Consider the following 56,752-nt stretch of genomic DNA (forward strand, 5'->3'; position numbering starts at 1 on the left):
CTCAAGATCTGGCCAGATCTTTGGCAACAAGGGCAGTTTTCTATTTGAACCCGTCCAAGACAAAACTCCGGCCAGTCCGCAAAGCTAACTGGCCGGAGTTTTTCTGGAAGGGCTGGCGAAACAATTAACGCCAGCGGTGGGTCCCTATTCGGTGTCCCCTTCCGTTTCCGCAGTCTCAGCGGGCTCCGCGGGCTCCTCGGCAGAGGACGAGGCCATCGGGCTATCCGCAGACTGTGATTGGATGACGTCATCCAGCACCGCATGGATATAAGGCGCGGCCTTGTCATTGGAGTATTCGGAAGCAAGCTCCACGCCTTCAACGAGCGCGGTAGCGTTCGGAACATCCGCGTTGAAGAGGATTTCCCATACCGATACTCGCATGATCGCGCGGTCAACGGCGGGAATGCGTTCGAGCGACCACTCGCTGGAGAGGGAACGAGCAATCGCATCGTCAATGGCGTCCAGCTCTTCAGCTGCTCCGCTGACAATTTCGCGGGTGTAGTCCGCGATCGGCGCCACGCCGTTTTCCGGGTCGCGAGCAAGCTCGACGCGGTCTTCCACGATGGCTACCGGATCAACGTCGCGTGATTCTGCTTCGAAGAGAATATCCGCAGCTCGGCGGCGCGCGCGGTAGCGCGCGGTGTGCCGCTTATAGTTAGGCTCTGGTCGGGTCATCTTAGTTGTTGACGCGGGAGAGGTACTCGCCAGTGCGGGTATCGATCTTGAGGGTGTTACCGGTCTCGATGAACAGCGGCACCTGGATCTCGGCACCGGTCTCGAGTGTCGCCGGCTTGGTGCCGCCGTTGGAGCGGTCACCCTGCAAACCTGGCTCGGTGTGCTCAACTTTCAGGTCAACGGAGATCGGAAGCTCACCGAACAGAGCGTCGCCGTCGTGGAAGGAGACCTGGACACGCATGTTTTCCAAGAGGAACTTGCCGGCGTCGCCGAACTTATCAAACGGCAGCTCGTACTGCTCGTAGGTCTTATCATCCATGACCACGTAGTTCTGGCCATCGTTGTACAGGTAGGTCATGTCGCGGCGGTCAACGTTGGCGGTCTCCACCTTCACACCAGCGTTAAAGGTCTTGTCGGTGACCTTGCCAGAGACCACATCCTTGAGCTTGGTGCGCACGAATGCAGGACCCTTGCCAGGCTTGACGTGCTGGAATTCAACGATCTGCTGCAGCTTGTTGTCGATCTTCAGAACGAGGCCGTTCTTGAAATCAGTGGTATCTGCCATGAAATGACTCTCCCAAATAACTTGTAGTCGAAACTATGAAAACAGTGTCTAAGCATACCGTACGCGGCTGCTGCACGGTACGAAGGGGTGCTGGCTACAGCACCTGAAGTTCCTTCGGATAGGCCGTGATGATCTTTGGTGCCCCTGAGGTAATAAACAGGCTGTCCTCGATCCGCACGCCGCCCTTACCAGGAACGTAGATGCCCGGCTCAATGGTCAGCGTCATCCCTTCGGCGAGCTCGCCCTTGCCGGTTTTCGCTGCGGAGGGCCCTTCGTGCACGTCGAGGCCGATTCCGTGGCCAGTCGAGTGAACGAAGTACTCGCCATAGCCGGCCTCAGTGATGATGTCACGGCAGGCCGCGTCGACGTCGACAAGCTTGGCACCTGGCACCGCTGCCTTCACACCTGCCTCCTGGGCGCGCAGGACAATGTCGTAGATTTCACGGGCAAACTCAGTGACCTCACCGATAGCGAAGGTGCGTGTGCAGTCGGAGTTAAAGCCGCGCAGGTGGGCACCGAAGTCGATCGTAACCAAATCCCCCTTGCGCAACTCGCGGTCATCCGCACCGTGGTGGGGCTTAGCGGAGTTTTCACCGGAAGCCACAATGGTGTCAAAGCTCACGCGCTCCGAGCCGAGCATGCGCATGCGGTATTCCAAATCGGCAGCGACTTGGCGTTCCGTGCGCCCAGCGGCGACCTCCCCAGCCTCTACGAGATCGGTGAGCGCCTGGTTGGCCAAGGCCGCTATCTCTTCGAGCTTCTGCAGCTCAACGTGATCCTTGACCAGGCGAATCTTCTCAATCACGCCGGTGACCGGTACCAGAGTCACGCCCTCCGGCTTTGCTTTCTCCAGACGCTGCAGTTGTGCGACAGTGACGTAGTCGGCTTCATAGCCCACCCGCAGATCTTGAGAAACCTGCCCCAGCAAGTGCGGGCCTACATCGCGACCAAGGCTGGCTTCGATGTCCGGAACTTCTTCCGCGATCTGCGTGGTGTAGCGACCGTCCGTTGCCATGAGCGCGGAGAGGTCCTTGCGCAACAGCAGTCCACCATTCGATCCCGAAAAGCCGGTCAAGTAACGCACGTGCGTCAGGTGGGTAACGATAATGGCGTCAATGCGCTGACCAGTCAGCTCAGTCATGAGCTTGCGGCGGCGGTTGCCATAACGAGTATCGGCTAATGCCATGAGAGAACCACTCCAATCAATTCAAGCGATACTCCATGATAGCTAATCTGCCAGGAAGTACCCCAGTGCCGCGACATAGCCATAAGAGCCGAGGCCCGCGATAACACCGCGAGCGATAGGGCTCAGGTAAGAGTGCTGCCGAAATGCTTCCCGCGCATGCACGTTGGATAGGTGCACCTCGACGAATCCGGGGCCATCGGCTACCTCCGCCAGGGCATCACGCAGTGCCACCGAGGTATGTGTAAAACCGCCCGGGTTGATGATGACAGGCCAGCCTTCGTCGGCAGCGCGATGCACCTGTTCAATGAGTTCGCCCTCGTGGTTGGATTGGAAGAAGACGATCTCTTCCTCCCCCGCCGCCGCGCGGACGCGAGTCTCTATATCCTCCAAAGTTTCGCTGCCATAGATTTCTGGCTGGCGCTTGCCCAAGCGGTTCAGATTCGGGCCGTTGAGGACGAGAATGGTCATGGCGAACTCCTTAAATTCCTATACGGTCAGCTGCACGTAGGCTGCGCGCAGCTCCTCATCAGTGGCGTCTTCCAAGCGCGTGGTTTCCCCGATCCCGGTGAGCGCTACAAAGCGGATGTGGCCGCCGCGGTTCTTCTTGTCATGGCGCATTGCATCCAGCAGCTCCTCGAAATGGCCCTGTTCATAAGTGGTCGGCAGCCCAATCCTGGTCAAGATGTCGCGGTGCGTGGCCACGAGGTTGGCATCGATAAGCCCGCGCGCGTGGGATAGGTGGGCAATGAACATCATGCCCACCGCTACCGCGCGGCCGTGTCGCCACGAGTAGTTCTCGCGACGCTCCACGGCGTGGCCAAAGGTATGGCCGTAATTGAGAGTCTCGCGCAGCCCGGATTCCTTCAAGTCCTGACCCACCACGTGGGCCTTGACCGCAATAGAACGCTCGATGAGCTCCGGCAGCAGGCCGTCGGGCTCAAGGCATGTGGCGGGATCCTTCAGGTAGTGCTCAATGATCTGCGGGTCATGGATGAAGCCAGTCTTGATAATCTCTGCAGAACCGGCGACGATTTCCTCGGCTGGCAGCGTGCGCAAATGCTCCACATCAACAAAGACTGAGTCCGGCTCATGGAAAGCCCCAACCAGGTTCTTTCCCGCGGCTGTGTTGATGCCGGTTTTGCCGCCCACGGCGGCATCCACCATGGCGAGCAACGTCGTCGGCGCCTGAATCACCGGGATGCCGCGCATCCACGTCGCCGCAGCAAACCCAGCCAGGTCAGTTACCGCACCGCCGCCTAGGCCAATGACGGCATCGCGGCGGCTAAAACCTACTTCTCCGAAGATATCCCACAAGCGGGCGAGCACGTCGATCTGTTTGGCGGCTTCGGCATCGGGGACCGCAACTGCGGTGGCCTCAATCCCCTGTACGCGAGCCTGTTTAACTAAGTCTTGGGCAGCCTGCGCGAGCGGCGGTTGGTGGATGATTGCCACCTTAGCCGCCCCAATCGCCGCGGCGCGCTCAATCATGGCGGTACTCAGGCCACTGCCAAGAGTGACCTCATAAGGCGATGGTCCATTAACAGCAATGGTGTGCATGGGTGGTGCTCCTTCGGCTGGGGTGGCAGGGTTCGTGAGGCGTCGACACGTAGCGGGTAAAGAAGTTTCGTCGTCCTAGAGGGTTTCGAGGAAGCTCAAGATGTCACCCACCACCTGCTGCGGGGAGCGCACACCAGTGCGCACCTTTAAGTCAGCGACCTCGCTGTAGAGGGGTCGGCGCGTTTCCAAAAGTTGGGTGTAGTGCGCCAGCGGGTCCGCAGACTCCAGCACGGGACGGTTGCTGTCCCCCAGCGTGCGGGTTACGCCTTCTTCGGGGGTGATATCAAGGAATACAACGGTCAGGCCATCGAGCAGGGCGCGTGTAGATTCGGTCAGCACTGCCCCGCCGCCTAGACTCACCACGCCAGTAGTGGCGAGTGCCTCGCGCACCGCTTCGGCTTCGACCTCACGGAATGCTGGTTCACCCAGCTCAGAGAAAATCTCGCCGCAAGCCTTGCCGTAGCGGGCCTCGATGAGGGCATCAGAGTCAACAACCTCGCAGTTCAGCGCGCGGGAGAGGCGCCGGCCAATCGTGGTCTTTCCGGAGCCAGGAGGCCCTACAAGAACGACGTGCGGGGAATTCATGCCTCGCCCCAATCCAAGCGGCTAGCCACGTAATCCTGGTAGGCAGCAATGTTTCGCTTGGTCTCGGCTAAGGTATCGCCACCAAATTTCTCCAACACGGCACGCGCAAGGACGAGCGCCACCATGGCTTCGGCCACCACGCCAGCCGCTGGAACTGCACAGACATCAGAACGCTGATGGATGGCAGTGGCTGGCCCACCCGTAGCCATATCAACGGTCTTCAGGGCGCGCGGGACGGTAGAAATCGGCTTCATCGCCGCACGCAAACGCAGCGTCTGGCCATTAGTCATGCCGCCTTCCAGGCCACCAGCCCGGTTACTCTCCCGGTCCACTCCCTCATCGGTGCGCACCATTTCATCGTGGGCCTCGCTTCCGCGACGGCGCGCCTCAGCGAAGCCGTCGCCTACTTCAACGCCCTTGATCGCCTGAATACCCATCAAGGCGGCGGCGAGCTGCGCGTCGAGACGGTCCTCCCCCGAGGTATGGGAGCCTAAACCAATCGGCAGGCCCTCCACGATGACCTCTACAATGCCGCCGAGGGTATCGCCCTGCTTCTTGGCGGTCTCGATTTCTGAGATCATCGATTCCTCTGCGGCCTTATCGCAGGCACGAACCGGAGAGGCGTCGATGGCCTCAAGGTCCGCAAAGCTAGGGTGCGGGCCCTCATAAGGTTCTGAGACACCAATGGAGATGACGTGGGACAGCACCTCGACTCCCAGGGTTTCGCGAAGGAAGTTGCGGGCAACGGTGGCCGCGGCGACGCGGGCAGCGGTCTCGCGTGCGGAGGAACGCTCCAGAATGGGACGGGCCTCCGCGTGATCAAACTTCACCATGCCGGCGAAATCGGCGTGCCCAGGGCGTGGACGAGTGAGCGGAGCACCGCGACCGGAAGCCATCGCCTTAGCAGTCTCCGGGTCATCGAGATCTAGCGCATCCGGGGACATGATGGTGGTCCACTTTGGCCACTCCGTGTTGCCAATCATGATAGCGATGGGGCTACCCAGGGTAAGGCCGTGGCGAATGCCGCTGAGCAGAGTGAGATCATCAGCTTCAAACTTCATGCGGGCGCCGCGGCCGTAGCCGAGGCGGCGGCGAGAGAGCTGGAGAGCAATATCGTCTTGGGAAACGGGAACCCCGGCCGGCATGTGCTCAATGAGTGCAACGAGTGCCTGGCCGTGAGATTCACCTGCGGTAGTCCAACGAAGCATGCGGACTATTATCACACGCCAAGGGTTCCTTCGGGGCCACTAGGCCTGCTATCACACCATGTCGGGGCTAAATAACACAACAAGTCCTGCGGCAATCAACATCCCGGGTCCATGCGCGGGTGTCCTATCCCTGGTTATATAGCCCCAGAGCACCGTGCTCAGCGACGCCCCCATCATCGCCAGCGCAACCCCCGGTACGCCCGCCACGTGTGCGGTCACCATTCCCAGCGGCAGCGCCAGTTTGAGGTCTCCCCCGCCGATGCTTCCGGCGCGGCTTAGCAACGCCGCCACCACGTAGATACCCGGCCACAGCAGCCCGGCCACGCTGAACCAGCACAGCGATAAGGCTGCGGCAGGCAGAGTCAGATAGTTAGGCAGGCGTTTGAAACGCAGGTCATAAATAATTAAAGCGCACCCCCACGCCAAGAAAAGCAGTTCCCCCATGGTCCCGCAGCCTACCGCGTGGGCGGACAAGACGCACGCACCAAGCTGTGGGGACTTGCTTAGGGCAGCTTGAGCGCCTTGTTGAGCGCCGCCAGCATCTCTGCCCGCGGGGCAGTATGCCCGGTAAACTGCTCAAATTGCGAATAAGCCTGATTAGCCAGCATGATGTGCCCGCCGACGGCCCGGTAGCCATCAGCGGCCGCATGCACAGTGAGCGGAGTAGGCCACGGATCATAAATAACGTCAAAAACCGGAGCCTTGGCCAGCTGCGTCAGGTATCCCTCCAACGCAGCAGAGGGCACGGTGGAGACAAGGAGATCTACTGCTCTCGCAAGGCCTGCTAGATCATCCTCGAAGGTTGCCGCATGGAGTGTGAGACCGAGGGCGTCAGCGAGCGGACGCAGCTCAGCTAAACGGTCGGAGCGATTCAACACGGTAACGTCCTTCACTCCGCGCTGAGCCAGCCCCCACAGGACCGGCCGCGCGGTTCCGCCGGCGCCGATGAGCAGCGCCGAAGACGGCTGGGAAGAGCCCAAAAGCTCATCGAGCGCGCCCAGCACGCCTTCGGTATCCGTGTTATCCGCGCGCCACCCTTCCGGGGTGCGTACCAAGGTGTTCGCGGAGCCAATGAGCTCAGCTCGCTCGCTGACGATATCGGCACAAGCAAGGGCATCAAATTTGAGCGGCATGGTGACGGAGAAACCGCAGTACTCCTCGCCTACTTCGGCGAGGAAGGCCGGCAAGTCCGTCACCTCATGCTTGGTATAGTCCCACTCCTTCAGGCTCAGGGCCTCATACCCAGCGTTATGCAGGACTGGTGAGAGCGAGTGGGCAATGGGGCTGCCCACGACTGCGGCGCGCGGCATTGGTTTACTGCTCCTCGGCTGGCGGCGCACCTTCGGCCTCGCGCTGGCTGTCCAGGATGCCAGAGCGCACCGCATCATCGACGTTGGCAAGGTGCTCATCGTAGTTATCGGTAAACACGGTGGTGCCCTTGTCATCGACGGTGACGAAGAAGAGCCAGTTTCCTTCCGCCGGGTTCTCCATGGCCTGGATAGCTTCCTCCGAAGGCGAGGCAATCGGCGAATCAGGCAGACCGTCCTTGGCGTAGGTATTCCATGGCGTCTCGCGGTGGCGGTCCTCATCGGTGGTGGCCAGCTCCACGTCCTCGAGGCCATAGTTCACGGTGGAGTCCAACTCGAGGCGCATCGGTTCATCGAGGCGGTTGAGGATCACTCGAGCAACCTTGTCGAATTCACCGGCCGGGGACTCGCGTTCCACCAATGAAGCGGCAGTTAGAAGCTCATAGGGCTTCAGACCAATTGCTTGGGCGCGGTCAACGATGTTGGTGTCGTTGTACTTCTTCGTAGAGCGGGTGATCAGGTCCGTCAGAATCTCCTGGGCATCCATGTTCGGATCCAGCACGTACTGGCCCGGGGCAATCAGCCCCTCAAGGCGCTTCGGGTCCTCGCCTCGTGCGCGAATCTCTTCCAGGGCCCACTCCGGTGCGCCCAGCTCAGCTGGGTCCACGGTGGCCGCAATCTTCTCGAGCTCTTCAGCGGAGACGCAGCCGCCTTCCTTGCACGAGACCTGGGAAATCAAGGAGTAAATGCCGTAGCGAACATCACCGCCAAGCACGTTGACGTCGAGCAGCGTGGCACCGCCTTGGACGTCGAGGAGGTCCACCATATTGGCTTCATCGAGCAGCGCTTCGACAGCGGCCTTCGCGCTCATCTCCTCCTGGAGACGGTAAAAGCCGGGTTTGATTTGGCTTGCGCGTGGGTTGGAGTTGGCTGCTGAGGAGAAAGCTTCGGATGTCTTCACCACGTTCTTTTCTGCCAGCTCGGGTGCTAATTCACCCATGGACGAGCCTTCTGGGACCTGAACAAGCTGTGTGACACCGTTGCCTTGCCCCTCGTAGTCCAAGGTACTGCCCCCTCCCAGAAGGCGGAAGCCGATGTAGCCGAGTCCGCCAATGATAAGGACCAAGCTTGCGATGAGCACGGCCATGCCGCGCTGACGGCGCTTGACATATTGAGGTTCCATCGAGCGTCCGATGCGTGAAGGTTTACGGCTCACGTACTTCGTCTCCTACGTTTGAAGGGCTGTGGCCGTGCAACGCGAAATGGCGCGCATCCAGCCAGGACTGCAAAATTTCCACCGCGGCAGCTTGGTCAATGACCGAGCGACCACGCTTCTCTGACACGCCAGAGGCCCGCAAAGCAGAGGTTGCCACCACCGTAGTGAGGCGCTCATCCACCATGCGTACGGGCGGAGGTTCCTTCATCCTGTCATCTTTTGCCAAGCGGCGGCGGATACGAAACGCGATTTCCTTGGCATGTTTAACACTTGATGAGCCGTTGCCTTTGAGATCACGCGGCAGGCCAACGGCCACCTCGACGGCGTCATACTCATGGATCAGCTCGAGCAAACGGTCAATATCGCCCTTGTCGCGGTCCTTAAACCCGGTCTCACGCCGGACGGTTTCGACCGGCATGGCCAAGCGCGCGTCTCGGTCAGATACCGCCACGCCGATGCGGACGGTACCGACGTCGAGGCCCAAACGGCGCCCCGGGCCGGGATCGTCGACGCCTGGTTTGTCAGGCTCTACGGCCATCGTGCTCCTCCTGATTCTGCGACTCAGCTATTTGCATGCACCTTACTAGTGCTGACCGAGCTCGTCGCGTACAGCATTGAAGGCCGCCTGCAGGCCGCCCGCGTTCGCGCCCGAGCCCTGGGCCATGTCCGGCTTTCCGCCGCCCTTGCCGTCGACATAGCCAGAAATAACCTTGACCAAGTCACCAGCCCTGACACCGCGCTCGACTGCAGGCTTAGTGGCGCCAACGATGAACGGGAGCTTGCCGCCCTCGTTCTCCGATGCCAGGACAACCACACCGGCGGCATCACCGAGACGGTTCTTGATATCAGAAGCCAGTGTGCGCAAGTCTCCACCGTTGACCCCCTTAGGCAGCTTGACAGCCACGAGGGTGAAATCGTTGACGGTCTTCGCAGTAGAGATCATCTCCGCGGTCTGGGACATGAGCTGGGCCTTGTGAAGCTCGGCGATTTGCTTCTCTGCGGCCTTGAGCTTCTCCGTCAGCTGCGCGATGCGCTCCGGCAGGTCCTCAGTCTGGACCTTGAGCTCACGAGAGACCCCCTCGACGAGGGCGGTCTCCTTCGAGTAGTAGCGGAATGCATCCAGGCCCGAATAAGCCTCGATGCGGCGCGCGCCCGAACCCACGGAGGATTCGCCGAGGACAGATACCGGGCCGATCTCTGCAGTGTTCTTCACGTGCGTACCACCGCAGAGCTCGATGGAGAAGGGGCCGCCCATCTCCACGACGCGGACCTCAGAACCGTAGTTCTCACCAAAGAGGGCCATCGCCCCCATCTCCTTGGCCTTCTCCAAGGAGGTCTCGATGGTATTGACCGGGAAGTGCTGGTCCACCGCCTGGTTGGTCACCAAAGCGATCTCATCGAGCTGCTCCTGCGTGAGCTGGTCGGTGTAGTTGAAATCAAAGCGCAGGTAGCCCGGACGGTTCAAGGAACCAGCCTGGACTGCGGTCGGGCCCAGCACCTGGCGCAGCGCGGCGTGGATAAGGTGCGTTGCGGAGTGCGCCTGCACGGCGCCGTGGCGCCACTGCTGGTCAACTGCGGCGGTCACGCCATTGCCCAGCTCAAGGCCACCGGCGGTCACCGTGGCCTTGTGAACCCACAACTTCTTGCCAATCTTCTGAACATCCTTGACCTCCAGCAGGGTCTCGCCCGCGATAATGCGGCCGCGGTCAGCGGTCTGGCCACCGGCTTCGGCGTAGAGCGGCGACTGGTCCAAGATAACCTCGACCGTGTCCCCTGCCTGGACCTCGGAGACCTTCTCGCCATCGCGCACAAGACCGATGACCTTGGCGTCCGACTCCAAGGTCTCGTAGCCCGTGAACAGCGTCGGGTGGTTATCCACCCACTCGCGGTACAGAGACAGATCAGCATGACCATGCTTCTTGGCTTGGTTATCAGCCTTGGCGCGGCGGCGCTGCTCGCCCATGGCGGCGTCGAAGCCTTCCATGTCTACGGTCAAACCGGCTTCCTGCGCCATTTCCAGGGTCAAGTCGATGGGGAAACCATAGGTATCGTGCAGCTCGAAGGCCTTTTCACCGGACAGGACTTTCGGGGTAGCTGCGCGGGAGGTGCTCTTCAGCTCGGTCACGGCTTCGTCGAAAAGCTTGGTACCCGATTCCAAGGTCTTGAGGAAGGCCTTCTCCTCTGCCACGGCAACGCGCAGAATACGCTCGCGGTTTTCTGCGATCTCCGGGTAGGACGGCGTCATGGTGTCCATGATGGTGTTCATGAAGCGCTCCATGGTCTCGCCTTTCGCGCCCAACAACTTGGCGGAGCGAATGATGCGACGAAGCAGGCGACGCAGGATGTAGCCGCGGCCCTCGTTACCGGGGGTAACGCCATCCAAGATGAGCATCATGCCGGTACGCGAGTGGTCCGCCACCACGCGGAAACGGATCAGGTCTTCCTTCGGCGCATCCGGAACGTACTTCGCACCGGTGAGCTCTTCGGCTACGTCGATGACTGGGCGCAACAGGTCCGTTTCGTACACATTGTCCACGTCCTGCAGGATGCATGCGACGCGCTCGATGCCCATGCCGGTATCAATGTTCTTCTTGGGCAGCTCGCCCACGATCTCAAAGTTGCCCTTGCCAATGCCTTCGCCGCGCTCGTTCTGCATGAAGACCAGGTTCCAGATCTCCATGTAGCGATTATCGTCCGCGACGGGACCACCGTCCTGGCCATATTCCGGGCCACGGTCATAGTAGATCTCGGAGCACGGTCCGCACGGGCCAGGAATGCCCATGGACCAGTAATTATCCTCCATGCCGAGGCGCTGAATGCGCTCGCGGGGAACACCGATTTTGTTGTGCCAGATATCGGCTGCTTCATCGTCATCGAGGTAGACCGTGACCCACAAACGCTCGGGGTCGAGCCCCAAGCCACCATCCTCTACCGAGTTCGTCAACAGGTTCCAGGCGTGGGTAATGGCCCCCTCCTTGAAGTACTGGCCAAAGGAGAAGTTGCCTGCCATCTGGAAGAAGGTGTTGTGGCGGGTGGGAATGCCTACTTCCTCGATATCCAGGGTGCGCACGCACTTCTGGATAGAGGTCGCCGTACCGTTAGCAAAAGGCGGGTTCTGCTGGCCCAAGAAGTAGGGCTTGAAGGGAACCATGCCGGCGTTGACGAAGAGCAGGTTCGGGTCATCCAGGATCAGCGATGCGCTGGGCACGGCCTCGTGGCCGGCCTTGACGAAGTGCTGGGTAAAGCGTTCCCGGATCTCATGAGTCTTCACGAGCAAAAGTCCTTCACTGTTGAATGGTTTCTAGTCAGCGCTCAACTTTACCCGTCCGGTGCTCTGCTTAGCGACGCCGCCCCCGGATGATGTCCCGCAACCTCCCCAGGTACTCGCGCACCCGTTTTTCCGCGCCGTGGTCGGTGGGCTGATAATACTCGGCATCGGTGAGCGTCTCCGGTAAATACTGCTGGGCTAGCACACCGCGTGGATCATCATGCGGGTACCGGTAGCCGACAGCGTTTCCCAAGCGCTTGGCACCCTCGTAGTGACCGTCGCGCAGGTGCGGCGGGACGTGCCCGCTCTTACCGGCCTGGATATCGGCTTGGGCAGCGTTGATGGCATTAATAACGGAATTCGACTTCGGCGCCGTGGCCAGGTGGATCGTGGCCTGCGCCAGCGGGATGCGCGCCTCGGGCAGGCCAATCAGGGCCGCAGCCTCCGCCGCGGCCACGGCGGTGGGCAAAGCGGTGGGATCCGCCATCCCAACGTCCTCGGAGGCATGCACGATGAGCCGGCGCGCTATGAAGCGCGGGTCTTCGCCGGCCTCAATCATGCGGGCAAGGTAGTGCAACGCGGCGTCCACGTCGGAGCCGCGGATGGACTTAATAAAGGCGGAGACAACATCATAGTGCTGGTCCCCGTCACGGTCATAGCGCACGACCGCGCGGTTGACGTTGTCTTTGAGAATGTCGACGGTGAGCTCGCCGCCATCCGGCACCGCTTCGGCGGCCGCCTCGAGATAGGTCAGCGTCCGTCGAGCATCACCGCCGGCGAGCAGCACCAGCTGATCCAAAGCGTCTTCCGTGGCAGTGATTCGCCCCGCCAAACCGCGCTCACTCCTCAGCGCCCGCTCCGCGAGGCTGCGGAGGGAGACATCGTCAAGCGGCTCCAAGTGCAGCAACAGCGAACGCGAAAGCAGCGGCGCTACCACAGAAAACGAAGGATTCTCGGTGGTCGCGGCCACGAGAAGGACAGTGCGGTTCTCCACGGCCGCCAGCAACGCATCCTGCTGGGTTTTGGAGAAGCGGTGTACCTCATCGATGAAGAGCACCGTGCGGCGACCTTCGATGAGTTCGCGACGCGCATGAGTGATCACTTCGCGGACTTGCTTAACACCAGAGTCCAGGGCAGAAAGCCCAATGAAGTTATCCCCCAAGGAGGAAGCGATCAGGGAGGCGAGCGTTGTCTTTCCGGTTCCCGGCGGGCCGTACAGGATGACCGAGGCTTCCCCCGAGCCCTCCACCAGCCGGCGCAACGGGGTCCCCGGCTCCAGTAGGTGCTTCTGCCCCACCACTTCATCGAGGCTCTGCGGCCGCATGCGCGCGGCAAGGGGTGAGCCTGAATGAGTTGCAAACATATCGGGGCCACCCGGCAGGCTGGGCGCTGACTGGTTATCGCCGAAGAGTGACTCCTGCCCCATCAGGACTCCCGGAGACGGGAAGCAACTGCGCGGCCAAATGCGGCCACCACGGAGCATCCATCATTCTTGCACTGCGCGGCAAACCGCGACAGCGCCTCGAAAGTTTCATAAAGATCACGGCGGATGAGAGCCTCATCCTCGGTGAACGGCCCCTGGTCGGAACGGCGAAGCAACGAGCGATGCGGGTCACGATAAATCTCGGCGTTGCCCTCCGCCAGAGCTACAACGCCTTCGATCCCGCCGGCATACATGGTGGTCACGCTCGACAGGGCCCAGCCTATGAGGCAGGCCACCAGCAATTCATGCAGCGTCTTCTCATCAGCAAACTGGGGCCACACATCGACGATGCGGCGCTGCCAGGCTTGGATGAAGATTTCCGCTTCGCTATCAGTAATCGGCCGTGAGAACAGGAATTGTGGGAAGCCTGCAACAACGCAGGCCACGTCAAAGCCAACGTTACGGAAACCAGCCCATTCATAATCCAGGAAGGTTAACGCTGTCCCCACGATGATGTTGTCTGGGGACAGATCGAAGGGGGTAAAGGCGCGGTTGCGGCCAGAACTAAAGCTCTGCATGGCGGTGCGAGCCAATTCGCGAACGTGTTTCGGCGGTTCCAGTCCGGCCTCATTGAGAATGTCAGCGCCGATCATGATGGAGCTCTTCAGCGAATCATCACGTAGCGCCTGGTGCTCAGCGTATTCGGGATGCCGGCGCAGCTGACGGTTCAGCAGGGCCTCGTAATCCTCCTCGCGCCCTGCGGTTCCTGCGTGCATCTTGCCCAGCGCGCTGCCCAGGGATCGGAGCAGCTCGACGCGGTCTTCATCGCTGCTGTGGGCGAGGGCGTCCGCCAAGGTGTCGCCATCGCCCGCGTCGGTGAGCACGAGGATGCGCTTTTCCACATCGTGCGCAAGAAGGACTGGGCCTGGGCGGACCTCTTCAGACAGCGCTGTGGTGAATTGATAGGCCACCACTTCACGCAGGAGTGCGGCGTCATCAATAGTGTGTCCGGTGACCGGGTTGTACTTGATGACGACCGACCGATGTGGAAAGAAGGCACTTGGTGTCGTGCGGGCACGAAGCACCACAGCATTGCCCGAGCCGGTGAGCTGTTGAATGTCACTCAGCTCAGGCTCGCCGCCATAGCGGCGGGAAATCATCAGCGATGCTTCCGCCACCACGGCATCAGCCGCAGAACTGTCCATGGACTCGTGTCCCATCGAATTCACTTGCTTGCCTGCCTCCACTAGTCGTAGGCCCAACTACCTTACCGGCGCTGCGCGGTCTTAAGACTCCTTCCCAGCCTTTTCACCCTGTGCAGCCTTAGCCGCCTTTTCCGGCTTGAAGTCCACGCCGGTCTCCTTGCGCTGCTCAGCGGGGATGGTGCCCGGAGCATCGGTCAGAGGATCAACGCCGCCGCCCGACTTCGGGAAGGCAATGACGTCGCGGATGGAATCGAATCCGCCCAGCAGGGAGACAATGCGGTCCCAACCGAAAGCAATGCCGCCATGCGGCGGGGCACCGAACTGGAAAGCGTCGAGCAGGAAGCCGAACTTCTCCTGCGCTTCCTCTTCACCAATGCCCATGACATCGAAGACGCGCTTCTGCACATCCTGGTCGTGGATACGGATGGAGCCGCCGCCAATCTCGTTGCCGTTGCAGACGATGTCATAGGCGTAGGCCAAGGCCTCTCCCGGATTCTCATCAAAGTTATCCAGGTACTCCGGCTTCGGCGAGGTAAAGGCGTGGTGGACAGCCGTCCACTTGGAGTGACCCAGAGCCACATCACCCGAAGCGGTGGCATCGGCGGCCGGCTCGAAGAGCGGTGCGTCCACGACCCAGGTGAAGGCCCAGTCGCCGTCCTTGATAAGGTCCAGCTTCTTTGCGATCTCACCGCGCGCAGCGCCCAGCAAAGCACGGGAAGACTTTACGTCACCGGCGGCAAAGAAGATGGCGTCGCCCGGCTTAGCACCGACGTGCTCGGCAATGCCCTGGCGCTCGGCGTCAGTAATGTTTTTGGCCACTGGGCCGCCCAGGGTGCCGTCCTCGGCGATGGTGATATAAGCCAGGCCCTTCGCACCGCGCTGCTTTGCCCATTCCTGCCACGCATCGAACTGGCGGCGCGGCTGGGAGGCTCCGCCTTCCATGACGACAGCACCGACGTATTCGTTCTGGAAGACACGGAAGGTGGTGTCCTTGAAGAAGTCGGTGCACTCCACGATCTTGATGTCGAAGCGCAGATCCGGCTTGTCAGATCCGTAGTACTTCATGGCATCGGCGTAGGTCATGCGCGGGATGGGCGTCTTAATCTCGTAGCCGATCAGCTTCCAGAGAGCGGATACAATCTCTTCCGCTAGTGCAATAACATCGTCCTGGTCTACGAAGGACATTTCGACGTCGAGCTGCGTAAATTCAGGCTGGCGGTCCGCGCGGAAGTCCTCATCGCGGTAGCAGCGAGCAATCTGGTAGTAGCGCTCCATGCCGGCCACCATGAGCAGCTGCTTAAAAAGCTGCGGAGACTGCGGGAGTGCGTACCAGCTGCCCGGCTTGAGGCGGGCGGGCACGAGGAAGTCACGAGCGCCCTCCGGGGTGGAACGGGTCAGGGTCGGGGTTTCAATCTCGGTAAAGTCGTGGTTGTCCAGAACTTCGCGGGCGGCGCGGTTAGCGGCGGAGCGCAGGCGCAGAGCCTCGTGCTGACGCTCGCGGCGCAGGTCCAAGTAACGGTACTTCAGACGGGTCTCTTCACCGACTTCACCGGAAGAAGACGGATCATCAATCTGGAACGGCAGCGCTGCGGACTTGTTGAGCACCTCCAGGTCCGAGACGTTAACCTCAATCTCACCAGATGCCAGGTTTGCGTTAGCCGAACCTTCCGGGCGCGGCTCCACTACGCCGGTAACCTTGACGCAGTATTCAGAACGCAGATCGTGGGCGCGCTCAGCTACCTCAGATTCGCGGAAAACCACCTGGGCAACGCCAGAGCGGTCACGCAGATCAATGAAGATAACACCGCCATGGTCGCGACGGCGAGCGACCCAACCCGTCAGGGTGACGGTCTCCCCTGCCATCTCCTTGCGCAGTTCGCCTGCCAAATGTGTACGCAGCACTCTCGTTCAATCCCTTCTCATTGTTGACGCTCGCACCCACACACGCCACGCGTAGACAGCACGCGCCGAGGGATGCAAGTACTTGAACGGCCCAAGTCTACCGCCCACACCGGACTTGCACAGCGCTAGGGTGAGCACCGTGTGCTTAACAGCAGTCCACTTATCGAGCAGACAGCACCTACGGCTTGTGGCAAAATCTCTGGCATGACTTTTAAATCTGGCGCCAATTTTGATGGTAAGCGAGCTAGCTCCGGCGGTGGAGGCCGCGGCGGCATGATCGCTACCGGCGGCGGCATTGGCTCTCTCCTTCTCATTGGTCTCTATCTACTCCTCGGCGGCGATCCCGGCGCCATCACCGAAAGCGATCCCCAGACCGACCAGACCCAGGTGGGACCAGAGGAAAGCGGCGAAGACGCATTTGCGCACTGCCAAACTGCTGAGGACGGCAATAAGTACGACGATTGCCGCGTCATGTTCGCCGCCCAGTCCGTCGACAAGGTCTGGGCCCAGCAGTTGCCGGATCAGGCAGGCATCGAGTACGTCGAGCCGGGCCGCGTCATCTTCAACAACACCACCATGTCGGGCTGCGGCCAGGCTTCAGGCGCTACGGGCCCGTTCTACTGCCCTGCGGATGAGTCGGCCTACTTCGACACCGCCTTCTTTGATCAGCTCCGCAATTTCGGCGGCGAGAATGCTCCTCTGGCCCAGATGTACATCGTGGCCCACGAATTTGGCCACCACATTCAAAAACTGGAAGGCACGCTCAGCTTGTCCAATTACAACGAGCCTGGCGAGGATTCCAACGCTGTGAAGATTGAGCTGCAAGCTGATTGCTATGCCGGCCTCTGGGCGCACTACGCCGATGAGGGCGAAGACGCTTTGCTCGAAACGATTACTGAACAACAAGTAACCGATGCCGTGAACACCGCTCGTGCTGTAGGCGATGACAACATCCAGCGCCGCTCGGGCGGCGAAGTACGCCCGGACATGTGGACGCACGGCTCCTCCGAGGACCGCGCTCAGGCCTTCCTCGCTGGATATAACACCGGCAAGATGGAACAGTGCGATACCTTGGGCCGAGGCGTCTATAAGTCTTAATACTGCGCTTAAAAGGTGCTAGTGCGGCCGATGAAAGGTCGCACCACCCCCAAATGTGCCAGAAAAGTGCAGATTAAATTCAAATACATGAAGTGTTTACCTGCCGGCAATCTTGATGCTTTACCCTGATCAAGTTCCCGCCGGATTGTGGTGGGATCCGCTCTGTCTTTAAAAGCATAAAAGAACCGTGCGTGATGCCATCACCCTGCACCGCGACAGGCACATTATCCCCTGCTTTCACGGCGCATTCGCCCTGCCTGCGGCAGCCCGCGCTTCCTCATCACGCAGCGTTCTCTTCATGAAAGGAACGACGTTTTGAGCACCGCCACGCCGACGATGCCTGACCTCGAATCGATGAATGGCAAGAACAAGGACTGGATTTGGCACTTGTTCTTCGGCGCCATCACCGCTGTCACGCTGATCTTCTTCATCATTTGGAGCAACGGAGAAGTTGCTGAGGGGGCTAATCGCGTAGTCCTGATTACAGCGATCATCTTCGCCCTATTCATGGCCTTCAACATTGGCGGCAATGACGTCGCCAACTCCTTCGGTACCTCCGTGGGTGCAGGAACCTTGTCGATGAAGCAGGCCCTCGCGGTCGCTGCAGTCTTCGAGGTATCCGGTGCCATCCTCGCTGGCGGTGAGGTGACGGATACCGTCCGTTCCGGCATCGTGGACCTTGATGCAATTGACGGTCTAGACCCGATGGAGTTCGTCTACATCATGATGGCATCGCTCCTAGGTGCCGCCATCTGGCTACTCGTCGCCACCCGGATGGGCTGGCCGGTTTCTACGACCCACTCCATCGTCGGCGGTATCGTCGGCGCTGCACTGACCGTCGGCTTCATCACCGGCAAGGGTGGCATGGACATGGTGCAGTGGGGCGGAATCGGCACCATTGCCTTCTCCTGGGTCCTTTCCCCAGTTCTTGGTGGCATTGCCGCCTTCCTTCTCTTCAAGTGGATCAAGTCCTCCATCTTGGTGTACAACGACGCTGCGGACGAACGCCTGCGTGAGATCAAGGTTCGTCGCTCGGCACTACGCAAGGAGCACAAGACCCGCTTCGAGCGCATGAATGAGCTGCAGCAGATTTCCTACACCAACGCCATGGCTCGTGATGCTGCTCTCACAGCGGAAGATGATTATGACCCAGAGGCTCTCGAGTCCGACTACTACCGGGACTTGCATAACCTCAACAAGGATCTTGAGGACATCAATGCGCACCGCGCCCTGGAGAACTGGGTCCCACTGCTGGCTGCTTTGGGCGCCATCATTATTTCCGCGATGATGCTTTTCAAGGGGTTGAAGAACACCGGCGTTGACTTCTCCACCCTGGAGAACTTCCTGGTTATGGGCATGGTAGGCGCCGTGGTCTGGATGGCTGTGTTTATCTTCGCCCGCTCCCTGAAGAAGAAGTCCCTGTCACGCTCGACCTTCCTTCTCTTCTCGTGGATGCAGGTCTTTACTGCTTCGGCCTTCGCGTTCTCACATGGCTCGAACGATATCGCTAACGCTATTGGCCCCTTCGCCGCCGTCTTCGACGTCCTGCGGACGAACCAGATTTCCGATGAAGTCACTGTCCCTCTCCCGGTCATGGTGGCCATGGGTATCGCCCTGATTTCTGGCCTCTGGTTCATCGGCCGCTTCGTTATCCAGACGGTCGGTTCGGGCCTGACTCAGATGCACCCCTCCTCCGGTTTCGCCGCTGAACTGGCCGCCGCTGCCGTCGTCATGGCAGCGTCCCTCTTGGGCCTGCCGGTCTCCTCGACCCACATCCTCATCGGCGCTGTCCTGGGTGTCGGCATCGTAAACCGCGCCGCCAACTGGAAGCTGATGAAGCCGATCGCCCTCGCGTGGGTTATCACCCTCCCGGCAGCGGCAGCCATCGCAGCCGTGACGGTTTCTATCCTGCGCGTCGCCTTCTAAAGCTTCAGCGCATCACACGCGCACAGCACATAGTGCCCTATCGCCGCGAGTGCCCCAACAACCGGGGTCCTCGCGGTGATTGTGTTTTAGCGACCGGACTCAGCACGCACTGCCAAATCCGTACACTGGGGCTTCATGAGCGATAACTCCCTGGCCAGATTCTTTTCCGCCTTCAACGACATTGAACAATTTCTCCGCCAGGCAATTGGGGCGAAGAATTCAGATTCTTTCTGGTGGATTGTTGATCGCGCACACGACAAACATCTGTTGGGCAAGCGCCAAGCGGAACAGCTGAAGGACTTTGGTAACCTGCGCAATGCCATTGCCCATGGCCGCTACTTCGACGGCGCACCCATCGCTACCCCACACCCACAGGTCGTCACGCAGCTGGAAAACCTGCAGCGCCTTCTCACGGATCCGCCTACAGCGCAGTCCCTTCTTTCTGACCGTGACGTAACCATTCTTGCCCCCGAAACCCCAATCATGGAGGCCTTACGGCTCATTAACCAGACCGGCTATTCGCAGATCCCTATCTATGATTCGGGGACTTACCAGGCGCTGCTGACGACCAACGTCATCGCCCGGTGGATTGCGGCTGATTTGGGAGACGATGGCGTGGTCAATGCGGCGTCGATTAGCGCCGTTCTGGAATTCGCCGAGAAGAAGGACCGCGCCGAGTTTCTGCCCCGCACAGCCAGCGCGCAAGAGGTTATCGATGCTCTCACAGAGGCCACCGTAGATGGCGTCCGTGCCAGCGCAGTCCTCCTCACCGAGCATGGAAAGGCTTCGCAGCGTCCGCTGGCTATCGCGACACCGGGAGATCTCGCAGTGTTGGTCGACGCCCTCGAATGGGAATAATCTCCTGGTACATTATTGTTGACACGTCACAGAAGGGAGATTGGCATGCAATTCGGAGTTTTCAGCATTGGTGACGTCACGCAAGACCCCACCACCGGCCGCACCCCCACCGAGGCCGAGCGCATCCGCGCGATAACGGAAATCGCGCTCAAGGCGGAGGAGGTAGGGCTCGATATTTTCGCCACCGGCGAGCACCACAACCCACCTTTCGTCCCATCGGCACCCACCACTCACCTGGCCTATATCGCGGCACAGACAAAGAACCTTCAACTCTCCACTGCCACCACGCTGATCACTACCAACGACCCCGTCCGCCTCGCGGAGGACTACGCCTTTCTCCAGCACCTCGCCGACGGGCGCATCGACCTGATGCTGGGCCGCGGTAACACTGGCCCGGTCTACCCGTGGTTTGGCAAGGACATCCGCGAGGGCATCCCCCTCGCGGTGGAGAATTATCACTTGCTGCGCCGTCTCTGGCGTGAGCCCGTCGTGTCCTGGCAAGGAAAGTTCCGTACCCCTCTCCAGGGATTCACCGCCACACCGGCGCCGCTCGACAGTATCCCGCCCTTTGTCTGGCACGGCTCCATCCGCTCCCCGCAGATTGCCGAACAGGCTGCCTATTATGGCGATGGCTTCTTCCACAACAACATCTTCTGGAACAAGGAACACACCGCGAAGATGGTGAACCTCTACCGCAACCGCTATGAATCCTATGGGCACGGCCGTGCCGATCAGGCCATCGTGGGCCTCGGCGGGCACGTTTTCATCGGGTCTACTGAGCAGGAGGCGAAGGATTTCTTCCGCCCCTACTTCGATAACGCTCCGGTCTACGGCCACGGTCCTTCCCTGGAAGAATTCACGGCTCAAACCCCCTTAACGGTAGGCACCGTGGAGCAAGTGGTGGAGCGCACGCTGCAGTTTGCTGATTGGGTTGGTGACTATCAACGCCAGCTTTTCCTCATCGACCACGCCGGACTGCCGCAAGAAGTGGTGCTAGAACAGATCGAAATCCTCGGCACCCAGGTCGTGCCGGAACTGCGCCGCCGCTTTGAGGAACGCCGCCCAGATCATGTACCTTCTGACCCACCGACGCACGCCACGCTTGGCTCCTATCCCCCACACGCGCTGGTCAGCCCTGGAGAGGAGAAATAAATGCGCTCACTCGTGGTTGTTACGGCTGGGCTGTCCTTGCCGTCGTCGACGCGCGCGCTTGGTGACGCCCTCTCATCCGCCACCACCGCCCATGTCACCGCCCGGGGTGAAGGCGTGGACATCACCGTCGTGGAGCTACGCGAACTCGCGGGCGAGCTGGCCGAGGCCATGACCAACTGGGTCTCGCCCACGCCTCGTCTGAAGGCGGCACAGTCCGCCGTGCTGAATGCCGACGGTCTCATCGCAGTCAGTCCCGTGTTCCAAGGAAGCTACTCGGGCCTGTTCAAGATGTTCTTCGACACCTTGGAGCCGCATTCCTTGGAGGGGCTTCCTACCCTTATCGCGGCCACGGGCGGCTCCAGCCGGCATGCGCTGGTCCTGGACTATGCCCTGCGGCCTCTACTCAATTACCTGCACGCCACGGTGGTCCCCACCGGCGTCTTCCAAGCCACGGAGGATTATGGCACCGCGGAGGGCGCGCGTAATGAAAGGCGCATCGAGCGTGCCGCTAGGGAGTTAGCGGATCTCATGGTGCGCCCGCTCGACCGGGTCGCTGGGCTTACGGGCACCCTCAGCGAAACGCAGGAAACGCCCCAGGACAGTTCCGAAGACATACTGGATTCGGATCCTGCAGGTTTCCGCGAAATCCTCTCCCGCCACGACGGCCAACCGGACTAAGCAGCTATGGAGGCCTCTCGGTACTATCGTAAAGCGTAACTTATTTAACGCTTCTAAGGAGGTTTGACCCCACATGACAATTAGCGTGACCGATATCTTCTCCATCGGCATCGGCCCTTCCTCCTCTCATACCGTCGGCCCCATGCGCGCCGCCAAGGCTTTCCTCGAGACACTGGATGAACACCCTGCAAAGGTCCACGTCGTACTGCGCGGCTCGCTCTCTGCTACCGGCCGCGGCCACGCTACAGATCGCGCCGTAATTTTGGGCCTTGCTGGTTGGGACCCACTGTCGGTGCCGCTCGACGCCGAGCCGCGCGCTGATGCCTTCATCCCCAGCGAGGGCTCCATCTCAGGCCCTGCAGGTAAGGTGCAGTACAGCATTGAGTTCAACAACGAGCCGGTGCCAGAACACCCGAACTGCCTGATTTTCACTGCCTGGGACGAAGACGGCTCCATCCTCGCCGAGAACACGGAGTACTTCTCCGTCGGCGGCGGCTTCATTCTGTCCCGCGAGGAGTACAACGCCCAGCTCGAAACCGACACTGGAGTTCCGGCCGGTGTCGCTGCGGCGACCGCCGAGGACGCCGTTCCTTATGAGTTCCAATCGGGTGAGCACCTGCTTCACCTGTGCGCGGCCAACGACATGGACATTTGGGAAATCGTCGCCGCCAATGAGGCAGTCCTGCACCGCGAAGAAGGCGGACTCGACTACGTCTACCAACACCTCGACCTTGTGTGGGACATCATGCGCGAATGCGTGACCGAGGGAATTTCCACCAAGGGAATCTTGCCTGGTGGCCTCCGTGTCAACCGCCGTGCGCCGCAGATGTACCAACAGTTGTTGGCCAAGCAGGACGACGAGTCTTGTGGCTTTTCCGCAATGGAATGGGTAAACCTCTACGCGCTCGCCGTCAACGAGCAGAATGCCGCCGGCGGCCGCGTCATTACTGCACCGACGAATGGCGCCTGTGGGATCATCCCGGCGGTGCTCCATTATGCCCGCGACTTTATGGCGGACTTCACGCGCGCCGATGCCCGCCGCTACCTGCTCACTGCGGGTGCCGTTGGCATCATCATCAAGTCCAATGCCTCCATCTCCGGCGCCGAGGTGGGCTGCCAGGGTGAGGTGGGCTCCGCCTCCTCCATGGCGGCGGCCGGTATGGCTGAGCTGCTCGGTGCAACCCCGGAGCAGGTGGAAAACGCCGCCGAGATCGCGCTTGAGCATAACCTCGGCCTGACCTGCGACCCTGTTGGCGGCCTGGTGCAGATCCCCTGTATCGAGCGCAACGCTATTGGCGCCGTCAAATCCATTAACGCCGCTCGCCTAGCGCGCATGGGTGAGGGAACGCACCATGTCACCCTCGACAACGCGGTCCGCACCATGGCCGAAACCGGACGCGACATGCTCTCCAAGTACAAGGAGACCTCGCTCGGCGGCCTAGCGAAGACGATGGGCTTTACCGTCTCCCAGGTGGAGTGCTAAACCAGCTGACGGAGCTGGTTGACGATGTCCCCCACAGGGACGTCGCGCTGCTCGTGCGCGCGCAGGTCCTTGAGCGCCACGGAGCCAGCCTCTAGCTCTTGGTCACCGAGGACGAGTGCGAAGCGGGCGTTGGCACGATCAGCGCCCTTCATCGCTCCCTTAAGGCCACGGTCGCCGAAGGACATATCGGCAGCAATGCCGGCCTTACGCAAGTCATTGATGATGCTGACCATCTTCTGCTTCGCCGCAGCTCCCAAGGCCACACCGTAGACGGCCACGCGCTCGTCGACACCCTCGAGCTCGACTCCCTCAGCCTCGAGGGCCAGAATGGTGCGGTCTACGCCAAGGCCATAGCCGATTCCGGACAGTTCCTGCCCACCAAGCTGGGCCATGAGGCCATCATAGCGGCCGCCGCCACCGATGCCGGACTGCGCGCCAAGGCCATCGTGGACGAATTCGAAACAGGTCTTTGTGTAATAGTCGAGGCCGCGGACCATGCGCGGGTTGATGGTGTAGGGCACGCCCATGTCATCGAGCAGGCCGGTGACCGTTTCAAAGTGCTCGCGGCACTCGGCATTGAGGTGGTCAAGCATCAAGGGAGCATCAACAAGCTGCTCCTGGACCTCTGGGCGCTTGTCATCGAGCACGCGCAGGGGATTGAGCTCCGCGCGGGCCTTAGTGTCCTCGTCTAGATCCAGCTTGAACAGGAACTCCTGCAGCTTCTCGCGGTAGGCCGGGCGGCAGTCGTGGTCACCCAAGCTGGTCAACTCAAGGCGGAATTGGCTCAGGCCTAGGCTGCGGTAGGAGCGATCCGCCAAGGCAATAATCTCGGCATCCAGCGCCGGATCATCCACGCCGATGGCCTCCACACCGACCTGCTGCAGCTGACGGTAACGGCCCGCCTGCGGGCGCTCGTAGCGGAAGAAGGGGCCGAAATAGTTGAGCTTCACCGGAAGCTGACCGCGGTCAAGGTTGTGTTCAATGACCGCGCGCATGACACCCGCGGTGCCCTCTGGTCGCAGCGTCACGGAACGATCACCACGATCGGCGAAGGTATACATCTCCTTCGACACCACGTCCGTGGACTCCCCTACGCCGCGGGCGAAGAGCGATGTGTCCTCAAAGACGGGGAGTTCGATGTGCTGGAAGCCGGACAGGTGTGCCTGATGTACGAAGGCCTCACGGACCTTGGCAAAGATGGCCGATTGCGGCGGGACGTAGTCCGGCACACCCTTAGGCGCGGACAGGGCTTTGAACTGCTTCTTATCACTCACGCCCTTTAGAGTACATCCCCTGCTGCGCGTAGAAACGGATTAGTCGCGCGTTCACGACGCATGGTCGTCGTCGGGCCGTGGCCCGGCAAGATAGCAAGGGAGTCATCAAGACCCCACACCGGACCGCGCAGTGAACGCTGCATCGCGGCGTGGTCGGAGTGTGGCAAGTCGGTGCGTCCAATGGAGCCTTTAAATAGCACGTCGCCCGTCAGGGCAATCCCCTCAGCCACGAGGATGACGCATCCCGGGGAATGGCCCGGTGCATGGAGCACATCAAATTCAAGGCCGACAAGACTCAACGTTTCTCCATCGATCAAGTCGCGGCGGTCCGCTACCTGCTTCATGGAGGCGGCAGCAAAGAGCATCTGCGACTCGGGGGACACACCGGAGCCATCCACCAGCATGAACGCGTCGTCCGGGTGGATGTAGACCGGTAGGTCAAACTCGGCAGCGTCGCGCGTGTGATCAATGTGGCCGTGGGTGAGCACGACGGCTTCAAACTCCAAGGACTTCTCACGCGCGAGCTGCTCAAGCTTCTCGCGCGTATGCATCCCTGGGTCCACGATGAACGCCCGGGAACCGTTAGCCACCACATAGGTGTTGGTTTTATAGGGCCCAGCGGCGAAACCGTAGATTTCGGGAGCGCTCATTACTTGAGAGCTGCCAAAGCTGCGTCGTAGTCCGGCTCGGTCGTGACCTCCGGAACCAGCTCGGTGTAGGTCACCTTGTGCTCGGCGTCGGTGACGATGACCGCGCGGGCGAATAGGCCCTTGAGCGGGGAGCCTTCCAGGACGAGACCGAGCTTATCGGCAAAATCAGAGCGGAAATCAGAAGCGCTGACGACGTTCTCGATGCCTTCTGCAGCGCAGAAACGCTCCTGCGCGAAAGGCAGGTCGCGGGAGATGGACAGGACAACAGTGTTCTCTAGACCAGCTGCCTCTTCGTTGAACTTGCGCAGCTGTGCCGCACACACGCCGGTGTCCACGGATGGGAAGCAGGACACCACCAGGCGCTTGCCTGCGAAGTCAGCATTAGTCAGCTCTGCCAAGTCGGTTCCCACGAGGGTGAAGTCCGGCAGGGCGTCACCAACCTTGGGAAGCTCTGCGTTGGTTTCGACGGGTTTATTCTGAAAATTCGTTGTAGCCATGGCACCCAAGCGTACTGACCCGCGGGGCGGCTCGCCACGGTGAACAACGGTGCGGTTAGGATGAGTGGGTCGAAAGTTTGTGAACCACCACAGTGAAGGAAACATAGGTGTCTACTAACAGCCAGCGCTTGGATGATGCGCTCAATCAGCTCGATCGCGAGCTGAAGTCCCGTGACCGCAAACAAAAGAGCCGCCCACTGGGCGTTGTGCTCATGGCGGCCGTGGTCATTATCGCTCTCGTTGGCGGTATCTGGTTCCTGTCAACGCGCTCATCAGAGGAGGAGGAGATTCAGGCCGAGGAAAGCTCGGCTGCGAACACCACCACCGAAGCCCCCACTGCCCAGGCTTTGAGTGGCAAGCGCGCTAAGCCCCTTGGTGAGACCGTCACCTGCGAATACCCCGAGACCGGCGACGCTTCCCGTGAGGTCCCCACCCCGCAGGGCAAGGGCATTCCTGCCAAGGGTGAGGTGACCGTCAACTTCGCCACCAAGCAAGGCGATATTGAAATGACTCTTGATCGCTCCCTAGCTCCGTGCACCGTCAACGCGATTACAGACATGATTTCGGCAAAGTACTACGACGACACCGTGTGCCACCGCATGACTGATGGCGGCATCTTCGTCCTGCAGTGCGGTGATCCCACCGGCAAGGGTTCCGGCGGACCTGGCTTCCAGTTTGCTAATGAATACCCCACCGATGAAGCTGACGACACAGCAATGGCCCAGCCGGCTCTGTACCCGAAGGGTTCCATCGCCATGGCTAACGCCGGTGAAGACACCAATGGTTCCCAGTTCTTCATTAACTACAAGGACTCGCAGCTTCCGCCTGCCTATACCTACTTTGGCAACCTGACGGAGAAGGGCCAGAAGACCATCGACGCCATTGCCGCTAAGGGCGTCAAGGATGGACAATCCGATGGTGAACCTGCTGAAGAGGTTCGCATCACCAAGGCCACCATCGAAAGCTAAGTTTTACCCCCTTTACGGTGATCAGCCTCGCACACGTTCAGTGAGCGGGGCTTTTCCTTTCCCGTCCCTCACCATCCATCACGGTCTAAGAATTTCTTAGCCTTGAGCTGTTCATTTAGCAAAGCATTCTTCGCCCAAAGGCGTCATATCGTGATAAACCCAGCTCACATGCGACAGTCAGCAGACCTTCAGACTCGCTATTCGAATGGTAGAACCCTTGCAAAACGCGTAGTGCCTCAGTAGCATCTGTGAGGTCTTTGAAATTCCCGAGATACCTAAGGAACGAGAATGAAGCTCTTCTCCCGTAAGGCACTTGTTGCTGCCGCTACCGCCGCTACCGTTTCCCTGTCCGGCGTGACCGTTGCTACCGCTGAGACCACCAACGATGACACCGCCGCGGTAAACGACACCACCAACGACACCAACACCAACGAGGACGCCGGCAAGGACGCTCCTGAGTCTGAGGGCAAGAACAACACCAACAACGGCAAGGACGGGAACAAGGACAAGGACGAGGAGTCTTCTTCCTCTTCCTCCAACGACTCCGAGGGTTCCTCCATCTCCGACATGAGCCCGCGTGAGATCCGCGACTGGATCGCTGTCTTCACCGCTATCATCGGCGCTCTGGGCACCGTCTTCGCTTTCTACAACAAGAACTTCGCTAAGTAAGTCAGACCGAATAGCTCAGACTTTCCGTTCACATTCGAATCAGATTAGGACCACACCATGAAGTTCTTCTCCCGTAAGTCCATCGTTGCTGCTGCCACCGCTGCAACCATCGCTTTCTCCGGTACCGCAGTTGCTTCCGCAGCCCCGGTTGAGGATGACAGCTCCTCCAAGGCTTTCTTCGCTCTCTCCTCCGACGATGAGGGCAACATCAGCCCAAAGGAGATCCGCGAGTGGATCAAGGTCGTCACCTCCATCATCGGCGCCATGGATGACGCTATGCGTCTCGGCGACAAGCTCGCCGGCACCAAGTAAGCCACTGGCTCCGTACACTCCTCTTGCGCACTCCGCGCAGGAGGAGTTTTTGGTTTTCCGTCCCACCAGATACGGCGCCCCCGATAGGGTCGATGCGGCTTCTTAAGCACTCAATTTCTCAAGAAGCCAGAACATACAGGCTAGTCCGGTTCATCCACTTCCTCGATGCGCTCGGCGCCGAGGACGTCCTTGAACACGGAGGCATCAACAAGCTGGCCTCGACGGATGACGGAAATTTGGCCGGTTGGCTCCAAAATCATCAGCTGCACATCGCTGCGCCGGCCCAGGCCAGCTTTGCGCACTGCGGAATTGACGTCTCTCTCGGTAATGTGGGCGAAACTCATATTGTCTTCTTGCAGCTGCCCCTTGTACACGAGCAAGACTGGCTTGCGGTCGATGAACCGTGACCACGTCACCAGTTGGCGGAAGGTACCGAATGCGGCCTCCAAAAGCATCAGGGTGAAAAGTCCAATGATGCCGGCGGCGAGCGTCGGCGGGTTTCCCACGATGACGCGGCCAGAGACCGCACCAAACATAATGATGATGACGGCGTCAGAGGCAGTGATGGACGTCAGAACACGGCTGCCGAAAAGCTTGACCAGGACCATGAAGGCCAGATAGATACCCAGCGTTGCGAGCATCACCAGGGGGATGCGGTGAAGCTCAATGCCGAGCTGATACATTGCCTCGCGTCCAAAAAGCCTCAGTGTATCCACACCCTACTACCCTACCTTCCGGAAGAAAAAGCTAAAGCCCGCACCGTAGTGCGGGCCTGTACATCAGAAGTGACTAGATGTTGAACTGCTTGCGCAGCTGCTCAATTAACTGCTGTACCGGAGCTGGGAGAGCTGCTACCGGCATGTTAATGGCACCAATGACGGCTGCGATAGCAGCCGCGATTGCGGCAAAGATTCCCACGCCCAAGCCGATAGAGGACCCTACGTCCTTGGCAGAACCGCCGTCCTGAGAGCCGTCATTGCCGTCTAGGAACAGCGGCAGAACTGCTTCAGTACCAGCATCGGTAGTGATGTGCAGTTTCTCATCGCCCACCAGCTTCTCCGGGAGTGTGAGCTTGACGGTCGCGCGGCCGCGCTCACCGAACTGCTCGTCACCGGGCTGTGCTGCGTTGTCAATGTCTGCCTCGGCCTTAGCGTCACCCAGTGCAACGGTGACCTTCTTAGCCTGTGGCTCTTCTGCGTTGGAGTAGTTCAGGGAGGAAAGGTCGACTGTGATCTCCTCCCCCGGCTTCAGGTCACCAGACACGTGGGCACCAATCTGGCCCTGGCCGGTGCGAACCTTGGACTCGCCGGAAGCGATGTAGTCAATCATCGCCTGGGTGTCCATGTAGCCAACGTCATTGCGGTTCTTGATGGAACCGGGCTCGAAGAAGCCATCGCCGCCGGCCTCCGTCTCGCTGGAGGCAAGGAAGGAGGACAGAGCAATGCTGTAGTTCTTCTCCGGGTCAATCGGTTCACCGTTAATGGTGACAGACTTAACGCGCTTGCCCTGCTCAGCCTTCTGGTCGTAGACAACGGTGACGTTGTTGGACAGGCCCAGAGCCAGGCGCGGGCGGGACTGGCCAGGCTTCCACTGGTTCTCCAACGCGGTAATGAAGTCTGCGCCGCTAACCTCCGCGGTGATCACGTAATTACCGAATGGCTGAACGGCAAAGATGTCCTGGTAGGAAACATCACCTTGCTTGAGGTCGGCGCGCACACCGCCTGCGTTCATGACACCGATTTCGATGTCCTTGTCCGTCTGCTTAGATAGAGCATAGCGCTGGCCATCGGCAATAAAGTTGTTGAGGGTCGACTCCACACCGCGGTTGGTACCGGTGTCCTTGCCCTCATCAGAACCGCGGTACATGGCCTTCTCGGTGGTACCAGCAGTCTTGGCACCCTCAATCTCCGCTACCTTCTTTGCTTCCTCGACAACCTTAGCTACCTCGGGGTCGTCTTCGAGGCCCTGCAGCTGAGCGAAGACATCTGCGTCGGCCACGTCGTACTGCTTGAGATCAATCTTGGTGATCTTCTTCTCGGCCTTGTCGTAGGTGATGTCGGCGTCGTTAAGCACCTTGCCGTACTCGTAGCCCTGTGCCCAGTACAGCGGCAGTGCGTCCTCACGAGCAACCTCGCCCTGGGTCTTGACGTGAGTATCACCGCCAAAGAGGATATCCACATCCTTGTTGAAGCCCTGCGCGAACTGCTGAGCATCCTCGTGCATGAGCGCCACCACAACCTCGGCCTCGCCGGATTCCTTCAGGCGGCTGGCTTCCTTATTGGTGGCCTCGACGGGGTCGGAGAACTCGACACCTGGGATGGAGGCGGCGGACACCTTGTACTTGGTGTTGGTGGTAACGGTGCCAACGAAGCCGACCTTCACACCGTCTACCTCCTTGACGAAGGAAGCATCGAGCAGGGGCTTGCCATCCTTGGTGACGTTGGCTCCCAGGATCGGGAAGTTGGACTGGTCCTTGATACGGCCCATCAGGTCATCGGTGCCCTTGTCGAACTCGTGGTTGCCCACAGCCGTGACATCGAGGTTCATGGTATTGAGGGCCTCGTTGGTGTACTTGTCTTCAGAAATTGCAGACACGAAGGCGGAGCCGCCAACGTTATCACCGGCGGAGGTCAGGGCGTACTCCTGATCCTTGTTGACGGCCTTGATGAGCGCAGCCATGCGAGCAGCACCCATCTCGGTGTAGCCGCTCAATTCCTTAGTGTCCTTGTCGAACTCCTCAGCCAGCTCAAGGTGGCCGTGGAAGTCGGTGAAGTTAGTGACGGAGAAGGTCACTTGATCAGCCTCGGCGGCGAAGACAGGTGCGCCGGAGATAGCAACGGCGGTAACGGTGGTGGCGGCCAACAGCTGGCCAAAGCGACGGAAGTTCACGTGGTTCTCCTGAGAATGAGAGGAATCTTGTCCACGTGTTTATAACGCATACATCACAATGGCGCAGCGCATGCTGAGACCACCACCAGCGGGTTTACGTAGGATCTTCTACGGTTTCACCCAGGCGCAACCTTGAGTTCAGCCACGCACCCCCGAATCAGGGGTGGCGGGTTAGGCGGTGACGCGATAAACGTCGAAGACACCCTCCGTGTTGCGCAACGTTGTCATGAGCTGGCCCAGTTGCTTGGTATCGGAAACCGAGAAGGAAAAGCGCACGGTCGCGATGTGATCATCACCGCGATTGGACGTCATCGACAGCACATTGAGGCTCTGCTCGCTGAAAATTCGCGTGAGCTCAAAAAGCAGGCCTTGGCGGTCGATGGCCTCCAATTGCAAGGTTGCGGCGAATGCACCGGAGGACTTCGGCCCGCCGGCCCACTCCACCTGCATCATGCGCTCCGGCTCGGACTTCAACTTTTCGGCATTGGTGCAGTCCGCTCGATGGACAGACACGCCACCGCCGCGGGTGACGAAACCAAAGATGGCGTCACCAGGCACCGGCTGGCAGCACTTCGCCAACTTGGCCATGACGTCTGGGCTGCCCTCCACCAAGATGCCGGTACCAGTTGCGGAATCCTTCGTGTGCTGAGCACGGGAGTTCTCCAATTCGCTCAGTGGGGTACGCGAAGCCAAGGCATCGACGGCATCGTCTTGGTCCCCGAACAGGGCCATGAGCTGGTTGGCAACGTGCTGTGCCGACACGTGACCCGCGCCAATAGCGGTATAGAGTGCATCCACATCGGGATAGTGCAGCTGCTCAGCCACCTGCTTCATGGAGCTGGCGGTAAACAGGCGGTGCATGGGCAAGCCGCCGCGCTGCACCTCAGCAGCCAAGGCATCGCGCCCGGCCTCGAGGTGCTCTTCACGGCGTTCTTTGGCAAACCACTGCCGCACCTTCGTCTTCGCCCGAGGCGATACGAGGAATTCCTGCCAATCCCGCGAGGGGCCAGCATTCGGATCCTTTGAGGTAAAAATCTCGACCTTATCGCCGGACTTCAGCTCCGATTCTAGAGCCACGAGCTTGCCGTTGACCTTTGCGCCGATGCACCTGTGGCCGACCTCGGTATGCACCGCATAGGCGAAGTCCACAGGGGTGGACCCCGCGGGCAGATTGACCACGTCACCCTTGGGGGTAAAGGCAAAAATCTGCTTGGCTGTCAGGTCATAGCGCAGCGAATCCAAGAACTCGTTGGGATCTGCAGCTTCCTTCTGCCAATCCAGCAGCTGACGCATCCACGCCATCTGGTCCACTTCTTCTTGGTGGCCCGAGTTCTTGCCCTTAGTTTCCTTATAACGCCAGTGGGCGGCCACGCCGAACTCCGCGTTATAGTGCATCTCGTGCGTGCGCACCTGCACCTCAAGGGTGGAACCGCCGGCCCCAATCACGGTGGTGTGCAGTGACTGGTATACGCCGAATCGCGGAGAGGAAATATAATCCTTGAAGCGCCCTGGAAGAGCTTGATACAGCGAGTGCACCACGCCAATGGCCGCGTAGCAGGAATTGATGTCATCGACGAGGATGCGGATTCCCACGAGGTCAAAAATCTCCGCGAAGTCGCGGCCGCGCACGATCATCTTCTGGTAAATCGACCAGTAGTGCTTCGGGCGCCCCATGACCTCGGCCTCAATACCATTAGCCTTGAGAGCCTGGCCTACCTGGGCCTTGATTTCCTTCAGCGCTCGATCGCGTGAGGGAGCACGATCCGCCACCATGCGCACGATTTCGTCGTACTTCTTTGGGTACAGGATGGCGAAGGCCAAATCCTCAAGCTCCCATTTGACGCTGGCCATCCCTAGGCGGTGAGCCAGTGGCGCAATGACATCGAGAGTCTGGCGTGCCTTCTTCGCCTGCTTTTCGGGCGGCAGGAAGCGCATGGTCCGCATGTTGTGCAGGCGGTCGCACACCTTGATAACGAGCACGCGCGGGTCGGTGGCCATGGCCACGATCATCTTGCGGATTGTCTCTGCCTCCGCGGCGGCACCGAGGGCGACCTTGTCAAGCTTCGTTACGCCGTCGACCAACCGGGCCACTTCGGGACCAAAGTCACGGGTGAGGTCCTCCAGCGAATAGTCAGTATCTTCCACTGTGTCGTGGAGCAAAGCCGCCGCGACAGTCGTGGTGTCCATACCAATCTCAGCCGCAATTGTCGCTACCGCCAACGGGTGCGTGATATAAGGTTCGCCGGATTTGCGGAAAACGCCTTCGTGCAGACGCTGTGCCGTGGTGTAGGCATTGTTGAGCAGCTCCGCATCCGCCTTCGGGTGAAATTCCCGGTGGATCGACATCAACGGGTCCAGAGCCGGATTGATCTTTACGCGACCACCTGTCAGGGAGCGGGCCAATCGCGCGGACATGCCGCGCACACTGCCTGGCCGCCATGCAGTCTTGTCCTGCTTTTCAGTCGTCATGTCTGCCTCCGCGAAGTAGCTTAGGCATACAACCTTAGTCCTTCGTCCCCATCTGGTTGAGCACAATCAGCGGAGAACCTTGCAGGCGCTCGCGCCCCTCAAGTCCTTGGACCTCTAGGACCACGACGTTGCCCACGACTTCAGCTCCAGCGGATTCCAAGAGCAAGGTGGCGCCGTGGAGTGTGCCGCCGGTGGCGAGGACGTCGTCGACAAGCACGATGCGCTTGCCCTCAATATCAATGCCGCTACTGGGGATTTCCAGTGCTGCAGTGCCGTATTCCAGCTCGTACTCCTGGGTCAAGACGGGCGGTGGGAGCTTGCCCTTCTTGCGGATAGCCAAGATTCCTAGTCCCAGCTTGTAGGCTACGGCTGAACCAAGCAGGAAACCGCGTGCATCGAGGCCGCCGATCATGTCTGCGCCGAGCTCCTTGCAGGCCTCTGCTAAGCCATCGACAACGACGGTGAAGGAATCTGCGTCAGCCAACACCGGGGTCAGATCCTCGAAAAGAATTCCCTCCTCTGGGAAATCCTGGACAAGGCGCACCTTATCCTTCAAGGCTTGTGCTGCTGCGACGTAAATCTCGCTCACGACTCTTCCTTTGTTTCAGTTGCTGTTGTGGGGTTATAGCTCCAACGGTCGAGGTTCCACCCGATACCCGCAAGGCCAGTGTAGGGCACCACGCCGGTGACAGCGCGGTCGACAATGAATGTGCGAGGCTGCGCGGCGATGGGAATAGAGGGCAGCTCCTCCCACAATTCCTGCTCCAGATTCCGCAGCGCCGCCGCGTGCTTCACGCTAGAGGACGGCGCGGAATGCTCACGCATCGGGTCCACGGCGCCGAGGTAGACATCTATCTCCGGCTGCCCAGTTGCAGGATCCGCGGCCAATTGCGCACGGGAAACCCGCTCGCCGGAACGGTCCTCCACCATGATCCCCGCAGGTTCGCACGCGGCGCGGAGCTCCTCCACCATCGCCTTATAACGCGGGTTAGGCCCGAGGTAACCCACTCCGATGGTGTAGCCGGACAGACCGGATGCCGTTGCATTGTCTACAGGAACGGTTGTCAGCGAAGACATCTGCGCCGCGACCGGATCATCATTGCGCACGGTACGGACGGTGACAGCGGGGACGTCCACGCCAGATTCCTTCGATGAGACCTGCGCCAAGTGCTGTGCATCCACACAGGCCGCAAAGGCAGCGCGTGCCCAGGGCTGAGAAAAGGTCCCAGCCTCGGAGAATACTAAGGTGTCTGTCAGGCTTCCTGCCGAAGACGTCACCTCTACTGGCTTGCCTTCTGCATCCCGGTCGAACCACGACGGTGACGCGGTGGCAGCCTCGGCAACGCGGAGCTCATCTGAGGCAACAAACGCGGCAGCGTCTGCGCTTCTCGGAAGCATGAGGATCTCGCGCAGGGTCGGCTTATCGCCGTAATAGTTATCGTTGGCGGTGAGCACAATGGCACCGTCATCCTCAACGCGCTCGATTTGATAAGGACCGAAGGAAACCTGTAACTCCGGGTCAAAGCGCCCAGGCTCCGTAGAGAAACCATAGCGCCACGCCTCTGCTACCGGCTGCAAAGTAGCTACGTCCTGAGAATGTAGAGCTGCATTGAGTTCTTCGAGGTTCATATCAGCCCGCTTGGCTAACACGTGTGCTGGGACAACCGAACCCGGCCCAAACAAATACCGCCACCGCGAGCCGGCATCAGGTGTAAACCATACGGTGAATTTCTTGCTGTGGGGCGCGCATTCCACTTCTGTCACTTCCTCCATCAGGGGAAGGTGGGAACCGAAAATCTCGCTCAACTGCCCGGCGGTGAAGGCCAAAAGGTAATCATCACAGGTCACGGCTTCACCGTCAGCAAAACGTGCTTGCTCAGTGAGCGTGAAGTCCACGTGCGCCCCAGCGTCCTCACCCTCGGCAGCAAAGAACTCGGCATCGGCGAGATCTGAATTAGGGACCATCTGCCCCGCCGGGCCCGGTACGTAGAGCGCCGGGAAAACACGGCTAGCCAGCTGGGCCGCCCCCACCGCATCCCCCCACGCCGTGGCTGCATTGCTGGTGGCAATGGGGGCGTCGGCCAGCACCGCAAAACGCGATGGCGGGGTGTCTTTGCCAAGGCCGCCTTCCTGTGCCCCGCATGCGGTCACAGTAAGAGCTACCGCGGCACACAGCGCCGCGAATGATGGACTACGCACGGCTTAGCGCCCAGGGCGCCAGGACGCCCCACCGGACTCGTCGCTACGCGGCCCGGATTCGGTCTGTGTTGCGGCTGGTGCAGAAGCTGCGGCCGGGGATGCCACGGTGCGTGTTGCCTTCGGCGCATCCTCATCCTCTGCTTCTGCAGTCCACCCCTCGGCGCGGTAGGCAGCGACCACCTCATTGTGCTTCTTAACGCTCTTGCGCTGATTCGACAAGGTCACCAGCAACGTGGTGGCCAGGAAGATGGAGGAAAAGACACCTTCAATAACGCCAATGAACTGAACCAATGCCAGATCGCGCAAAGTACCAATGCCCATTAACCACACGGCGACGATGAACAGCGCGATGATAGGCAAGGCCGAAATCACCGAGGTGGAGATGGAACGCATCACGGTCTGGTTGACAGCCAAGTTAGTGAGCTCGGCGTAGGTCTTCTTGCGTTGGCCTTCCAGCCCCGTTGTATTCTCATCCACCTTGTCGAAGACAATGACGGAATCGTAGAGGGAGAAGGTCAGGACTGTCAGCAGACCGATGATGACTGCCGGGGACACCTCGAATCCGAAGAGCGCGTAGATGCCCGCGATGAAGACACCGTCAAAGATGAGCGCGAGGATAGCGGCAAAAGCCATATCGCGCTGCAGGCGGACCGCCACATAGATGGTAGCCAGCACGAGGAAGACCGCCATGGCAATAACCATGCGTTGGGTGATCGATGAGCCCCAGGATTCCGACACCGTCGAGGAGCCAATTGCATCCGGGCTCGGCTTGCCGTTGTCATCCTTGACTTGGTAGGTCTCAAAGATAGCCTGGCGGGCTTGGTTAACCTCATCTTGCGACAGGCGCTCGGAGGTGATCTCCAGAGTCTCCGAAGAACCGGCGCCCACAATCTGCACCAGCTCCGGAGTGACACCGGTGGCTTCCGTGAAGGTTTCTTCTACCTGTTCAGTAGAAAGATCGCCTGCAGGCATGTTGAGTTTCGTGCCGCCCTCGAAATCAAGGGACAGATTGAAGCCGCGAAGTACGATAGCCAGGATCGAGGCAATAAGCAGCACGCCGGCGATGGTGTACCAGGTCTTAGCCCGGCCCACGAAGTCAAATCCACTGCCGTCCACATAGAGACGGTCAAAACGGGAAATCTTGCGGTTAGTAGTTTCGACAGCCATGGTTACTTCTCCTCATCCGTAGCAGTAGCGACGGGTTTCTTGGCCGGTTTGGCATAAAAGCCGCGTTCACGGCGTTCCTCCACAAGGTTGTAAATACCGCCTAGGCCGTTCATCGACGGCTTGGCAAAGGCTGGGCGGCTACCAAGAAGCTGCATGAGCGGTGCCATGATCAGGAAGGATACGACGAGGTCGAAGATGGTGGTGAGGCCCATGGTGAAGGCAAAACCCTTGACGGCGCCAATGGACAAGAAATAGACCACGACGGAGCCGATGAGGGTCACGGCCTTACCTGTGACAATCGTTGCTCGCGAACGCTCCCAACCAGTGCGGGTGGCGGAGCGGAAGGTACGTCCGCTCAAGAGCTCATCCTTCATACGCTCGTAGTAGACGACGAAGGAGTCAGCGGTGGCACCAATACCGATGACCAAGCCCGCCATGCCGGAAAGATCAAGCGAGTAACCGATCCACCGGCCCAGCAGAACCAGTGCGCCATAAAGCAGAACGCAGGTAGCGATGAGGACCAACAGAGCCACCGAAGACAGGGCACGGAAGTAGTAGATGGAATACAGCGAAACCAGGATGAGGCCCACGATGCCCGCGATGAGCGCTGCCTCAAGAGCTGCCTTGCCCAGCGATGGCGGAACGGTTTCTACCGTGCCCCCCGGCTCGCCGTTAGCGCCGGTAAAGGACAGTGGGAGCGCACCATAACGCAGGTTATTGGCCAAGTTCTGGGCCTCCTCCTGCGTGAAGTCACCGGTGATGGAAGTGGCAGAACCAACCGGGGTCGGGCCTTGGATTACCGGCGCGGAAATCACGGCGGAGTCGAGGGTGATAGCCACCTGCTTCTGGAGGTACTCCTGGGTCAGGGTAGCCCAGGTTTGCGAACCATTGGGGCCATCGCCGGTCTTGAAGGCGAAGTTAATCTCCATCTGACCAGTCTGGGAATTGAGCCCGCCTTGAATCGGGGCGTTGTTATCAATCTCGTTACCGGTCAGGCGAGTTCCGTTCGGATCTTCAATGCCGTCCAGCAGCGGAGCCGGGTTAAGAATATAGGGCTGCTGATTCGAGTAATCACAAGCCACCAAGGGCTTTGCAGGGTCGTCGGTACCTGCCAGCGGATCGGATTCCGCATCACAGGTCATCAGTCCCAAGGCTGCGGTCTGCACGGTGGGGTCTTCGGACTGGCGGTCCTTGAGCAGAACCTCAGTAACCTTGTCGCGGCGCTCAGTTTCCTCAAGGGAGTTCGCTGGGTCCGGAAGCGGCTTTTCGCTCACAGTCGGAGCCGGTGACTTGTCATCCTTCTCCTCGTCCTTCTGATCGCCGCCCTGGGCGGCGTCGGCACTCTGGTTGAGTGCCTCATGGATGGAGGCCAGCGACTGATCAGCATGCTCCGGAGTTACCACCCCGTACTTAACCCACCGGTTAGCCATATCCGTCATGGTCTTCTCAAGCTTGCCCATGTCTGGCATCGGCTGCTCGCCCACTGGGCGGAACAACAGCTGGGAGGTTTGGCCCACGGCCTGCGCCTGGGAGGCATCTTCACCGGGGACGGTAATGACCAAGCTGGAGCCACTGATGACGACCTCAGAACCGGACACGCCCATGCCATTCACGCGCTGCTCGAGGATGGTGCGCGCCTGCTGCAGCTGTTCCTGGGTGGGGTCTTCGCCCTGCGGCACCAGGGTTACGCGGGTTCCGCCCTGCAGGTCAATGCCGAGCTTGGGTGTTGGTGACTTATCACCGGTCAAAAATATCAGCGCATAAACCACGATGACAATGAGCGCAAAAAACGCCATCGCACGCTTGGGCCATTGCCGTTGACGGCTGCTAACGCCACCACGTTTCGAAGCGGACACAAAGATCTCCTGTGTTGTGAGGAACAGGGCTAAAAATCATAGGTCATGGCAGCAACCGCCGCGCACGCACTGGGCGCCGCGGTGCCTCCATGACTAAAGCACAGTCCACCATGGTACGTCATGGACTGTTGTTTTCCTTAACAGACTTAAGGTACGCGCCCGCACTGTGACGAGCGCAACGCAATCTTAGAGTTTCGGGAAGCGCTCGTCGTTCTCGTCCTCCGTCTCCACTGGCGCATCAGTGTTTGCGCCGGCTGCGTCAGCGGAGCGAACGATGGCCATCGTGTCGAAAGTCATCACCGTGCCGTCCTTCACCTGCAGATCAACCTGCTCGCCGCGGGTTTCGACGACGGTGCCGTGGAGGCCGCCGGCAGTAATCACTTCCTGCCCCGCCTGCAGCGAGGATTGGAGCTTTTGCATCTGCGCCTGGCGCTTGCGCTGCGCTCGCATCGACATGAAGCTCGGCAAGATGACGAGGATGGCGAGAACAAGGAGAAGAAGAAGTTGAGTTCCGTTCATAAAAGGCCAGTGTGCCAGACCGCCCTACCTCCGGGCCAATTAAAAAAGGGTCCCGCCAACCGCTCCCTCGGGCGCCTCCAGTCCTAGGTGTTGCCATGCGGCGGCTGTTGCCACACGGCCGCGGCCGGTTCGTGAGATCATGCCGGCACGCACGAGATAGGGCTCACAGACCTCCTCCACCGTCGATGGTTCCTCGCCCACCGCGATGGCTAGGGTATTCACTCCTACGGGGCCACCGCCGTGGCCTTTGATCAAAGCCCCGAGCACCGCGCGGTCAAGACGGTCCAATCCGCGCTCATCGACGTCGAAGACCCGCAGCGCTGCCTGGGCAGCTGCAACATTAATATGTCCATCCCCGTTGACTTCGGCATAGTCTCGGACTCGGCGCAAAAGCCGGTTGGCAATACGCGGAGTTCCACGCGAGCGGGAACCAATCTCTACCGCGGCATCCTGATCGATGTCCACCTCCAGAATCCGCGCTGCACGGCTAATTACCCGGGTGAGATCCTCAGTATCGTAATACTCCATCTGCGCGGTGAAACCGAAGCGATCACGCAACGGACCAGTCAGCATGCCCGCACGAGTTGTCGCTCCTACCAGTGTAAAAGGCGGGATTTCCAGCGGGATGGACGTCGCTCCTGGGCCTTTGCCCACGATGACATCGATGCGGAAATCCTCCATTGCCATGTAGAGCATTTCCTCAGCTGGGCGGGCGATGCGGTGAATTTCATCGATGAAGAGCACATCCCCCTCCATCAGATTCGACAACATCGCCGCTAGATCCCCGGCCCTCTCCAGCGCTGGGCCCGAGGTCATACGCAAGGAGCTTCCCAGCTCTTGGGCGATGATCATCGCCATGGTGGTCTTGCCCAGCCCAGGCGGGCCGGAGAGCAATACGTGGTCCGGGGTGACACCACGGTTTTTCGCGCCATTGAGCACGAGCGATAGCTGCTCGCGCACCTTGGGTTGGCCAATGAATTCATCGAGGGACTTCGGGCGCAGCGAGCGCTCAATATCGTGCTCGCCCTGTTGCTCTGTGGCGTCCACATCCTGGTTACGCTGCGGGGGCGAGCTTAAATCCATCCCCTCCGGAAGCTTAAATTCAGTGCGTTCTACGTCTGACATGTCACCCACTCTCCCCTATTTCTTGGCGCCAAGCTGGCTCAGCGCTGCGCGCAGCACCACCGGCGTCGCCGCATCGGGTTGCTCTGCCGCCACGGATTCCACCACGGGGCGGGCCATTTTATCAGTAAAGCCCAACCCAATAAGAGCCTCAACGACATCCTCAACCACCGGCCCGGCGGCAGCCGGGGCAGCAGCCGAGAGATCCGCGCCTTCTGCCGGGGCGAAAGCCTTGACCTTATCTTTGAGCTCCAGAATCAACCGCTGTGCAACGCGTTTGCCCACTCCCGGGATTTTCTGCAAGCGTGCGGCCTCCTCCCCCGCAATCGCCTGTGCCAAATCGCCCGCGCTCATCACGGACAGAGCAGCTAGAGCCAGTTTTGGCCCCAGCCCAGAAACCGTTTGGAGGACGTGGAACATATCGCGGTCATCCTGACTGGTGAAGCCGTACAGCGTCATCGAGTCTTCCTTTACCACGAGCGTGGTCATGATCCGCGCTTCCTCGCCACGCTGTAGGGTTCCCAGCATGGCCGGGGTGGCCAGGACCTTATAGCCCACGCCAGCGCATTCCAGCACGGCATGATCAAGCTGGATGTCTAGGACGGTTCCGCGCAAAGATGCAATCATTAATAGGGTTCCTTGGTGTGAGTGGTTGTGCCAGTTAGCTTAGGAGGTCGTCTTCGCCGCTTGGGAGACGGATGCGGTACGCGGCGAGGTGCCGCGTACTCCGCTCGTTCGTGCCCCGGCCCCGACGCCAGCGCTCGCATCACCGCCGGTCATCCATGCCAGGGCTGGCGCACGCCAGCAGTGACACACGGCTAGGGCTAGGGCATCCGCAGCGTCGGCCGGCTTAGGCGCCTCACTGAGCCCCAAGATTCGAGTAATCATGGCAGTCATCTGCTTCTTATCAGCACGTCCATTGCCTGAAATTGCCTTCTTGACTTCGGAAGGGGTGTACATGTGCACCGGAATATCCCGCTCTGCTGCGGCAAGGACCAATACCCCAACCGCGTGCGCGGTCTGCATCACGGTTGAGACTTGACCGCGTTCGAATACGCGCTCGAGGGCCACAACATCCGGCTTATAGTCATCCATCCATTCCCGGACTGCCACCGATAGTCGCTTCAGGCGCTCCCCTAAGTCCTTGTCGCTGGGGGTGCGGACGACCCCTACGGCGATGGGAATGACCCCACGCCCACGACCGGCTTGGACAACTGACAGACCGCAACGCGTCAGACCGGGATCAATGCCCATGACGCGCAACCCCTCCAAGTTCACGGCCGCCTCCTCGCCCTTGTTGCACGCGCCCTTGTGAAGCGCTTGTTTATCTAGGAACAGTGTACACACATGTGTTCTAGTCTAGGCAGTCCCCCAAGCCGCTTACTCGCCTCTCCTACTGCGCGGCGTAGAGTGGCGCGCATGTCTCAACATCCTAATGACTATTCAGAGTTTATCCGTTCCCGCCATTCACCGCGCGCATTCCTTCCGGAGCCGCTCCCCGCTGATGTCATAAAGCAGGTGCTTATCGACGCCCGATCCGCCCCCTCCAATTCCAATACCCAACCATGGAATGTGCACCTCGTCGGCGGTACGGCACTGCAAGAACTAAGCGCTGTTCTCATATCCGAATTCGATAAGAACGGCATCAACCCAGACTTCACGATTGATTACGGTCAAGGCGTTCACCCGCAGCGCTCTCAGCAACTGGCAGCCAAAATGTATGGGCTCCTCGGCATTGCGCGTGAAGATAAAGAAGCCCGCACGGAATTTATCCGTGAAAACCTTCGCTTCTTCGGTGCCCCGCACACCGCGCTGCTTTTCATTCCCCCGATGGGTGACCGCATCCGTGCCGCTTTTGACCAAGGCACCTATGCGGAGAATTTTTTGCTCTCGCTCCAGGCGCACGGCTATCACGGCGTCCCGCAGGGCATGATTTCGCTGCTCGCCCCAACCGTCCGTGAGTTCCTGGGCGTGGACGAGGATTACAAACTCGTCACCGCCCTAACTTTCGGCGTAGCAGACCAGTCCAGCCCTGTGTTCAAGACTGCCCCGGGCCGCGCACCATTGTCAGAGACGGTGACTGCTCATGGCATGGAAGGCCTCGAGCTCGACTAGCCTTCTTAGTCCTCGTCCAGCTCGGCGAGGACCTCTTCGCTTAAGTCCATGTTGGTATAAACGTTCTGGACATCATCCGAATCCTCGAGAGCATCGATGAGGCGGAAGATCTTGCGGGCATCATTTGCCTGCAGCGGCACCTCAACGGAAGCACGGAAGTCGGTATCGGTGTCATCGACCTCGATATCGGCAGCAACGAGCGCCTCGCGCACGGCAGGAACATCGCCCGGTGCGCAGGTGATCTCGAACTTCTCGCCGTTGTCATTGACCTCTTCGGCGCCGGCCTCGAGGACGGCGAGAAGGATGTCATCTTCACTGAGTTCGCCCTTCTCCACCATAACCAGACCGGTGCGGGAGAACATATATGCCACGGAACCGGACTCGCCGAGGTTGCCGCCATTCTTAGACATCGCAGTGCGGACGTCCGTCGCCGCACGGTTACGGTTATCCGTCAGGCACTCGATGAGCATGGCCACGCCGTTCGGGCCATAGCCCTCGTACATCACGGTTTCCCAATCGGCACCACCGGCCTCTTCGCCGGAACCGCGCTTGCGGGCGCGCTCAATGTTGTCGTTGGGAACGGAGGCCTTCTTAGCCTTCTTGATCATGTCATCAAGGGTGGGGTTGGCTGCGGGGTCACCGCCGCCGGTGCGTGCTGCCACCTCGATATTCTTGATCAGCTTGGCAAATTCCTTGCCACGCTTGGCATCGTTCGCCGCCTTCTTGTGCTTCGTTGTTGCCCATTTAGAGTGGCCTGCCATGTCATCCCTTTCGATGTGGCTTAAAAGACTTGTGTGGAAACTGTTGTAATTATACGGCCTCACCGAGCCTCCACCAGCACAGGGGGCCGTGCCCCGCCTGCATCCTAGACGTTTTGCCAATTGCCATTGGCGCTGGAGCCATCACTATCCGGATGCAGGGTGCGCGTCAGCCCCTCCTGCATCGCCACGGCCAGTAGCTCGCCTCGCTGATTGAAAATCTTTCCTTGGGCAAGTCCCGTACCGGTTTGCGCTGACGGGCTGGACTGCGAAAACAGCATCCACTCATCCACCCGCACTGGCCGCAAGAACCACAGCGAATGATCCAAGCTGGCTAGCTGAATCCTTTCTCCTTGGTGCGGAAGAAGCGCCGTGCGGATCAACGTCATGTCAGACATATACAACAACGCTGCCTGGTGGAGGGATTGGTCAGAGGTAGCAGAAAGCAGGTCACAGGTGTTGCGGAACCAAATATTTCTAAACCCTGCCCCAGTGGTTTCGGCAGCGACAGTATCGCGGTCCGCGTCCGGAACGAGCCGCACATCCCAGTCTTCCCACTCCTTCAAAATGATACGGGTGGAGTAAGGCGAGTCCTTAATACTCTCGGGTGGCAGTACCTGCGGTATGTCGACCTGATGCTCAGGACCGATATCCCCGGTCGCGTGGAAACCGGCACTGAGCATGAAGATCAAGCGATCATCCTGAAAGACGCGCACGTGGCGGTGCGCAAAAGAACGGCCATCCCTAATCCGCTCGACCTGGATGGTGGTGGGAGCGCTGGAATCGCCCGGGCCCACGAAGTAGCAGTGCATGGAATGCGCTAGCTTCTCATCGACCGTGAGCTGCGCTGCCCGCAGCGCCTGCGCCATGGTTTGTCCGCCGAAGGTGCGCGCAATGAGCGAGGGAACCACGGGGCCGCGGAACTCGTCTTCACCGATCCGCTCGATATCGACCGCCTGGGCCACCGATGCCATGTTCTGCTCCTCTTTCCTTTCTGTTATGGCGCTCGCCACACTAACCCCGACCATCCTACTCACGTGCTGATCCACTCTCGGAAGTTGCGTACTATATTCCGCATGACTTCAACCACCCCGCACAGCGTGCACCGTGTGGCCGCGTACCTGGAAATGTTCACGTGGGGCCTGCTGATCTTCTCCATGATCCTCAAGTACTCCGGCACGACCGAAGCACTCACCCCCATCGCGGGAGGTATCCACGGCTTTGGCTTCCTCTGTTTCCTGCTCATGACGGCGCTGGTATGGATCAATAACCGGTGGTCACTCGGCGTGGGAATTCTGGGGTTAGCCGTAACCGTAATCCCCTTCGCGGCCTTGCCCTTTGCAGTGTGGGTATCGCGGCGCGGACTCGTCGCCGGCCCGTGGCGGTTCAGCAATGCCGATGACTCAGAGCCGCACGGTGTCTTCGACACGATCTTGGCACAGGCCATTCGCCACCCGGTGCGCACCGCGCTCATCGCGCTGCTCGTCGTTGCCGTAGTGTTCAGCGTTCTGCTCATGGTGGGGCCACCCGTCGACGTCGAGTCCGCCATTGAAAATAATCGCTAAGGCCCCAAGCATCTGGCTTGGGTGGGTGCTGGCACGCCTTTTCCTTATCTACCTACTCCTCAACGAGAAGGGTCCGCTCGGGGACGTTCGGTATTACCTCGAAGGCGTCTACGGCGCTAACCCCAGCGACATGACGGAGTATCCCCAAGTCGGTACCTGGCCCAGCGTTCTGCTTGCGTGGCTTACTGGCTACGACTTTGAGCGCTATGCCATCGGCTTTACCGCAATGGTGCTGCTTGCTGACGCCACGTTCCTCGCCCTCCTCCTGCACCATCACCGTTCCACCCCAGGGGCATATAGCGCTGGGTGGTTCTGGGTATTCTTCGGCACCGCGGCGGGACATGTATTTACCTGGCGGCTCGATCTCTACCCCGCCTTACTAGTTGCCGGTGCGGGCGCACTTCTGGCTACCCGCCCGCGGCTTGCCTCAGTTCTGTTGGCTTGGGCCACCGCAGCAAAGCTGTGGCCCGGTGTCCTCGCTGCCGGGCTCGTCGGGCGCGCAACCTCCCGCGCTACGTGGCAGCGACTAGTCGCGTTCTTTGGCAGTCTCGTTGCCCTGTGCATCGGCGTGGCAGCAATGACCAGCGTGGACAGAGTTCTATCCCCGTTGACTTATCAAGGAGAGCGCGGCCTCCAGATCGAATCTCTGGCCGCCACCTGGTTCGTCTACCAAGCTCATCACCAGCCTGATGTGTGGACGATGGGATACGCGGCCTCGAAAAGCTTTGAGATCACCGGCCCGGGCGTCGACACAACGATTGCGCTGAGCAGCATCGCCATGGGAGCGGCCCTCGCGTGGATCGTGGGAGTGGCACTCGTGCACTTTCTGCGCGGGAATTGGAGCCCGCACTCCTCCCTCGTCTTCTTCATCGCGGCGATTCTCCTTCTCATCGCGACAAATAAGGTCTTCTCCCCGCAATACATCGTGTGGCTTGGGCCGATACTAGCGGTGGCGCTTCGCTCCCCTACTCCCACGGCGGCCACCACCCCACGGAAGGTGGCCGCTGACATTAAAGGGGTACGCGCCATCATGGCGGTGCTCGCTGTAGGAACGGCGGCCTTGGGAACCGTCATCTACCCCTATGGGTATAACTACATCTGGTTCTTTGTGGGCGAAAACCCCAACCCGGTCTACGCGCTCCTGTTGCGCAATCTGCTCATCCTGGCAATGACCGCATGTGCCGTCTACTGGCACCTGCTTGAGTACCGTGTGGCAAGAGCGAATCAGGCGCGGGTGTGACAGGGCGGGTGAATCACACGTCGATCTGACTGAGCTCAAAGTACTCCGGCAATTTCGCGGTTCCTCCCAGACGCAGCAGCTTGACGGCTGGTCGCAGGCGCAGCGCGCGGGTATCGCTGACTGCCTCGTTGTAGAAGCGATGCGCTAGGTGGATGCGACCTTCGGCGTCGGCAAGCACGGGCGGGCGTGACTCAAAGCGCTGCGCAATGGCCGCCGAAAGCTCCCGTTCCCGGGCGGCTCGTTCATCGAAATGCCCTTGCACAAGCTCCGTTGACTCTGCGCGCGCCGCGATAGCCTCAAGCTCAGGAGCCAAGGCACTTATCACTGCTGCGCGGCGATCCAGAGTGGCTTCGAGCTGCGCCAAGGCTGCGTCCGTGCGAATGTGGAGCGAGTTGAGCCGCTGCGCCGTGTACAGCGCCCACATACCTAGTACGAGGAGCACAGCGAGGATGATAACTATCTCGATAGCCATTTATGACACCCGGACCTTTGTGCCATCCGCCACGGTCTCGTATACCTGCATGACGGCTGCGGCCACATGATCCCAGTCGTATTCGCGGGCACGCTCCACCCCCGCCCTAATCAAGGCCTGCCGCTTGTCCGCATTGATCACTAAATCCTGCAACACCCGCGCTAAGTCCGTCGCATCACCGTTCTTAAATAAGGCGCCTGCGGGTTTCTCCGAGTCTGCGTTGCACACCGCGGCGAAGGCCTCCAGATCTGAAGCCACCACTGCGCATCCAGCGGCCATTGCCTCAACAAGAACAATGCCGAAGCTCTCGCCGCCTGTATTGGGAGCCACATAAATATCAGCGCGCCCCAAAATAGCCGCCTTCTCGGCATCACTGACACGCCCCACGAAGTCAACCCCCGGAACGCGTCGCGGGTGTCCCCCGCCCATAACCGTCACCCGGACCGGCTGCGGGAGTAGCGTGAGAGCCTCAAGAAGTATGTCCAAGCCTTTTCGCGGCTCATCGAGCCGGCCCAAGAACACAATCTCAATCTCTGAATCATTCTCTTTATGCTCGGCGCGGGCACGCTCGCGCGCATAGACAGAGGTGTCGACCCCATTAGGGATGAGCACAGGGTCCCCTCCCAACTGCTCAACCTGCCAGCGCCGAGCCATCTCTGAAACCGCAATACCTCCCCGAACCTTTTCCAGATACGGACGGAGGAAAGGCTTAGCCAGGGTCAATGCCAGAGAGCTCGAGGCCGAAGCATGGTACGTCGCTACGATGGGCCCGCGCACCACTGCCAGAGCAGCCATGGAATAACTTGGGGAGTTGGGTTCATGGATATGGAGGATGTCGAAATCTCCCTCGCGGATGAAACGCTTAATATTGCGGCGCACGTGCGGGCCAATAGAGAGACGAGCCACGGATCCGTTATAGGTAATCGGCACCGCCCAGCCACCCTTGCGAACAAAGCTGGGAACCTGCGTGCTCGCCGCTGCGGGCCCGAGTACTTCCACGTGGTGTCCTTGCTCAATGAAGACAGTCGCCAAGTCAAGGATATGAGCCTGAACTCCACCGGGTTCGTCGAAGGAATAAGGGCAGATGATGCCTATGCGCATGATCTGTGTTCTGCCTTTCTACTTCTTCTGGCGAGCGGCTCGCCGCCGCTCCACGTCGGCGTTCCAATGCGGCTGCAACATGTGCCAGTCTTCTGGATGTGCCCTGATGTTCTCCGCAAAGCCATCCGCAAGGCGCTGGCACGTCTCCTGCAGGTCAGTGACCTCCACCTCGGGGCTGACCGATAGCCCCCAATCCTTACCGTCAAACCACGAGTGCACGACATGGAGTGCAGCTCCTGTCTCGATGGCCAGCTGGGCGGGGCCGGCGGCAACGTTAGCCTCTTCGCCCATGAAGTCTACCGTCACACCGGTGCGCGTGAGGTCCCGCTCAGACAACAAACACACCACCCCACCGCGTTCCAGAGTGTCCTTCAGACGCGGGTAAGGAGAAGAACTGCCACCGGTCAGTGGCAGGACAGTAAAGCCAAGGCTCTCGCGGTAGTCCACGAAGGCGTCAAAAAGCACCTCTGGCTTCAAGCGCTCAGCCACCGTAGTGAAGCCGCCATAGTGCCCCACGCAGAAGACACCCGCCATGTCCCAATTACCGGAGTGCGGAAGCGCAAAAATCACCCCGCGCCCGGAAGCCACGGAGGCATCAGCATGTTCCTTGCCTCGCAGACCTGCCAATAGATGCCTCTGCAGATCCGGATCCGAATGGATAGCAGGCAGACGGAAAGCCTCGAGCCAGTAGCGCATATAGGAGCGCATCGAATCCCGCACCAACTCCCGCGTGACGTTTTCCGCCCCCACGACCCGGCTCAGGTTCTGGCGCAGCTGTTCCATGCCTTGGCCGTTGTCACTTGCCAGATCCGCGCCGCGGTCGAACAGCCAGGCTGCCAGCGGCTGGGGAAGGAAGCGCACAACCTTCCAGCACGCGATGTATGCGGCGGCGGTCAGCCGGTCACGGTCCAGTAGAGCCACGGTTCGGGAGCCTTTCTGTGTGGGCTGAGGGCGCGGTACCTTCCGGTAGAAGAGGGTGTCGGACTAAATGTGCTTCAGTTCCTTCTTGAAACGCGCCTTGGTGTCCTGACGCGCTGCTTGGCGCATGCGCTGGTAAATGGTGAAGACAGAGCCCACGGCCAGCAGCCACAGGGCAACCTCGAGTGCATAAGGCACGCCCAAGCCTTCCAGCCCTACGCCGCCGAGGCCCAAGATGAGGCGCTCGGGGCGTTCGACGAGTCCGCCGACCATCTTAAAACCGGAGGCTTCGCCGCGCGCCTTGACATAAGAAATGACCTGGGAGCTCACGAGCACCACCATGCAGGCGGCGAAGTTGAGAGGGTGGGCGTTATCGACGTACACCATCCAATAGGCGATCGCTGCGAACAAAGCACCGTCAGTGATGCGATCGCAGGAGGCGTCGAGAGTCGCGCCGAAGTTGGATCCGCCGGTGGTCAGGCGCGCCATGGTGCCGTCGAGCATGTCGAAGGCAGCGAAGAGTCCCGACAGCAGCGCCGCCGCAAAGAGGTAATCAAGCGGGATCAGGATAACCGAAATAGCAATGGTGACGATTGTGCCCACGACGGTGACGACATTGGGCGTGAGCCCCACCTTCAGGAAGAGTTTGGCCACTGGGACCACAACCACGGCGGCGGGTTTGCGCCCATGAACACTAAGCATGCGCTTCTCCTGAAATGATTCCCTCGGCGGCGAGCTCCGCCCACCCCTGCGCCAACAGGGACCGGGTGTCTTTGAGGAGCTGCGGCAGCACTTTGACGCCGTCCACAATAGTCATGAAATTTGAGTCCCCGCTCCAGCGCGGAACGATGTGCATGTGCAGGTGCTGCCCCACCGAGCCGCCCGAGGCGCGCCCCAAGTTAAAGCCAGCGTTGACGGCATCGGGGCCGGAGACCTTCTTTAGGACGCGGATGGCGGCTTGGGCAAACTGAAAAAGCTCGCGAGATTCTTCCTCGGTGAGGTTTTCCAGCTCTGATTCCTGACGGTATGGGATCACCATCATGTGCCCGGCGTTATAGGGGTAGAGGTTGAGAACACAATAGACAAACTCGCCACGCGCAACGATGAGCCCGTCCTCGTCCGACATCTGTGGAATCTCCACGAACGGATTATGGGCTTCCTTGGGCACGTCGCCGGCGCCGCCCTCACGCTTGATGTAGCTCATGCGGTACGGCGCCCACAGGCGCTCTAAGCGGTCGGGGGTTCCCAGGCCGGTATCGACGTACTCTCCCACTCTGTGTGTTCTCCTTTTCTAACCTCTACCTAGATGCATCCGCCTAGACGCGTTCAGCGATAGTGTCCTTAGTCGGTTGCTCGTTGTTGCGCTCACGAACCCATGCTTCAATCACGTTGATTGCTGTCTCTACGGGCACACCGTTGACCTGGGTGCCGTCGAGGAAGCGGAAGGACACCGCGTTGGCATCCACGTCACGCTCACCGGCCAACAGCATGAATGGAACCTTGCCCGTGGTGTGGTTGCGGATCTTCTTCTGCATGCGGTCATCAGAGGTATCCACATCAGCGCGCAGGCCGCGTGCGCGCAGCTGTGCACAGACTTCCTCGAGGTGCGGGGCGAAGGTATCGGCGACCGGGATGCCCACCACCTGGTGAGGTGCCAGCCACGCCGGGAATGCACCCGCGTAGTGCTCCAGTAGCACGCCGAAGAAACGCTCGATGGAACCGAAAAGTGCGCGGTGAATCATGATCGGGCGCTGCTTGGAGCCATCCGACGCCGTGTACTCCAGTTCAAAGCGCTCCGGCAGGTTGAAGTCCAGCTGCACAGTGGACATCTGCCAGGTACGGCCGATGGCATCGCGCGCCTGAACGGAAATCTTCGGGCCGTAGAAGGCCGCGCCTGCTGGGTCCGGGACCAGCTCGAGGCCGGACTTCTCCGCCACCGACTGCAAGATAGCCGTCGAGCGCTCCCAAATCTCATCCGAGCCAACGTACTTGTTGGGGTCCTTGGTGGATAGCTCCAGGTAAAAGTCATCCAGACCGTAGTCCTTGAGCAAGGAAATGATGAACTCCAGAACCTTGGTCAGCTCGTCTTCGAGCTGCTCCGGGGTGCAGTAAATGTGCGAATCATCCTGGGTAAAGCCGCGGGCGCGGGTCAGGCCGTGGATAACGCCGGACTTCTCGTAGCGGTAGACCGTGCCGAACTCGAAGAGGCGCAGCGGCAGCTCACGGTAGGAACGACCACGAGAAGCGAAGATGAGGTTGTGCATCGGGCAGTTCATCGGCTTGGCGTAGTAATCCTGCGGCTGCTTAGTGCAGTTGCCGTCCTCATCCCACTCACCGTCGAGCTGCATCGGCGGGAACATGCCATCCGCGTAGAAGTCGAGGTGGCCGGACTTCTTGAACAGGTCTCCCTTGGTCAGGTGCGGGGTGGACACGAAAGAGTAGCCGTCCGCGATGTGGCGACGGCGGGAGTGCTCCTCCATCTCCATGCGTACGGTAGCGCCATTCGGGTGGAAGACGGGGAAGCCGGAACCAATTTCATCCGGGAAGGAGAACAGGTCCAGCTCGGCACCCAAGCGGCGGTGGTCACGCTTTTCGGCCTCTTCCACCATGGTCTTGTAGGACTCTAGGGCCTCCTTGGATTCGAAGGCGGTGCCATAAATGCGCTGCAGGCCAGCCTTGGACTGGTCGCCGCGCCAGTAGGCAGCAGAGGATCGCGTCAGGGTGAAAGCCGGGATGTACTTGGTGGTCGGCACGTGCGGGCCGCGGCAGAGGTCAAACCACTCCACCTCGCCGGTGCGCGGGTTTACGTTGTCATAGTGGGTCAGATCTCCGGCGCCCACCTCGGCGGCCTCATCGGAATCTGGATCCACGTTGCCCTTGTCCTGGACCAGCTCCAGCTTGAAGGGCTCGTTGGCCAATGCCGCTTCAGCTTCTTCGGTGGTGGCGTAGACGTGGCGCTCGAAGCGCTGGCCGCCCTTGATGATCTTCTTCATACGCTTCTCAATGGCCTTGAGGTCCTCCGGGGTGAAGGGCTCAGCGGTCTGGAAGTCGAAGTAGAAGCCATTCTCGATGGCCGGGCCAATGCCCAGCTTGGTGCCGGGGAATTCCGCCTGCACTGCCTGGGCCATGACGTGTCCGCAGGAGTGGCGGATAACGGCGCGGCCGTCTTCCTCGCAGGCAGCAACCGGGGTGAACTCGGCGTCCGTGTCCGGGGTGTGGGAAAGGTCGTAGAGGGTTCCATCGGCGCCGCGGACGACGACGACAGCTTCCGGGCCCTTGTTGGGCAGCTCATGCTCGCGCATCGCTGCTCCCACGGCAGTACCGGCGGGGACCGTGATTGGTTCGTAGTTCACCGGGACTGCTGGAATCATTTCCGCCATGACTTGGTGCGCTCCTTTGCGCTCACGCGCCGCTCGACATACCTGGCCGAGCAGCACTCAACGAGAAAGTTACAGCGGCTTAGTCTACCCCTCTTAACTGCGTATGAGCGATTCGCCCCAGAAGGTTTCGCCTTCAGTTCCGGCCGGCATGTAATACACGGCCGAACCAATGTGGCGAATCCACTCATTGAGGCGATCCGCTTCATCAAGGCGCGCTTGAATAGGCTCGAACTGCGTCGTCGGGTCCTTCTGGTAGCAGATGAAGATCAATCCCGCGTTGCTAAGTTCACCGCGCTGGGTGGTCTCCGGAGTCGGCGGCAGGTTGTAGTTATACGGGCGACGCAAAAGCTTTTGTTCTGGATGCTCTGCCGGCGGATGCGCTCTGGCGACATGCGAGTTTTCATCAATGGCTTTGAGCCCAAACTCGTTGCGGGCATCCAGATCCACCGGGTCGAACTCGTCCTTAGCGCCTATAGGAGCTCCGGTATCGAGCGTGCGCCCAGTCGAGTTCTCACGTGCCGCGCGATCAAGCTGCTCCCATGTGTCCAGGTTCATGTGAATGCGGCGTACCACCATGACGCTGCCGCCGGCGAAGGGGCCGTCTTCGATCCACACCTGTTCGTTGAAGTCTTCATCGCTTCGGGGATTGACCGTTCCGTCCTTTTGCCCAAAGAGGTTGCGCGGAGTCATACCCTTCGGTGCGGAGCCATAGGCATGGCTGAATCCCTGTTGGATCCACGCAACATCGGCGTAATCTTTGCCAGCGCGGGTCATATGCCGCAATACGAAGGCGGCAGTGAAAGGGTCATCGCTGCAGATCTGCAGGACGATATCTGTCTGGCCCCATTCCGGGCGGAGGTCATCATGGTCAAAAGCCTGGATATCGCGCAGCCAGCTGGGCTTGGCGACGTCCACCGTGTCGAAGAATCCCTCTCCCCAACCGCACGTGACGGTGAGGTTTGCTGGGGTGGTAGACAATTCGGGTTCGAGGCTGCCCAACGGGTTCTCACCGGTGCACAGACGGCGGGCGTCTTCTGTCCACAGGCGCATGAGCGCGGCCGCGCCGCGTGCGGTGGTCCCCTTTTTCAGATTAAAGCCCACCAGTTCCACGTGCGCTTGGACCGGAGTTTGGATGCCCGCTTGGTGCTTTCCGTCGAAGGCGACGATATCGCCGCCCATGGTCTCCTCGCGGCTGTCCGGACCGGTGCTTCCGGCGTCCCCAGCCTGTGCTGCGCGGGAGGCATCCGCAGATGCCTGTCCAGGTTCATCCCCTTTCGCACAGCTTGCAAGCGCTACCGCGCTTGCCGCCACAGCACTTCCGGCGAGTAATCCACGCCGGCTGACAGGTTCCGCGAACCCGCTCATCCTTGATTTCTCCCTATCTCGTGAGAACCGATTTCTTGTCTACTTTGGCCCAGAGCACGCTAGTTTCTAGTGCGCGTGCTCTTCCTTCTTCATGTCAGACATGTCTGCGGACTCCGAGTGGTCCATGTGCTCTGCATGGTCCATGGATCCGTGGTCCATATCGCCGTAGTCTTCGTCGCCGGCACCAATGGTGCGCACCGGGATATCGCCGAGCTCGACGGAGGAACCGTCGGCAAGCTCCAGCGTGAGGGTGGCAGTCTCACCGGCCATAACAGGCTCGGTCACGCCCATCAACATGAAGTGGAAACCGCCCGGCGCGAGCTCAATGGATTCGCCGGCAGGGATATCGAAGCCGCCCTCCTTCTCCTGCATGACGCCATCGACAACCTCATGGATCTCATAGTGCTTCGCCTTCACCGAAGAGCTGAAGCCAAGCACGTTGATATCCTTGTCCGTGTTGTTGTGGAGAGTGCCGAAGATAGCGGTCATATCGGAGTCCTCCTCCATGGCGCGCACAACAGCATCCTCGAACGTTACGCCAGACTCAGCGGAGGAAGAAGCCGAAGTACTGGTCTCTGCGTTCTTGTCCTGTTCCGCGCTGCTTGCGGCGCTCGACGGAGCTGCGGCGGAATCCTCTTCGCTCGGGGAGCAAGCCGCCAAGGTCAGGCTGCCGGCTGCGAGGGCCGCCACGGAGACACGGAGGAAAGAACGGGTATTCAGCATGGGACATGCCTTTCTGCAGTAACAGTAGTTAAGGAAAGTACGGATTGACCCTCGCCTCATCGGAGGCTGGTGGTGTTTAGCCTTCTGAGCCTTCTCCACCAGCGCGGCGGGTCTTTGCTCCGAAGGCAAAAAGCGCTGCGCCGACAACGAGAACTGCCCCTACGCCAATGATCCATCTGGCCGCAGTGGGCAAGGAGCTCAGCGGATCCTGAGACTCCTGCGCCTCTTCGCCTTCCTTGGCACCATCAGCAGAAGCATCTGCAGCCTCATGTCCGCCGGCCCCAGAACCCACGCTAAACGGCACGGAACCGAGCGTGGAGTGGCCATCGGAGGAGGTAATGCGGAAACCTACCTGGTATTCACCATCGCCAGGTTCGATGTCCTGAGGAACCTCAACGGTGAGATTGCGGCCATCAATGGTTGGGGTGGCGTCAAAGAGCACCTCGCCGCTTGACTTATCGCTCACGGCAAAAGTATTGAAGTCATCCCGGGGAATACCAGAGAACTCCAGCGTGATTTCACGCGGAAACTCTTCCAGCGGTGCGTCACCCACCACGTTTCCGCCAATGACTGAGTCATGTGCCACCGCTAGCGGCGCGGACAACCCAATCGCAAGGCCCGCGGCCCCAGCGGCAATTCCCGTAGTGACCTGACGCAGCTGCATTTCCCGGATTACTCCTTGATGGTCTGATGAAACTTTTGGTTGAAGGCTCCCTCATCCTATCGCCGGAAGGGATCCTCGAGCCAATCCTTACCCCGCACGGATTGTGCGGGGTTACCAAGTAGTCGTTGCACGCGGCGGAAAAGTTCCCAGCCCTCTCCAGCAGCAAGGTCGTGTTTCTTATAAGACTTCTAGTGGCTACGTCCGCGCAGAAGGATAACTACCAGGATGATTACGGCAACAGCGATGATGCCCAAGGCCGCAGCTAGGAAATAACCGAGAGCGCCAAGGCCGAGGCCTTTATCCTCATCGGCCCTTGCTGCTTGGTCCACATTTCCTTCGTCACCATCACTCTCCGGTGCCTCAGTCTTGTCCTTGACGGGCTCATAAATGGGCCCTTGGATTGGTTCCCCCAACACCTTGGCGGTGAGAGCATATTTCACCGTGTCTCGCTTGCCATCGAGTACCTCATCCTCCTTTTCGAAATCCGTGCCCGCATCCAGAGTCACCAAGACGTAGTAGTCGCCCTCTAACCAGTTGGCTTGGGCTTTTTGCCCGTTTGCCTGACTTTGACCGAAACGGTTAGCGAAAGCCGTCGGTGTAACCGAGTGCGCCGCAATTTCTTGCTCCTCGTTCACCGCCGACATAAATTCGTTGTCACCAGCTCGCTCGCGCGCGGGGTTTAGAATCTCCAAATTCAGGCTCGAATACTTCAAGGCATTCTCGTCAGACATCTCGCCTACCTTCAAGGCAGTGGCAAGCTGCTGCCCTTCCTTCATGGGAACCTTGAAGACTTGCGCCTCACCGCGCACGATATCGGTCTCGATGGTATCTCCGCTTTGCAGTTCAATGGCATCGCCGAACCAGCCAGCCGCACGAACTTTTTCCGCGCCTTCAAATTTGGCGTGCAATTCGCCCTCTACCTCGCTGTCCATCCCACTCACCAGCTCATCCATATTGGTTACAGGGTCAATGCGGTGCAGGAGGATTTCTACGTCCAGGGGCTCCTCAGCTTTGTGGGTCATAGATCGCTTTGCTGTCAAGACAAGTTCGTCACTTGGGCACTTCTCGGATCCGATTTCTCGTGTAAAAGCACTCGCGCTAGGCAAAGCGTCTGTGCGAATGCCGGTATGGAAGGAGTCCTGATCAGCGGTGCACTCAATGGAGCCTTGTTCACCGCCATGATTTCCAGTCGGTGGCTCAGAACCGTCACCGAAGAAGACCGACATTCCGAGACTCTGCGGCCTGACCACAGCGCCATCCAAAGTCTTGTATATCGACGCTACATAGCGCTCGCCCGGCTTGACGGGAATAGACCATGACTCCGCGTGGAAATCCTTGTGAGTATCCTCGCCGCCGTTAGTCGGCGGCTCCAGTTGCGCGCGGAAGACAAAGGATTCACCGGATTCCCAGCGCGGCAGCGGCGTTGGTTGGCTGATATCTTCGCTACCTTCAATCTGTTCGACATCGGAGTGGTAGATGTCCGCGGCGCGTCCAGCGGCCTTCTTAATCATCGCTGCCAGTGAGTCAGCATCATCGGCGTCGAGATATTCGCCGCCTGCGGCCTCTGCAATGCAGGAAAGCTCCTTGCGGGCTTCCTCATCGACGTTAAAGCCAATGGTGTTGATGACCAGGTCAATGCCCTGCTCGTGGAGTTCCTTGGCCACCTCACATACTGGCGGCGGCGCACAGGTATCGATTCCATCAGAGACAAGCACAATGGTGCCGTGCTGACCGCCCAATTCCTCGGCGGCCCTCTTCAGGGAATCGCCAATCGGGGTATAACCCTTCGCCTGAAGTGCATCAATAGGACCGGTGAATGAATCCCCTACGTCCTCCTTAGGACCGCTGACCACGTGGATATCCTGGCACCCTGCTTCTTGGTTCTCTGGTGCCTCGTCGACCGTGCCGCCATAGGTAACGAGGCCGAGAGGAATGGTGCCACCGAGTTCAGATACAAATTTCTTCGTTGCGTCTTTCGCGGCATCGAGACGAGTCTGCCCGCCAGCGTCTTGCACATTCATCGAGCCAGAGGAGTCGAGGACGAGCATCGTTGCACCACTCTGGGAATTGGCGGCACCCCCATTGGGGGCAGCTTCGGAGCTCGGCTCGGCGCTGGGCGTCACCCCGGTGGGATTCTGTGCAAAAGCTGGCACCGACGCCACGCTGAGAAACGCGATGAGAAGAGCTACGAGAATAGCAAAGACCCCGCGTAACAGGCCCTGCGGGGAAGACAAAGGTGGAGAAAAGGCTTTCATGATGCCTACTTCCTTGAGACGACAAGACTGTGAGAAACATCATAAACAGCTGACCGGAAGTTCTCTCGCCGACGGGGAAGAGCCCCCTCTGCCCCCCTTAACCCCCGAAATCGGCCCGGGAGAGGGAAAACTAGAAAGTGCCCCTCCCAAACTGGAGGGGCACTCGATGTGGAGCGGATGACGAGACTCGAACTCGCGACCCTCACCTTGGCAAGGTGATGCGCTACCAACTGCGCTACATCCGCGTGGCAAGACGGAGCTTGCCATGGAGTCCGCAAGGAACTCCTTGTGCGCGATACTGGGATTGAACCAG

The 56,752-nt window shown here is 60.0% G+C and carries 53 protein-coding genes and 1 tRNA gene; 12 read left to right on the plus strand and 42 right to left on the minus strand.

From position 1 onward, the window contains the following. Positions 1–144: 144 nt before the first annotated feature. The 15 genes from nusB to aspS form a co-directional block, all read right to left on the minus strand. Positions 145–675, minus strand: a complete 531-nt coding sequence (nusB, locus tag HMPREF2943_RS07790; RefSeq protein WP_070711272.1) for a transcription antitermination factor NusB — start codon at positions 673–675, stop codon at positions 145–147. 1 nt (position 676) lies between these two features. Continuing rightward, positions 677–1,240 (minus strand): elongation factor P, encoded by a 564-nt coding sequence (efp, locus tag HMPREF2943_RS07795; RefSeq protein ID WP_070446858.1) that lies wholly within the window; start codon positions 1,238–1,240, stop codon positions 677–679. Between the two features lie 94 nt (positions 1,241–1,334). Further along, positions 1,335–2,426: a M24 family metallopeptidase gene (locus HMPREF2943_RS07800; RefSeq protein ID WP_070446856.1), complete on the minus strand. Its 1,092-nt coding sequence runs from the start codon at positions 2,424–2,426 to the stop codon at positions 1,335–1,337. Positions 2,427–2,468: 42 nt separating this feature from the next. Then, complete coding sequence (gene aroQ, locus HMPREF2943_RS07805) at positions 2,469–2,894, minus strand: type II 3-dehydroquinate dehydratase (protein WP_070446855.1); 426 nt, start codon at positions 2,892–2,894, stop codon at positions 2,469–2,471. Between the two features lie 18 nt (positions 2,895–2,912). Further along, positions 2,913–3,983, minus strand: coding sequence for a 3-dehydroquinate synthase (gene aroB, locus HMPREF2943_RS07810; protein WP_070711273.1), 1,071 nt, complete (start codon positions 3,981–3,983; stop codon positions 2,913–2,915). A 75-nt stretch (positions 3,984–4,058) separates the two neighbouring features. Next, positions 4,059–4,568: a shikimate kinase gene (locus tag HMPREF2943_RS07815; RefSeq protein ID WP_070446851.1), complete on the minus strand. Its 510-nt coding sequence runs from the start codon at positions 4,566–4,568 to the stop codon at positions 4,059–4,061. Continuing rightward, entirely contained in the window at positions 4,565–5,776 is a 1,212-nt protein-coding gene (aroC, locus tag HMPREF2943_RS07820) for a chorismate synthase (RefSeq protein ID WP_070711274.1), read from the minus strand. The genes HMPREF2943_RS07815 and aroC overlap by 4 nt, the downstream gene beginning before the upstream one ends. A gap of 51 nt (positions 5,777–5,827) precedes the next feature. Next, a complete protein-coding gene (locus HMPREF2943_RS07825) occupies positions 5,828–6,220 on the minus strand; it encodes a prepilin peptidase (RefSeq protein ID WP_070644867.1) in 393 nt (130 codons plus the stop codon). 59 nt (positions 6,221–6,279) lie between these two features. Further along, on the minus strand, positions 6,280–7,086 hold the full coding sequence (locus HMPREF2943_RS07830) for a shikimate dehydrogenase (RefSeq protein WP_070711275.1): 807 nt from the start codon (positions 7,084–7,086) through the stop codon (positions 6,280–6,282). A 4-nt stretch (positions 7,087–7,090) separates the two neighbouring features. Continuing rightward, positions 7,091–8,266, minus strand: a complete 1,176-nt coding sequence (gene mltG / locus HMPREF2943_RS07835; protein WP_070644989.1) for an endolytic transglycosylase MltG — start codon at positions 8,264–8,266, stop codon at positions 7,091–7,093. 22 nt (positions 8,267–8,288) lie between these two features. Beyond that, entirely contained in the window at positions 8,289–8,837 is a 549-nt protein-coding gene (ruvX, locus tag HMPREF2943_RS07840) for a Holliday junction resolvase RuvX (RefSeq protein ID WP_070446844.1), read from the minus strand. A 45-nt stretch (positions 8,838–8,882) separates the two neighbouring features. After that, the gene (gene alaS / locus HMPREF2943_RS07845; RefSeq protein ID WP_070711276.1) at positions 8,883–11,570 is read right to left on the minus strand and encodes an alanine--tRNA ligase; all 2,688 of its coding nucleotides are present in this window, start codon (positions 11,568–11,570) and stop codon (positions 8,883–8,885) included. A gap of 67 nt (positions 11,571–11,637) precedes the next feature. After that, a complete protein-coding gene (locus HMPREF2943_RS07850; RefSeq protein WP_070711277.1) occupies positions 11,638–12,993 on the minus strand; it encodes a replication-associated recombination protein A in 1,356 nt (451 codons plus the stop codon). After that, positions 12,993–14,195, minus strand: a complete 1,203-nt coding sequence (locus HMPREF2943_RS07855; RefSeq protein ID WP_070644991.1) for a phosphotransferase — start codon at positions 14,193–14,195, stop codon at positions 12,993–12,995. Before HMPREF2943_RS07855 ends, HMPREF2943_RS07850 begins: the two co-directional genes overlap by 1 nt. Before the next feature lie 81 nt (positions 14,196–14,276). Further along, positions 14,277–16,097: an aspartate--tRNA ligase gene (gene aspS / locus HMPREF2943_RS07860; protein WP_070711278.1), complete on the minus strand. Its 1,821-nt coding sequence runs from the start codon at positions 16,095–16,097 to the stop codon at positions 14,277–14,279. A gap of 204 nt (positions 16,098–16,301) precedes the next feature. Between aspS and HMPREF2943_RS07865 the strand changes: the two genes are divergently transcribed. The 6 genes from HMPREF2943_RS07865 to HMPREF2943_RS07890 all read left to right on the plus strand — a co-directional run bounded on the left by HMPREF2943_RS07865 (position 16,302) and on the right by HMPREF2943_RS07890 (position 23,292). After that, positions 16,302–17,195: a KPN_02809 family neutral zinc metallopeptidase gene (locus HMPREF2943_RS07865; RefSeq protein ID WP_070446836.1), complete on the plus strand. Its 894-nt coding sequence runs from the start codon at positions 16,302–16,304 to the stop codon at positions 17,193–17,195. 315 nt (positions 17,196–17,510) lie between these two features. Continuing rightward, entirely contained in the window at positions 17,511–19,121 is a 1,611-nt protein-coding gene (locus tag HMPREF2943_RS07870) for an inorganic phosphate transporter (RefSeq protein WP_070446835.1), read from the plus strand. Positions 19,122–19,256: 135 nt separating this feature from the next. After that, positions 19,257–19,979, plus strand: a complete 723-nt coding sequence (locus HMPREF2943_RS07875; RefSeq protein WP_070711279.1) for a CBS domain-containing protein — start codon at positions 19,257–19,259, stop codon at positions 19,977–19,979. Positions 19,980–20,024: 45 nt separating this feature from the next. Then, positions 20,025–21,131 carry an LLM class flavin-dependent oxidoreductase gene (locus HMPREF2943_RS07880; RefSeq protein WP_070446830.1) on the plus strand — a complete coding sequence of 369 codons (1,107 nt, stop codon included), beginning with the start codon at positions 20,025–20,027 and terminating at the stop codon, positions 21,129–21,131. Further along, positions 21,132–21,809 (plus strand): FMN reductase, encoded by a 678-nt coding sequence (locus HMPREF2943_RS07885; RefSeq protein ID WP_070711280.1) that lies wholly within the window; start codon positions 21,132–21,134, stop codon positions 21,807–21,809. A 73-nt stretch (positions 21,810–21,882) separates the two neighbouring features. Continuing rightward, positions 21,883–23,292 (plus strand): L-serine ammonia-lyase, encoded by a 1,410-nt coding sequence (locus tag HMPREF2943_RS07890; protein WP_070644879.1) that lies wholly within the window; start codon positions 21,883–21,885, stop codon positions 23,290–23,292. On the opposite strand, the gene hisS is transcribed toward HMPREF2943_RS07890, so the two are convergent. Genes hisS through tpx form a run of 3 tightly spaced genes read right to left on the minus strand, consistent with a single transcriptional unit; the run spans position 23,289 to position 25,713 of the window. Continuing rightward, positions 23,289–24,566: a histidine--tRNA ligase gene (hisS, locus tag HMPREF2943_RS07895; RefSeq protein WP_070446824.1), complete on the minus strand. Its 1,278-nt coding sequence runs from the start codon at positions 24,564–24,566 to the stop codon at positions 23,289–23,291. The genes HMPREF2943_RS07890 and hisS overlap by 4 nt on opposite strands. A 5-nt stretch (positions 24,567–24,571) precedes the next feature. Beyond that, positions 24,572–25,216, minus strand: coding sequence for an MBL fold metallo-hydrolase (locus HMPREF2943_RS07900; protein WP_070711281.1), 645 nt, complete (start codon positions 25,214–25,216; stop codon positions 24,572–24,574). After that, entirely contained in the window at positions 25,216–25,713 is a 498-nt protein-coding gene (gene tpx, locus HMPREF2943_RS07905) for a thiol peroxidase (RefSeq protein WP_070711282.1), read from the minus strand. The genes HMPREF2943_RS07900 and tpx overlap by 1 nt, the downstream gene beginning before the upstream one ends. A gap of 107 nt (positions 25,714–25,820) precedes the next feature. On the opposite strand from tpx, the gene HMPREF2943_RS07910 reads away from it, so the two are divergent. The 3 genes from HMPREF2943_RS07910 to HMPREF2943_RS07920 all read left to right on the plus strand — a co-directional run bounded on the left by HMPREF2943_RS07910 (position 25,821) and on the right by HMPREF2943_RS07920 (position 27,662). After that, positions 25,821–26,681 carry a peptidylprolyl isomerase gene (locus tag HMPREF2943_RS07910; RefSeq protein WP_070711283.1) on the plus strand — a complete coding sequence of 287 codons (861 nt, stop codon included), beginning with the start codon at positions 25,821–25,823 and terminating at the stop codon, positions 26,679–26,681. A 288-nt stretch (positions 26,682–26,969) separates the two neighbouring features. After that, a complete protein-coding gene (locus tag HMPREF2943_RS07915; RefSeq protein WP_070711284.1) occupies positions 26,970–27,350 on the plus strand; it encodes a hypothetical protein in 381 nt (126 codons plus the stop codon). A 57-nt stretch (positions 27,351–27,407) separates the two neighbouring features. Then, complete coding sequence (locus tag HMPREF2943_RS07920; RefSeq protein WP_070446814.1) at positions 27,408–27,662, plus strand: hypothetical protein; 255 nt, start codon at positions 27,408–27,410, stop codon at positions 27,660–27,662. Between the two features lie 140 nt (positions 27,663–27,802). Here the strand turns inward: HMPREF2943_RS07920 and HMPREF2943_RS07925 are convergent, their stop codons facing one another. The 11 genes from HMPREF2943_RS07925 to ruvC all read right to left on the minus strand — a co-directional run bounded on the left by HMPREF2943_RS07925 (position 27,803) and on the right by ruvC (position 41,161). Then, a complete protein-coding gene (locus HMPREF2943_RS07925) occupies positions 27,803–28,345 on the minus strand; it encodes a DUF421 domain-containing protein (protein WP_210386015.1) in 543 nt (180 codons plus the stop codon). Between the two features lie 106 nt (positions 28,346–28,451). Beyond that, entirely contained in the window at positions 28,452–30,551 is a 2,100-nt protein-coding gene (locus tag HMPREF2943_RS07930; RefSeq protein WP_070711285.1) for a bifunctional metallophosphatase/5'-nucleotidase, read from the minus strand. Positions 30,552–30,722: 171 nt separating this feature from the next. Continuing rightward, complete coding sequence (locus HMPREF2943_RS07935; RefSeq protein ID WP_070446810.1) at positions 30,723–33,020, minus strand: RelA/SpoT family protein; 2,298 nt, start codon at positions 33,018–33,020, stop codon at positions 30,723–30,725. A 34-nt stretch (positions 33,021–33,054) separates the two neighbouring features. Beyond that, positions 33,055–33,609 (minus strand): adenine phosphoribosyltransferase, encoded by a 555-nt coding sequence (locus HMPREF2943_RS07940; protein ID WP_070711286.1) that lies wholly within the window; start codon positions 33,607–33,609, stop codon positions 33,055–33,057. Continuing rightward, on the minus strand, positions 33,606–35,219 hold the full coding sequence (locus HMPREF2943_RS07945; protein ID WP_168166185.1) for an ABC transporter substrate-binding protein: 1,614 nt from the start codon (positions 35,217–35,219) through the stop codon (positions 33,606–33,608). Before HMPREF2943_RS07945 ends, HMPREF2943_RS07940 begins: the two co-directional genes overlap by 4 nt. 3 nt (positions 35,220–35,222) lie before the next feature. After that, positions 35,223–36,386: a protein translocase subunit SecF gene (gene secF / locus HMPREF2943_RS07950; protein ID WP_070644894.1), complete on the minus strand. Its 1,164-nt coding sequence runs from the start codon at positions 36,384–36,386 to the stop codon at positions 35,223–35,225. A 2-nt stretch (positions 36,387–36,388) separates the two neighbouring features. Then, on the minus strand, positions 36,389–38,182 hold the full coding sequence (secD, locus tag HMPREF2943_RS07955; RefSeq protein WP_210388765.1) for a protein translocase subunit SecD: 1,794 nt from the start codon (positions 38,180–38,182) through the stop codon (positions 36,389–36,391). Between the two features lie 246 nt (positions 38,183–38,428). Further along, on the minus strand, positions 38,429–38,761 hold the full coding sequence (gene yajC, locus HMPREF2943_RS07960; RefSeq protein ID WP_070644898.1) for a preprotein translocase subunit YajC: 333 nt from the start codon (positions 38,759–38,761) through the stop codon (positions 38,429–38,431). A 39-nt stretch (positions 38,762–38,800) separates the two neighbouring features. Then, on the minus strand, positions 38,801–39,886 hold the full coding sequence (gene ruvB, locus HMPREF2943_RS07965; RefSeq protein WP_070446798.1) for a Holliday junction branch migration DNA helicase RuvB: 1,086 nt from the start codon (positions 39,884–39,886) through the stop codon (positions 38,801–38,803). Between the two features lie 15 nt (positions 39,887–39,901). Next, positions 39,902–40,510 carry a Holliday junction branch migration protein RuvA gene (gene ruvA, locus HMPREF2943_RS07970; RefSeq protein WP_070446796.1) on the minus strand — a complete coding sequence of 203 codons (609 nt, stop codon included), beginning with the start codon at positions 40,508–40,510 and terminating at the stop codon, positions 39,902–39,904. A gap of 39 nt (positions 40,511–40,549) precedes the next feature. Beyond that, positions 40,550–41,161: a crossover junction endodeoxyribonuclease RuvC gene (gene ruvC, locus HMPREF2943_RS07975; RefSeq protein ID WP_070711331.1), complete on the minus strand. Its 612-nt coding sequence runs from the start codon at positions 41,159–41,161 to the stop codon at positions 40,550–40,552. Between the two features lie 141 nt (positions 41,162–41,302). Between ruvC and HMPREF2943_RS07980 the strand changes: the two genes are divergently transcribed. Then, positions 41,303–41,998 carry a nitroreductase gene (locus HMPREF2943_RS07980; protein WP_083315662.1) on the plus strand — a complete coding sequence of 232 codons (696 nt, stop codon included), beginning with the start codon at positions 41,303–41,305 and terminating at the stop codon, positions 41,996–41,998. Between the two features lie 5 nt (positions 41,999–42,003). On the opposite strand, the gene HMPREF2943_RS07985 is transcribed toward HMPREF2943_RS07980, so the two are convergent. Together HMPREF2943_RS07985 and HMPREF2943_RS07990 are read right to left on the minus strand one after the other, a co-directional pair. Beyond that, entirely contained in the window at positions 42,004–42,759 is a 756-nt protein-coding gene (locus HMPREF2943_RS07985; protein ID WP_070711288.1) for a YebC/PmpR family DNA-binding transcriptional regulator, read from the minus strand. A gap of 104 nt (positions 42,760–42,863) precedes the next feature. Next, the gene (locus tag HMPREF2943_RS07990; RefSeq protein ID WP_070711289.1) at positions 42,864–43,730 is read right to left on the minus strand and encodes an acyl-CoA thioesterase; all 867 of its coding nucleotides are present in this window, start codon (positions 43,728–43,730) and stop codon (positions 42,864–42,866) included. Positions 43,731–43,832: 102 nt separating this feature from the next. Here HMPREF2943_RS07990 and HMPREF2943_RS07995 point away from each other — a divergent pair, with 102 nt between their 5' ends. Both HMPREF2943_RS07995 and HMPREF2943_RS08000 read left to right on the plus strand, forming a co-directional pair. Next, positions 43,833–44,321, plus strand: a complete 489-nt coding sequence (locus HMPREF2943_RS07995) for a DUF3817 domain-containing protein (protein ID WP_070711290.1) — start codon at positions 43,833–43,835, stop codon at positions 44,319–44,321. A 25-nt stretch (positions 44,322–44,346) separates the two neighbouring features. Then, complete coding sequence (locus HMPREF2943_RS08000; RefSeq protein ID WP_070711291.1) at positions 44,347–45,561, plus strand: DUF2029 domain-containing protein; 1,215 nt, start codon at positions 44,347–44,349, stop codon at positions 45,559–45,561. Between the two features lie 13 nt (positions 45,562–45,574). On the opposite strand, the gene HMPREF2943_RS08005 is transcribed toward HMPREF2943_RS08000, so the two are convergent. The 11 genes from HMPREF2943_RS08005 to HMPREF2943_RS08055 form a co-directional block, all read right to left on the minus strand. Beyond that, positions 45,575–46,033 (minus strand): hypothetical protein, encoded by a 459-nt coding sequence (locus tag HMPREF2943_RS08005; RefSeq protein ID WP_070644906.1) that lies wholly within the window; start codon positions 46,031–46,033, stop codon positions 45,575–45,577. Beyond that, complete coding sequence (locus HMPREF2943_RS08010; RefSeq protein WP_070446789.1) at positions 46,034–47,134, minus strand: glycosyltransferase family 4 protein; 1,101 nt, start codon at positions 47,132–47,134, stop codon at positions 46,034–46,036. A gap of 18 nt (positions 47,135–47,152) precedes the next feature. Next, positions 47,153–48,055 (minus strand): phosphatidylinositol mannoside acyltransferase, encoded by a 903-nt coding sequence (locus HMPREF2943_RS08015; protein WP_070711292.1) that lies wholly within the window; start codon positions 48,053–48,055, stop codon positions 47,153–47,155. Positions 48,056–48,118: 63 nt separating this feature from the next. Then, entirely contained in the window at positions 48,119–48,754 is a 636-nt protein-coding gene (gene pgsA / locus HMPREF2943_RS08020) for a phosphatidylinositol phosphate synthase (RefSeq protein ID WP_070711293.1), read from the minus strand. Further along, positions 48,747–49,325, minus strand: coding sequence for an ATP adenylyltransferase (locus HMPREF2943_RS08025; RefSeq protein ID WP_070446786.1), 579 nt, complete (start codon positions 49,323–49,325; stop codon positions 48,747–48,749). Before HMPREF2943_RS08025 ends, pgsA begins: the two co-directional genes overlap by 8 nt. Before the next feature lie 43 nt (positions 49,326–49,368). Then, entirely contained in the window at positions 49,369–51,432 is a 2,064-nt protein-coding gene (gene thrS / locus HMPREF2943_RS08030) for a threonine--tRNA ligase (RefSeq protein WP_070711294.1), read from the minus strand. Between the two features lie 93 nt (positions 51,433–51,525). Next, a complete protein-coding gene (locus tag HMPREF2943_RS08035) occupies positions 51,526–52,797 on the minus strand; it encodes a Dyp-type peroxidase (RefSeq protein ID WP_070711295.1) in 1,272 nt (423 codons plus the stop codon). A gap of 66 nt (positions 52,798–52,863) precedes the next feature. After that, a complete protein-coding gene (locus HMPREF2943_RS08040; RefSeq protein WP_083315663.1) occupies positions 52,864–53,520 on the minus strand; it encodes a copper chaperone PCu(A)C in 657 nt (218 codons plus the stop codon). Positions 53,521–53,596: 76 nt separating this feature from the next. Further along, positions 53,597–54,184, minus strand: a complete 588-nt coding sequence (locus HMPREF2943_RS08045) for a copper resistance CopC family protein (RefSeq protein ID WP_070711296.1) — start codon at positions 54,182–54,184, stop codon at positions 53,597–53,599. 188 nt (positions 54,185–54,372) lie between these two features. After that, on the minus strand, positions 54,373–56,439 hold the full coding sequence (locus tag HMPREF2943_RS08050; RefSeq protein WP_070711297.1) for a vWA domain-containing protein: 2,067 nt from the start codon (positions 56,437–56,439) through the stop codon (positions 54,373–54,375). A gap of 169 nt (positions 56,440–56,608) precedes the next feature. Next, positions 56,609–56,684, minus strand: a tRNA-Gly gene (locus HMPREF2943_RS08055). Positions 56,685–56,752 lie beyond the last annotated feature (68 nt).

Origin of the sequence: Corynebacterium sp. HMSC072D12 (genome assembly GCF_001813925.1) — a bacterium.
Lineage (GTDB): Bacteria > Actinomycetota > Actinomycetes > Mycobacteriales > Mycobacteriaceae > Corynebacterium > Corynebacterium aurimucosum.

Bases quoted from the DNA above. Each gene is read 5' to 3' on its own strand.
- nusB (WP_070711272.1), bottom strand. From the start codon at position 675: ATGACCCGACCAGAGCCTAACTATAAGCGGCACACCGCGCGCTACCGC.
- efp (WP_070446858.1), bottom strand. From the start codon at position 1,240: ATGGCAGATACCACTGATTTCAAGAACGGCCTCGTTCTGAAGATCGAC.
- HMPREF2943_RS07800 (WP_070446856.1), bottom strand. From the start codon at position 2,426: ATGGCATTAGCCGATACTCGTTATGGCAACCGCCGCCGCAAGCTCATG.
- aroQ (WP_070446855.1), bottom strand. From the start codon at position 2,894: ATGACCATTCTCGTCCTCAACGGCCCGAATCTGAACCGCTTGGGCAAG.
- aroB (WP_070711273.1), bottom strand. From the start codon at position 3,983: ATGCACACCATTGCTGTTAATGGACCATCGCCTTATGAGGTCACTCTT.
- HMPREF2943_RS07815 (WP_070446851.1), bottom strand. From the start codon at position 4,568: ATGAATTCCCCGCACGTCGTTCTTGTAGGGCCTCCTGGCTCCGGAAAG.
- aroC (WP_070711274.1), bottom strand. From the start codon at position 5,776: ATGCTTCGTTGGACTACCGCAGGTGAATCTCACGGCCAGGCACTCGTT.
- HMPREF2943_RS07825 (WP_070644867.1), bottom strand. From the start codon at position 6,220: ATGGGGGAACTGCTTTTCTTGGCGTGGGGGTGCGCTTTAATTATTTAT.
- HMPREF2943_RS07830 (WP_070711275.1), bottom strand. From the start codon at position 7,086: ATGCCGCGCGCCGCAGTCGTGGGCAGCCCCATTGCCCACTCGCTCTCA.
- mltG (WP_070644989.1), bottom strand. From the start codon at position 8,266: ATGGAACCTCAATATGTCAAGCGCCGTCAGCGCGGCATGGCCGTGCTC.
- ruvX (WP_070446844.1), bottom strand. From the start codon at position 8,837: ATGGCCGTAGAGCCTGACAAACCAGGCGTCGACGATCCCGGCCCGGGG.
- HMPREF2943_RS07850 (WP_070711277.1), bottom strand. From the start codon at position 12,993: ATGGGGCAGGAGTCACTCTTCGGCGATAACCAGTCAGCGCCCAGCCTG.
- HMPREF2943_RS07855 (WP_070644991.1), bottom strand. From the start codon at position 14,195: ATGGACAGTTCTGCGGCTGATGCCGTGGTGGCGGAAGCATCGCTGATG.
- HMPREF2943_RS07865 (WP_070446836.1), top strand. From the start codon at position 16,302: ATGACTTTTAAATCTGGCGCCAATTTTGATGGTAAGCGAGCTAGCTCC.
- HMPREF2943_RS07875 (WP_070711279.1), top strand. From the start codon at position 19,257: ATGAGCGATAACTCCCTGGCCAGATTCTTTTCCGCCTTCAACGACATT.
- HMPREF2943_RS07880 (WP_070446830.1), top strand. From the start codon at position 20,025: ATGCAATTCGGAGTTTTCAGCATTGGTGACGTCACGCAAGACCCCACC.
- HMPREF2943_RS07885 (WP_070711280.1), top strand. From the start codon at position 21,132: ATGCGCTCACTCGTGGTTGTTACGGCTGGGCTGTCCTTGCCGTCGTCG.
- HMPREF2943_RS07890 (WP_070644879.1), top strand. From the start codon at position 21,883: ATGACAATTAGCGTGACCGATATCTTCTCCATCGGCATCGGCCCTTCC.
- HMPREF2943_RS07900 (WP_070711281.1), bottom strand. From the start codon at position 25,216: ATGAGCGCTCCCGAAATCTACGGTTTCGCCGCTGGGCCCTATAAAACC.
- tpx (WP_070711282.1), bottom strand. From the start codon at position 25,713: ATGGCTACAACGAATTTTCAGAATAAACCCGTCGAAACCAACGCAGAG.
- HMPREF2943_RS07915 (WP_070711284.1), top strand. From the start codon at position 26,970: ATGAAGCTCTTCTCCCGTAAGGCACTTGTTGCTGCCGCTACCGCCGCT.
- HMPREF2943_RS07920 (WP_070446814.1), top strand. From the start codon at position 27,408: ATGAAGTTCTTCTCCCGTAAGTCCATCGTTGCTGCTGCCACCGCTGCA.
- HMPREF2943_RS07925 (WP_210386015.1), bottom strand. From the start codon at position 28,345: ATGTATCAGCTCGGCATTGAGCTTCACCGCATCCCCCTGGTGATGCTC.
- HMPREF2943_RS07935 (WP_070446810.1), bottom strand. From the start codon at position 33,020: ATGACGACTGAAAAGCAGGACAAGACTGCATGGCGGCCAGGCAGTGTG.
- secF (WP_070644894.1), bottom strand. From the start codon at position 36,386: ATGGCTGTCGAAACTACTAACCGCAAGATTTCCCGTTTTGACCGTCTC.
- secD (WP_210388765.1), bottom strand. From the start codon at position 38,182: ATGGCGTTTTTTGCGCTCATTGTCATCGTGGTTTATGCGCTGATATTT.
- yajC (WP_070644898.1), bottom strand. From the start codon at position 38,761: ATGAACGGAACTCAACTTCTTCTTCTCCTTGTTCTCGCCATCCTCGTC.
- ruvB (WP_070446798.1), bottom strand. From the start codon at position 39,886: ATGTCAGACGTAGAACGCACTGAATTTAAGCTTCCGGAGGGGATGGAT.
- ruvA (WP_070446796.1), bottom strand. From the start codon at position 40,510: ATGATTGCATCTTTGCGCGGAACCGTCCTAGACATCCAGCTTGATCAT.
- HMPREF2943_RS07980 (WP_083315662.1), top strand. From the start codon at position 41,303: ATGTCTCAACATCCTAATGACTATTCAGAGTTTATCCGTTCCCGCCAT.
- HMPREF2943_RS07985 (WP_070711288.1), bottom strand. From the start codon at position 42,759: ATGGCAGGCCACTCTAAATGGGCAACAACGAAGCACAAGAAGGCGGCG.
- HMPREF2943_RS07990 (WP_070711289.1), bottom strand. From the start codon at position 43,730: ATGGCATCGGTGGCCCAGGCGGTCGATATCGAGCGGATCGGTGAAGAC.
- HMPREF2943_RS07995 (WP_070711290.1), top strand. From the start codon at position 43,833: ATGACTTCAACCACCCCGCACAGCGTGCACCGTGTGGCCGCGTACCTG.
- HMPREF2943_RS08005 (WP_070644906.1), bottom strand. From the start codon at position 46,033: ATGGCTATCGAGATAGTTATCATCCTCGCTGTGCTCCTCGTACTAGGT.
- HMPREF2943_RS08010 (WP_070446789.1), bottom strand. From the start codon at position 47,134: ATGCGCATAGGCATCATCTGCCCTTATTCCTTCGACGAACCCGGTGGA.
- pgsA (WP_070711293.1), bottom strand. From the start codon at position 48,754: ATGCTTAGTGTTCATGGGCGCAAACCCGCCGCCGTGGTTGTGGTCCCA.
- thrS (WP_070711294.1), bottom strand. From the start codon at position 51,432: ATGGCGGAAATGATTCCAGCAGTCCCGGTGAACTACGAACCAATCACG.
- HMPREF2943_RS08035 (WP_070711295.1), bottom strand. From the start codon at position 52,797: ATGAGCGGGTTCGCGGAACCTGTCAGCCGGCGTGGATTACTCGCCGGA.
- HMPREF2943_RS08040 (WP_083315663.1), bottom strand. From the start codon at position 53,520: ATGCTGAATACCCGTTCTTTCCTCCGTGTCTCCGTGGCGGCCCTCGCA.
- HMPREF2943_RS08045 (WP_070711296.1), bottom strand. From the start codon at position 54,184: ATGCAGCTGCGTCAGGTCACTACGGGAATTGCCGCTGGGGCCGCGGGC.
- HMPREF2943_RS08050 (WP_070711297.1), bottom strand. From the start codon at position 56,439: ATGAAAGCCTTTTCTCCACCTTTGTCTTCCCCGCAGGGCCTGTTACGC.